This is a genomic window from Nocardia amikacinitolerans NBRC 108937 (assembly GCF_001612615.1).
In the GTDB taxonomy this organism is placed as follows: Bacteria; Actinomycetota; Actinomycetes; order Mycobacteriales; family Mycobacteriaceae; genus Nocardia; species Nocardia amikacinitolerans.
Window position 1 is genome coordinate 1 of sequence record NZ_BDAU01000025.1, and the last position, 56142, is coordinate 56142.

53 protein-coding genes, 1 tRNA gene and 1 pseudogene (1 of these 55 only partly in view) are annotated in these 56142 nt (G+C 69.5%); 20 read left to right on the forward strand and 35 right to left on the reverse strand.

The window, feature by feature from the left end; genetic code table 11:
• Positions 1–243 precede the first annotated feature (243 nt).
• Positions 244–316: transfer RNA gene (locus NAM01S_RS19100), tRNA-Asn, on the reverse strand.
• 222 nt (positions 317–538) lie between these two features.
• Here NAM01S_RS19100 and NAM01S_RS19105 point away from each other — a divergent pair.
• Positions 539–784 carry a hypothetical protein gene (locus NAM01S_RS19105; RefSeq protein WP_067787169.1) on the forward strand — a complete coding sequence of 82 codons (246 nt, stop codon included), beginning with the start codon at positions 539–541 and terminating at the stop codon, positions 782–784.
• A gap of 294 nt (positions 785–1078) precedes the next feature.
• Here the strand turns inward: NAM01S_RS19105 and dnaG are convergent, their stop codons facing one another.
• From dnaG to NAM01S_RS19145, 8 genes are all read right to left on the reverse strand, one after another.
• Complete coding sequence (dnaG, locus tag NAM01S_RS19110; protein ID WP_067787170.1) at positions 1079–2989, reverse strand: DNA primase; 1911 nt, start codon at positions 2987–2989, stop codon at positions 1079–1081.
• Positions 2990–3038: 49 nt separating this feature from the next.
• The gene (locus tag NAM01S_RS19115; protein WP_067787311.1) at positions 3039–4181 is read right to left on the reverse strand and encodes a Fic family protein; all 1143 of its coding nucleotides are present in this window, start codon (positions 4179–4181) and stop codon (positions 3039–3041) included.
• Between the two features lie 31 nt (positions 4182–4212).
• Positions 4213–5472 (reverse strand): deoxyguanosinetriphosphate triphosphohydrolase, encoded by a 1260-nt coding sequence (locus NAM01S_RS19120; protein ID WP_067787172.1) that lies wholly within the window; start codon positions 5470–5472, stop codon positions 4213–4215.
• Between the two features lie 5 nt (positions 5473–5477).
• On the reverse strand, positions 5478–6098 hold the full coding sequence (locus tag NAM01S_RS19125; protein ID WP_084483092.1) for a YdcF family protein: 621 nt from the start codon (positions 6096–6098) through the stop codon (positions 5478–5480).
• A gap of 213 nt (positions 6099–6311) precedes the next feature.
• A complete protein-coding gene (locus NAM01S_RS19130; RefSeq protein ID WP_067787174.1) occupies positions 6312–7295 on the reverse strand; it encodes a hypothetical protein in 984 nt (327 codons plus the stop codon).
• A gap of 8 nt (positions 7296–7303) precedes the next feature.
• A complete protein-coding gene (locus tag NAM01S_RS19135) occupies positions 7304–7519 on the reverse strand; it encodes a hypothetical protein (RefSeq protein WP_067787176.1) in 216 nt (71 codons plus the stop codon).
• Between the two features lie 54 nt (positions 7520–7573).
• A complete protein-coding gene (locus NAM01S_RS19140) occupies positions 7574–8572 on the reverse strand; it encodes an alpha/beta hydrolase (RefSeq protein ID WP_067787178.1) in 999 nt (332 codons plus the stop codon).
• Positions 8573–8746: 174 nt separating this feature from the next.
• Positions 8747–9994 (reverse strand): PucR family transcriptional regulator, encoded by a 1248-nt coding sequence (locus NAM01S_RS19145; RefSeq protein WP_067787179.1) that lies wholly within the window; start codon positions 9992–9994, stop codon positions 8747–8749.
• 349 nt (positions 9995–10343) lie between these two features.
• Between NAM01S_RS19145 and NAM01S_RS19150 the strand changes: the two genes are divergently transcribed.
• The 8 genes from NAM01S_RS19150 to NAM01S_RS19185 are packed head-to-tail and all read left to right on the forward strand — an operon-like array spanning position 10344 to position 18187.
• Positions 10344–11153: an ABC transporter permease gene (locus tag NAM01S_RS19150; protein ID WP_067787181.1), complete on the forward strand. Its 810-nt coding sequence runs from the start codon at positions 10344–10346 to the stop codon at positions 11151–11153.
• Positions 11153–12016, forward strand: a complete 864-nt coding sequence (locus NAM01S_RS19155; protein ID WP_067787183.1) for an ABC transporter permease — start codon at positions 11153–11155, stop codon at positions 12014–12016. Before NAM01S_RS19150 ends, NAM01S_RS19155 begins: the two co-directional genes overlap by 1 nt.
• A 2-nt stretch (positions 12017–12018) precedes the next feature.
• Positions 12019–13053, forward strand: coding sequence for an MlaD family protein (locus NAM01S_RS19160; protein WP_067787185.1), 1035 nt, complete (start codon positions 12019–12021; stop codon positions 13051–13053).
• Positions 13050–14057 (forward strand): MCE family protein, encoded by a 1008-nt coding sequence (locus NAM01S_RS19165; protein WP_301318052.1) that lies wholly within the window; start codon positions 13050–13052, stop codon positions 14055–14057. Before NAM01S_RS19160 ends, NAM01S_RS19165 begins: the two co-directional genes overlap by 4 nt.
• The gene (locus tag NAM01S_RS19170; RefSeq protein ID WP_067787187.1) at positions 14054–15088 is read left to right on the forward strand and encodes an MCE family protein; all 1035 of its coding nucleotides are present in this window, start codon (positions 14054–14056) and stop codon (positions 15086–15088) included. Before NAM01S_RS19165 ends, NAM01S_RS19170 begins: the two co-directional genes overlap by 4 nt.
• Positions 15088–16176 (forward strand): MlaD family protein, encoded by a 1089-nt coding sequence (locus tag NAM01S_RS19175; RefSeq protein WP_067787189.1) that lies wholly within the window; start codon positions 15088–15090, stop codon positions 16174–16176. Before NAM01S_RS19170 ends, NAM01S_RS19175 begins: the two co-directional genes overlap by 1 nt.
• Positions 16176–17231, forward strand: coding sequence for an MlaD family protein (locus NAM01S_RS19180; protein ID WP_084483077.1), 1056 nt, complete (start codon positions 16176–16178; stop codon positions 17229–17231). The genes NAM01S_RS19175 and NAM01S_RS19180 overlap by 1 nt, the downstream gene beginning before the upstream one ends.
• The gene (locus tag NAM01S_RS19185; protein ID WP_067787191.1) at positions 17228–18187 is read left to right on the forward strand and encodes an MlaD family protein; all 960 of its coding nucleotides are present in this window, start codon (positions 17228–17230) and stop codon (positions 18185–18187) included. The genes NAM01S_RS19180 and NAM01S_RS19185 overlap by 4 nt, the downstream gene beginning before the upstream one ends.
• Before the next feature lie 76 nt (positions 18188–18263).
• Here NAM01S_RS19185 and NAM01S_RS19190 read toward each other — a convergent pair whose 3' ends face one another.
• Complete coding sequence (locus tag NAM01S_RS19190) at positions 18264–19469, reverse strand: serine hydrolase domain-containing protein (RefSeq protein WP_067787193.1); 1206 nt, start codon at positions 19467–19469, stop codon at positions 18264–18266.
• A 31-nt stretch (positions 19470–19500) separates the two neighbouring features.
• Positions 19501–20178, reverse strand: a complete 678-nt coding sequence (locus NAM01S_RS19195; protein WP_067787195.1) for an MBL fold metallo-hydrolase — start codon at positions 20176–20178, stop codon at positions 19501–19503.
• 50 nt (positions 20179–20228) lie between these two features.
• Here NAM01S_RS19195 and NAM01S_RS19200 point away from each other — a divergent pair, with 50 nt between their 5' ends.
• On the forward strand, positions 20229–22202 hold the full coding sequence (locus NAM01S_RS19200; protein WP_067787197.1) for a TPM domain-containing protein: 1974 nt from the start codon (positions 20229–20231) through the stop codon (positions 22200–22202).
• Between the two features lie 45 nt (positions 22203–22247).
• Complete coding sequence (locus NAM01S_RS19205; protein WP_067787199.1) at positions 22248–23066, forward strand: MerR family transcriptional regulator; 819 nt, start codon at positions 22248–22250, stop codon at positions 23064–23066.
• A gap of 175 nt (positions 23067–23241) precedes the next feature.
• On the opposite strand, the gene NAM01S_RS19210 is transcribed toward NAM01S_RS19205, so the two are convergent.
• Both NAM01S_RS19210 and NAM01S_RS36655 read right to left on the reverse strand, forming a co-directional pair.
• The gene (locus NAM01S_RS19210) at positions 23242–24681 is read right to left on the reverse strand and encodes a molybdopterin-dependent oxidoreductase (protein ID WP_157107799.1); all 1440 of its coding nucleotides are present in this window, start codon (positions 24679–24681) and stop codon (positions 23242–23244) included.
• A 214-nt stretch (positions 24682–24895) separates the two neighbouring features.
• The gene (locus NAM01S_RS36655) at positions 24896–26488 is read right to left on the reverse strand and encodes a phthiocerol/phthiodiolone dimycocerosyl transferase family protein (protein ID WP_253798992.1); all 1593 of its coding nucleotides are present in this window, start codon (positions 26486–26488) and stop codon (positions 24896–24898) included.
• 63 nt (positions 26489–26551) lie between these two features.
• Between NAM01S_RS36655 and NAM01S_RS19220 the strand changes: the two genes are divergently transcribed.
• The gene (locus NAM01S_RS19220) at positions 26552–27172 is read left to right on the forward strand and encodes a TenA family protein (protein ID WP_067787203.1); all 621 of its coding nucleotides are present in this window, start codon (positions 26552–26554) and stop codon (positions 27170–27172) included.
• Positions 27173–27284: 112 nt separating this feature from the next.
• Here NAM01S_RS19220 and NAM01S_RS19225 read toward each other — a convergent pair whose 3' ends face one another.
• The 3 genes from NAM01S_RS19225 to NAM01S_RS19235 all read right to left on the reverse strand — a co-directional run bounded on the left by NAM01S_RS19225 (position 27285) and on the right by NAM01S_RS19235 (position 29517).
• Complete coding sequence (locus tag NAM01S_RS19225) at positions 27285–27770, reverse strand: type II toxin-antitoxin system VapC family toxin (protein WP_067787205.1); 486 nt, start codon at positions 27768–27770, stop codon at positions 27285–27287.
• Between the two features lie 3 nt (positions 27771–27773).
• Positions 27774–28019 (reverse strand): ribbon-helix-helix protein, CopG family, encoded by a 246-nt coding sequence (locus NAM01S_RS19230; RefSeq protein ID WP_067787317.1) that lies wholly within the window; start codon positions 28017–28019, stop codon positions 27774–27776.
• A 97-nt stretch (positions 28020–28116) separates the two neighbouring features.
• Positions 28117–29517, reverse strand: coding sequence for a glycine--tRNA ligase (locus NAM01S_RS19235; protein WP_174554830.1), 1401 nt, complete (start codon positions 29515–29517; stop codon positions 28117–28119).
• 373 nt (positions 29518–29890) lie between these two features.
• On the opposite strand from NAM01S_RS19235, the gene NAM01S_RS19240 reads away from it, so the two are divergent.
• The 3 genes from NAM01S_RS19240 to NAM01S_RS19250 all read left to right on the forward strand — a co-directional run bounded on the left by NAM01S_RS19240 (position 29891) and on the right by NAM01S_RS19250 (position 31736).
• Positions 29891–30874 carry a hypothetical protein gene (locus tag NAM01S_RS19240; RefSeq protein ID WP_067787207.1) on the forward strand — a complete coding sequence of 328 codons (984 nt, stop codon included), beginning with the start codon at positions 29891–29893 and terminating at the stop codon, positions 30872–30874.
• Between the two features lie 79 nt (positions 30875–30953).
• Positions 30954–31304, forward strand: coding sequence for an ArsR/SmtB family transcription factor (locus tag NAM01S_RS19245; protein WP_067787209.1), 351 nt, complete (start codon positions 30954–30956; stop codon positions 31302–31304).
• Between the two features lie 3 nt (positions 31305–31307).
• Positions 31308–31736 carry a Fur family transcriptional regulator gene (locus NAM01S_RS19250; protein ID WP_067787211.1) on the forward strand — a complete coding sequence of 143 codons (429 nt, stop codon included), beginning with the start codon at positions 31308–31310 and terminating at the stop codon, positions 31734–31736.
• Positions 31737–31817: 81 nt separating this feature from the next.
• On the opposite strand, the gene NAM01S_RS19255 is transcribed toward NAM01S_RS19250, so the two are convergent.
• On the reverse strand, positions 31818–32792 hold the full coding sequence (locus tag NAM01S_RS19255) for a hypothetical protein (protein ID WP_067787213.1): 975 nt from the start codon (positions 32790–32792) through the stop codon (positions 31818–31820).
• A 103-nt stretch (positions 32793–32895) separates the two neighbouring features.
• Between NAM01S_RS19255 and NAM01S_RS19260 the strand changes: the two genes are divergently transcribed.
• Positions 32896–33504: a TetR/AcrR family transcriptional regulator gene (locus NAM01S_RS19260; RefSeq protein ID WP_067787214.1), complete on the forward strand. Its 609-nt coding sequence runs from the start codon at positions 32896–32898 to the stop codon at positions 33502–33504.
• Between the two features lie 180 nt (positions 33505–33684).
• Here the strand turns inward: NAM01S_RS19260 and NAM01S_RS19265 are convergent, their stop codons facing one another.
• From NAM01S_RS19265 to NAM01S_RS19290, 6 genes are all read right to left on the reverse strand, one after another.
• Positions 33685–35064 carry an ATP-binding protein gene (locus NAM01S_RS19265; protein WP_084483078.1) on the reverse strand — a complete coding sequence of 460 codons (1380 nt, stop codon included), beginning with the start codon at positions 35062–35064 and terminating at the stop codon, positions 33685–33687.
• 95 nt (positions 35065–35159) lie between these two features.
• Positions 35160–35570: a YbjN domain-containing protein gene (locus tag NAM01S_RS19270; RefSeq protein WP_097246106.1), complete on the reverse strand. Its 411-nt coding sequence runs from the start codon at positions 35568–35570 to the stop codon at positions 35160–35162.
• 14 nt (positions 35571–35584) lie between these two features.
• The gene (locus tag NAM01S_RS19275) at positions 35585–36412 is read right to left on the reverse strand and encodes an isoprenyl transferase (RefSeq protein WP_084483079.1); all 828 of its coding nucleotides are present in this window, start codon (positions 36410–36412) and stop codon (positions 35585–35587) included.
• Between the two features lie 86 nt (positions 36413–36498).
• A complete protein-coding gene (gene recO / locus NAM01S_RS19280; protein WP_067787217.1) occupies positions 36499–37260 on the reverse strand; it encodes a DNA repair protein RecO in 762 nt (253 codons plus the stop codon).
• 199 nt (positions 37261–37459) lie between these two features.
• Complete coding sequence (locus NAM01S_RS19285; RefSeq protein ID WP_067787219.1) at positions 37460–38059, reverse strand: TetR/AcrR family transcriptional regulator; 600 nt, start codon at positions 38057–38059, stop codon at positions 37460–37462.
• Positions 38046–38912, reverse strand: a complete 867-nt coding sequence (locus tag NAM01S_RS19290; RefSeq protein WP_067787221.1) for an alpha/beta fold hydrolase — start codon at positions 38910–38912, stop codon at positions 38046–38048. The genes NAM01S_RS19285 and NAM01S_RS19290 overlap by 14 nt, the downstream gene beginning before the upstream one ends.
• Positions 38913–39093: 181 nt before the next feature.
• Between NAM01S_RS19290 and NAM01S_RS19295 the strand changes: the two genes are divergently transcribed.
• On the forward strand, positions 39094–40554 hold the full coding sequence (locus NAM01S_RS19295; RefSeq protein WP_084483080.1) for an amidase: 1461 nt from the start codon (positions 39094–39096) through the stop codon (positions 40552–40554).
• Between the two features lie 39 nt (positions 40555–40593).
• Here NAM01S_RS19295 and NAM01S_RS19300 read toward each other — a convergent pair.
• From NAM01S_RS19300 to NAM01S_RS19335, 8 genes and pseudogenes are all read right to left on the reverse strand, one after another.
• Positions 40594–40767 (reverse strand): annotated as a pseudogene (locus NAM01S_RS19300) (TerC family protein); the annotation flags it as partial.
• Positions 40768–40809: 42 nt separating this feature from the next.
• Positions 40810–43668, reverse strand: a complete 2859-nt coding sequence (locus tag NAM01S_RS19305; protein WP_067787225.1) for a type 1 periplasmic-binding domain-containing protein — start codon at positions 43666–43668, stop codon at positions 40810–40812.
• A gap of 129 nt (positions 43669–43797) precedes the next feature.
• Positions 43798–44715 (reverse strand): GTPase Era, encoded by a 918-nt coding sequence (era, locus tag NAM01S_RS19310; protein WP_067787227.1) that lies wholly within the window; start codon positions 44713–44715, stop codon positions 43798–43800.
• On the reverse strand, positions 44708–45067 hold the full coding sequence (locus NAM01S_RS19315) for a cytidine deaminase-like protein (RefSeq protein WP_067787229.1): 360 nt from the start codon (positions 45065–45067) through the stop codon (positions 44708–44710). The genes era and NAM01S_RS19315 overlap by 8 nt, the downstream gene beginning before the upstream one ends.
• Positions 45060–46412 carry a hemolysin family protein gene (locus NAM01S_RS19320; RefSeq protein WP_067787230.1) on the reverse strand — a complete coding sequence of 451 codons (1353 nt, stop codon included), beginning with the start codon at positions 46410–46412 and terminating at the stop codon, positions 45060–45062. The genes NAM01S_RS19315 and NAM01S_RS19320 overlap by 8 nt, the downstream gene beginning before the upstream one ends.
• Positions 46409–46963 carry an rRNA maturation RNase YbeY gene (ybeY, locus tag NAM01S_RS19325; protein WP_067787232.1) on the reverse strand — a complete coding sequence of 185 codons (555 nt, stop codon included), beginning with the start codon at positions 46961–46963 and terminating at the stop codon, positions 46409–46411. The genes NAM01S_RS19320 and ybeY overlap by 4 nt, the downstream gene beginning before the upstream one ends.
• A 241-nt stretch (positions 46964–47204) precedes the next feature.
• Positions 47205–49295 (reverse strand): PhoH family protein, encoded by a 2091-nt coding sequence (locus tag NAM01S_RS37525; RefSeq protein ID WP_443678289.1) that lies wholly within the window; start codon positions 49293–49295, stop codon positions 47205–47207.
• A 180-nt stretch (positions 49296–49475) separates the two neighbouring features.
• A complete protein-coding gene (locus NAM01S_RS19335) occupies positions 49476–50408 on the reverse strand; it encodes a LysR family transcriptional regulator (RefSeq protein ID WP_067787234.1) in 933 nt (310 codons plus the stop codon).
• A 99-nt stretch (positions 50409–50507) separates the two neighbouring features.
• Here NAM01S_RS19335 and NAM01S_RS19340 point away from each other — a divergent pair, with 99 nt between their 5' ends.
• Positions 50508–51731 carry an MFS transporter gene (locus NAM01S_RS19340; protein ID WP_067787236.1) on the forward strand — a complete coding sequence of 408 codons (1224 nt, stop codon included), beginning with the start codon at positions 50508–50510 and terminating at the stop codon, positions 51729–51731.
• Between the two features lie 7 nt (positions 51732–51738).
• Here NAM01S_RS19340 and NAM01S_RS19345 read toward each other — a convergent pair whose 3' ends face one another.
• The 4 genes from NAM01S_RS19345 to NAM01S_RS19360 all read right to left on the reverse strand — a co-directional run bounded on the left by NAM01S_RS19345 (position 51739) and on the right by NAM01S_RS19360 (position 55283).
• Entirely contained in the window at positions 51739–52479 is a 741-nt protein-coding gene (locus NAM01S_RS19345; RefSeq protein WP_067787238.1) for a 16S rRNA (uracil(1498)-N(3))-methyltransferase, read from the reverse strand.
• A 4-nt stretch (positions 52480–52483) separates the two neighbouring features.
• Positions 52484–53641, reverse strand: a complete 1158-nt coding sequence (gene dnaJ, locus NAM01S_RS19350; protein ID WP_067787239.1) for a molecular chaperone DnaJ — start codon at positions 53639–53641, stop codon at positions 52484–52486.
• 140 nt (positions 53642–53781) lie between these two features.
• Complete coding sequence (hrcA, locus tag NAM01S_RS19355; RefSeq protein ID WP_067787327.1) at positions 53782–54813, reverse strand: heat-inducible transcriptional repressor HrcA; 1032 nt, start codon at positions 54811–54813, stop codon at positions 53782–53784.
• A gap of 254 nt (positions 54814–55067) precedes the next feature.
• Positions 55068–55283 carry a hypothetical protein gene (locus NAM01S_RS19360; protein WP_067787241.1) on the reverse strand — a complete coding sequence of 72 codons (216 nt, stop codon included), beginning with the start codon at positions 55281–55283 and terminating at the stop codon, positions 55068–55070.
• A gap of 144 nt (positions 55284–55427) precedes the next feature.
• Here NAM01S_RS19360 and NAM01S_RS36660 point away from each other — a divergent pair, with 144 nt between their 5' ends.
• Together NAM01S_RS36660 and NAM01S_RS19365 are read left to right on the forward strand one after the other, a co-directional pair.
• Positions 55428–55589: an NAD-dependent epimerase/dehydratase family protein gene (locus NAM01S_RS36660; protein ID WP_253798989.1), complete on the forward strand. Its 162-nt coding sequence runs from the start codon at positions 55428–55430 to the stop codon at positions 55587–55589.
• A protein-coding gene (locus NAM01S_RS19365) for an SDR family oxidoreductase (RefSeq protein ID WP_253798986.1) crosses the window boundary here: on the forward strand, positions 55577–56142 show its 5' portion. The gene runs 31 nt beyond the window's last position; the window shows 566 of its 597 coding nt (coding positions 1–566); the start codon lies at positions 55577–55579; its stop codon lies beyond the right edge, outside the window. Before NAM01S_RS36660 ends, NAM01S_RS19365 begins: the two co-directional genes overlap by 13 nt.

A 56142-nucleotide genomic window follows, 5' to 3' on the forward strand; every position in this document is an offset into this window, starting at 1 on the left:
CGTGCGTGGAGATGCCTTATAGCTGGGAATCGGCTTCGACAACTAACTGGCCACGAGAAAACAGCTGGTGGTCCCCATGCCCATCTTCGACACGCCCCGCCGAGGGCACGAACCTGGGACGGACGACCGCTAGGCCGTTCAGCTGATTGGAAGTCTGGCCCGGAAACTTTGGTGTATTCCTGGTTGCATACCGATAAGAGAAACAGGTCAAGCCCACCTAACGGGCTTGACCTGCTGCTTCTGCTCCCCCATCTGGACTCGAACCAGAAACCTGCCGATTAACAGTCGGCTGCTCTGCCAATTGAGCTATAGGGGACTATCCTGGGTGGCTCTCCCGTACTGGGCGGGCCGAGGAGAAACTTTAGCGTATAGCTGGGCGGGTTCCCAAATCGCGCTTCTACCTGGGGTGATGCGGGGTGCCCGTGGGGCCGGTGTTGTCTCAGTTGTCTCAGGGGTAACTCGGATCCGGATCGACAGGTGGACCGCGCGTCGGGCAGGATGGTAGCCGCGCACAGGCGATTGGGAGGAGCTCAGAGGAATGCTGCGGTTGATCATCGGCGTCGCGGCCGGTTACGTGCTCGGCAGTAAGGCCGGGCGGGCTCGCTACGAGCAGATCAGCGCGGCGACCCGCGCCGTCACCTCGAGCCCGGTGACCCGCAAGCTTGTCCAGGTGGGGCGGCAGAAGCTGTCGGACAAGTTGAGCACGCGGCCGCAGCTGGAGCCGATGGTGCCGCTGGACGAGCGCACCACCGTGCTGGTTCCGCACGATCAGCTGCGCCGCTGACTTCTCCGAGCGCGAAACCTACCCGGCTCAGCGCTTCGGAACGCGGTCAGCTGTGGGCATCGACCAGGTTGCGCCACTGCGCGATCCCGCGCCCGAGCAGTCGCGCCACTCAGTCGCGCGCCGAACAACCTTGGTCGCGCCACTGAGCGGTACAGACAGCGCTCGCCGAGAACAGGGCTGAGCTACGCCGCCGCACGACCTGGAACTGCTGCGCCACAATGGATCCGAACCGACAACCCGAGCAGCGCCGCATGCGCCAACTGGTAGCCGACACCGCCGACCAGCCAGCACCCCTCAAGCAGGCGCGAAATCGTCGGAGTTACCCATCGCCTGGGCCTCCAGACTCTTCCGATACTGCTCCAGCGCCACCAGATCCCCGAACAGCGCCATATACGCGTCGGGCTGCTCGGTCGCGGAGAGCCGCTGCAGCTTGGACTTGAGCGTCGCGATCTGACGGCCGACCCACGCCTCCTGGGCGCGGGCGAGCACTCCGGTGATGAAGCGCGGGATGTCATCGACGGATTTCACCGGCAGCGGCGCGTTGGCGAGTTCGGAGACCATGGCGCGCAGGGTGAGGTCGTCGGTGCCGTCGGCGACGGCGTTGACCCACTCCGCGCCGCTCAGTCCCGCGGACGCGCCACCCGCTTCGGCGATCATGGTGCGCACGGCGACGTAGGCGGGATGGGTGAACGCCTCGGTCTCCAGCGCGTCGAATACCGTGCCCGCGATCGCCGGGTATTGCAAAGCGGCGCAGAGGACTTGGCGTTGCGGAAGCAGCACCGGGTCGTTCGGGTTGGGGCGGGCGGCGGGTTGCTCGGTGACCTTGGTGCTCGGCGCGGGCGTCTCGGCGCGGCGCGGACCGCCGAGGCGGTTGCGTTTGGCTTCCTCGCCGACGCGGCGCACGACCGTCTGGATGTCGTCCCAGCCGACCCAGCCTGCGAGGCGGGTGGCATAGGCCTTGCGGGTGGCGTTGTCCTTGATCTGCGCGACGACGGGGACCGCGCGGCGCAACGCCTCCACCTGCCCCTCGACTTGGTCCAGGTTGTGTTCGGCGAGCAGTCCGCGAATCACGAACTCGTACAGGGGGGTTCGCCGCGCGATCAGGTCGCGGACCGCGCCGTCGCCGGAGCGCTGACGTAGCTCGCAGGGATCCTGACCGTCGGGGGCGATGGCGATGTAGGTCTGGCCCGCGAGCTTCTGGTCGCCCGCGAAGGCCTTCAGCGCCGCTGCTTGGCCCGCCGCGTCGCCGTCGAAGGTGTAGATGATCTCGCCGCGCCAGAAGTTGTCGTCCATCAGCAGGCGGCGCAGGATCGCCATGTGCTCGTCGCCGAAGGCGGTGCCGCAGGAGGCGACGGCGGTCTTCACGCCCGCAAGGTGCATGGCCATCACGTCGGTGTAGCCCTCGACGACGACGGCCTGGCGGCCCTTGGCGATCTCGCGCTTGGCGTGATCGAGGCCGAACAGCACCTGGGACTTCTTGTACAGCAACGTTTCCGGCGTGTTCACGTACTTGCCGGGCATGGTGTCGTCGTCGAAGAGCTTGCGGGCGCCGAAGCCGATGACCTCGCCGCCGAGGTTGCGGATCGGCCACAGCAGGCGGCGGTGGAAGCGGTCGATGGGACCGCGCTTGCCCTGCTTGGACAGACCCGCCGCCTCCAGCTCCTTGAAATCGAAGCCTTTGCGGAGCAGGTACTTGGTGAGCGTGTCCCAGCCGTCGGGTGCGTAGCCGCAGCCGAACTGGAGGGCCGCGTTGCCGTCGAAGTTGCGGTCGGTGAGGAACTTGCGCGCCGCCTCGGCCTCCGGCTCGCGCAGCCTCGCCATGTAGAACTCGTGCGCGGCGGCATTGGCGGCGACAAGGCGGGCGCGGGTGCCGCGGTCGCGCTGCACCGAGGTGCCGCCGCCCTCGTAGTTGATCTGGTAGCCGATCCGGTCGGCCATCTGCTCGACGGCCTCGACGAAGCCGATGTGCTCGATCTTCTGCAGGAACTTGTAGACGTCCCCGCCCTCGCCGCAGCCGAAGCAGTGGAACAGGCCGTGGTTGGGCCGCACGTGGAACGACGGCGACTTCTCGTCGTGGAACGGACACAGCCCCTTCATGGAGTCCGCACCCGCCCGCTTCAGCGCGACGTACTCCCCCACCACGTCTTCGATCCGGACGCGTTCGCGTATTGCCGCGATATCGCGATCAGGGAGTCGTCCGGCCACGCGACGAGTCTAGCCAGTCCGGGCGGGTTCGAGGCACCGGCATCGACTGTCAGGCCAGCGCACGGTACGGGTCGGTCAGGGTCATCGGCGTCCGGGCGATATCGAGCACTGGTTCGGGGAAGCGCGCCCCGGCTACGTAATAGCGTGCACGCGTTCGACCGACCGGTTCCAGCACTCCCGCGGTCGTCAGATCGCGCAGATCTCGCTGCGCCTGCTGCGTGTTCAAGCCTTCGGCCTGCTCGTAGCGGGAACGTCGCACGCGTCCGGACAGCGCGACATCGTGCAGGGCGCTGACCACCCTTTCGTCCATCCGCAGGCCGCGGGTGAACTCGGCGAGCTCCGTCCACACTCGTCCAGACCGCTCGAACCGTAGGTGCACCGTCTGCGCCTGCTGGTGATAGGCGGCGAGGTTGAACCGGATCCACTCCCCCACGTCCTGATCCGGCTGGTACTCACTGCCGCGCGCCGCGAGTTCGCGGTAGTACTCCCAGGTGTTGCCGGGACGTCCGAGCCACGCCTCGATCGAGGAGAACTCGGGAGCGAGCACGCCGTCGCGGGCGATCATGAGTGTCTGCAACGAGCGCGACATGCGCCCATTGCCGTCGGCCCAAGGGTGGATCGAGACCAGGTGCAAATGCGCCATGGCGGCGCGGACCAGAGGATGGCCGTCCTCATCGGAGTTGAGCCAGTCGACGAGTTCGGAGATCAGGGCGGGCACGTCCTCGGCGTCGGGCGCCGTGTAGGCGGCGATGCTCGGGTCGCGAGCGTCGGTGACGTAGACCGGTCCACGACGCCACTGCCCCGCGGGTTTACGCGACGTATGCCGATGCCCCTGCAACATCCAGTGCATTCCGTTCAGCAAGCCTTTGCTGTAGGAGAAGTCGTCGACGTCGTGCAGCGTCTGGATGTAGGTCATCATCTGCTGATAGGCCAGCGTCTCGGCGCGGTTCTCGTCGGAGACGTCGACATCCCGCTCGCCGGCCATCAGGTCCTCGACATTGACCGTGGAAACCCGGAACCCTTCGATCCAGTTCGATGCCGCCACCGCGTCGGCGATCAGAAACCTCTGAAGGCTGCCGATCCACTTCGTCGAGGCTCCGGACAGGCGATGCCGGAGTTCCTCGTGCATGCGATCGACCTGGCTCAGAACTTCCAGGTCTTCGCTCGTCGACAGCGGCGTCGGGAACAGCACGATCCGACGATGTATCGGCGCCATGATTAGGTCAAACGCCGAAGTAGGTGGCGAGGCGTTCGAGGCGGCTTTCGGTGTAGGAGGCGATCTGGTCGACGACGACGCGGATCTGGGCGGTGGGGGTGGTTGCGGCGTCCCACCAGGGGAGGAGTTGGGGGTCGAGGTGGCGGGGGGCTTCGGCGTGTAGGCGGGTGGCGACGGCGAGGATGCGTTCGCGCTGGGCGGCCTGTCGGCGGCGGTGGTCGGGGTCGGACATGACGTAGCGCAGGGCGACGGTCTTGAGCATGGCGACTTCGGCGGCGGCGACGGGCGGGATCTCCAGGTCGGCGGCGTAGCGGGACAGCGGCTTGGCGCCCGCGACGGTGCGGGTGGCCATGATGGCGGCCGTGGCGAAGCGGCCGACGAGTTCGCTGGTCAGCCGTTTCAGCGCGACCGAGGCGGTGAGCGTGCCGTCGTAGCGGAAGACCCCGGCGACCACCGGTAGTTCGGAGAGGCGCTGGGCGGCCTGGACGAGGTCGTCGACGGTGAGCGTGGGGTGCTGGGCGTGGCCCATGCGCGCCAGTTCCCGCTGTTCGGACGGGTCGGCGAGGGCGCGCAGGTCGATGCGGCCCGCGATGATGCCGTCCTCGACGTCGTGCACCGAGTAGGCGACGTCGTCGGACCAGTCCATGATCTGGCATTCGAGGCTGCGCCTGCGGTCGGGCGCGCCCTTGCGTATCCAGGCCAGCCGATCGACGTCGACGTCGTAGGCGCCGAACTTGGTGCCGGAACCCGTTCTGCCCCAGGGGTATTTGATCGCCGCGTCGAGGGCGGCGCGGGTGAGGTTCAGCCCGGCGCTCGCGCCGTCGGGGGTGAGCACCTTGGGTTCGAGCCGGGTGAGGATGCGCAGGTTCTGGGCGTTGCCCTCGAAACCGCCGTGCCGGTCGGCGAACTGGTCGAGGGCCGTCTCGCCGTTGTGGCCGTAGGGCGGGTGGCCGATGTCGTGGGCGAGCCCGGCCAGGTCGACGAGGTCGGGGTCGCAGCGCAGTCCGTCGGCGATGCTGCGGCCGATCTGGGCGACCTCCAGCGAGTGGGTGAGCCTGGTGCGCGGGGTGTCGCCGTCGCGCGGGCCCATCACCTGGGTCTTGTCGGCGAGCCTGCGCAGCGCCGCGGAATGCAGCACGCGGGCCCGGTCGCGGGCGAACTCGGTGCGATGACCGTTCTCGAACTCGCTGCGCGGCGGGGCGAGGCCCGCGGTCTTGGTGCGCTCGGCGGCCATCCGTTCCCGGTCGTGGTCGGTGTAGCTGTCCATCGGCGTCACTGCCCGGCGGTGTAGGAGAAGTCGGCGGAGAAGTGCGTCAGCTGATACCACAGCAGCGCGAAGGTCTCCCTCGCGATGCCGTGCGCCTGGGATTCGCGGGTGTAGACGGCGGGGCCGGTGCGGGTCGGCGCGGTCCAGGCGTGCAGCCCGGCGTCGCGCGCCATGGTGCGGGTGCGCAGGGAGTGCCACGGGTCGCTGACCAGCACGGCGGAGGACATGTCGCGCGCCTTCATGGCGAGTGCGACGGCCTCGACGCTGCGCAGCGTGTCCGAACCCGTCTCGACGGCCAGGATCCGGTCGGCCGGTACGCCGCGCCGCTGTAGATAGTTCTTGCCGGAGGCGGCCTCGGTGTAGAGATCGCCCTCCTGCTTGCCACCCACGGTGATGACGCGCGGGGCGACCCCGGCCCGGAACAGCCGATAGGCCTGGTCGAGACGGGCCTCGAACACCGAGGACGGCGTGCCGGAGTACTGCGCGGCGCCGAGCACGACGATCGCGTCGGCCTTGGTGTAGTCGTCGATCCGCGCGACCTGCCAGACTCGAAAAGCCGTGCCGCCGATCAGCACCATGGCCGTCAGCACCGCGGCGATCAGGATCCTTCGTGTCCAGCGCAGCATTCCGGCGCCGACCCCGCGCGCGAGGCCGGATTCGTGCGCCGAGGCCGGTGTGCTGCGCTGGGGTGCCGAAATCACCCAACCAAGTGTGCCAGGTGACCCCGACCCCGCGCGGACCTGCGCGCACGCCGTGGCCGCGCCGGGATCGAATCGTGCTCTGGCACCGGACAGGTCACCCGAACCGACGGAATGGCGCGCCGGAGGAGACGGTGCCTTTCACTCGGCGCCTTCCCGCAGGCGGGCGAAGCGGTCGCGCTCCGGCGGCTCGAGCAGCTCGCCGATGGCGTGCAGCGTGCGGCGGGCCGCCGGGGTGGTCGCCTGGTCGAGCAGCGTGTCGGCGAGGGCGCCGTCGCCTCGGCTCACGCGCTCGGCGATGGGCCGCAAGTGGCGTTCGTCGACGGCGGCCAGCACTGTGAGCAGTTCCACCACCGCTTCGCAGTCGGCGGCGACGCCGAGCAGCCGGTCGAGTCCGGCTTCGTCGAGTCCGTCGAGGAACTCACTGCCCAGTTCGCGGCGCAGGCCGGGCTCCAGTCGGGACAGCACCGAGATACCGGCGATCAACGTCTCGTCCGAACTCGCCGTCGCCGCACGGACGATGGCGCTGCGGCGCGCGGCGGGCAGCACCCGGACGACGTCGTTGAGCCGGTCGGCCGACGGCGTCAGCGCCGCGGTGCGCAACAGCCCTTCGTCGTCGGCGATGCCGCGTTCGAAGCCGCGGATCAAGTCGTCGGTGGCGTGCTCGACGAAACGCGCGGAGGTGACGTAGTCGCGGCGGCGCAGCAGCTCGTTCGCGGCGGGGACCAGCACCTCGGCGGGCATTCGCGGGGCGAGCACCGGGATGGCCCTCGGATCGAGGTAGGGCGCGGCGTCGGCCATGTACTCCGGTGTGAGTTCGCCGAGCAGCCCGGCGGCCCGGTCCGGGTGATCGATCCCGACGGCTCCCCCGGCCCGGCCGCCGACCTCGGCGGGCACGGCTTTCAGCACCACCTTGGCGGCGAGCGCGTTGGGCACCAGCGGTGCGAGCTTGCTCACCCTGGCGAAAGTGGCCGTGTGCGCGTCGAAGAGCCGGTCGGAGATGCGCTCGCGCAGTTCGCGCAGATTCTGCGCGCCCAGCCGGGTGAGGCTCGCGAGCTCGGCGGGGTCGGCGTTCAGCGTCTGCGCCAGCATCTCCAGCTGGCCGCGGGTCAGCAGATCGGTCATCGTCTCACCTACTTTCCGAACAGGATTTTGCGGGCCGGGATGCGCACGAGCCGCGGCAGCACCTCGAGCGAGGCGTCGATGGCCGCGTCGAGGCTGTGTCGCTGCTGTTGTTCGGCGCGGTGCAGGAGGGTCGACAGTGTCGCCGCCTCCTCGTCGGTGAGCTGGTCGATGATCTCGCGCGGCTCGGCCAGTTCGGCGAGCAGCTCACGTTTCGGATCGGTCATCCCGGTCGAGGCTCCTTGGTGTCGAAAGAGGTTGACTAGCAGGGCTGTTCGCGGTCAAGCGGTCCGGCGCTCGGCGGGTTGCCAGAGCGTGCGGTCGAGGAAGCCGCCGATCTCGCGCACCGCCTCGGCGGCTTCCGGCACGATCGAGGCCGCCGCCTGGAAGACGTGCACCTGCCCGGGCCAGATCTGGAGTTCGCAGGGCACGCCGTGGGCGGCGAGGCGTTCCGCCATGAGTTCGGCGTCGGGGTAGACGAATTCGCTGGAGCTGGCCTGAATCAGCGTGGGCGGCAATCCGGTCAGGTCGGCGTGCGCGGGCGACACCAAAGGCGTTGTCCCGCACGTCCGCTCGGCGAGCGCACCGAAGATCGGCACGGCGCGGACCGGGAAGACCGCGCAGACGCCGCCGGTGGGCGCGGCGAGCTTCGCGGAGTGATCCCAGTCGGTGAGCGGCGACATGGCGACGATCGCGGCGGGCATCGGCAGCCCCTGCCGCCGGATCTCCAACGCGGTCGCGAAGACGAGGTACCCGCCGGCGGAATCGCCCATCAGGGTGACGTTCTCCGGCGCGACGCCCATCTCGAGCGCGTGCCGGTACCCGTCGACGCAGTCCGAGACCGCTTCGGCGATACCGTATTTGGGCATCTTGCGGTAGCCGACCGCGAGGATGCGCGCCGCGAGCATGTCGGCGAAGCGTCCGACCATCTGGTGGTGCAGTGTCCGGTTCCCGACGAGGAACGCCCCGCCGTGCAGGTAGAGCACGAACCGGGATTCGTCGACGGTCCGTGGCGTGGTGAGCTCGGCTCCGCAGTGCGGCAACGCGATACGTCGACGGCTCAGCCCCGGCGCGGTGCGCAGCACCCGTCCCAGATGGTCGATCGCGCCGTACGGCCACGGCAGATCCGGGTAGCGCGACCAGAGGGCGATGAACGGCCGCACGGTGTACCGGATCGCCGCGTCGAGAACGCGGGAGCGGAAACTGCCGCCCGCGAAGTCCGTCCGCAGCGGATTCGCTTGGCGGCGTGAGGCGGAACGGTCCACGTCGACCGAATTCATGGTGGCAGCCCTTCTCGTCCTGGGGCCCCCGACCGCGCGAGCGCTTCGAGCCCGCGCAACGCCGACGACCCGCGTTGTGATCCTGGCACAAGTATCGGCAACCGTCTGAGTCGGTGTCACTGCATCGATACGAGAATACGGCCTGCCGCGTTAGTCACGCGGAACGAATCGCGGTCAGATCGGATCCGCCGCCGGGGCGGTCGGCGGATAGAGGCGGTACACCATCAATGCCGCCGCGAGCAGCCGGGATTCGGTGGGGTCGGAGGGGTCGAAGCCGGTGAGTTCGGCGACGCGACGCAGGCGGTAGCTGAAGCTGTTGGGATGCAGGTGCACTTCGGCCGCCGCCGCCTTGCGATCGGCGCCGTGCCGCATGTGCGCGTCCAGCGCCTCCAGCAGATGCGGGTACGGTTCGAGCGGAACGATGCGCTGCGCCAATCGTTCTCGGGACCGTCCCGGACGGGTCAGCTGGTACTCCAGCATCAGGTCGTCCAGGACGTAGGTGCCCGTCGGGCGACCGAGCGCTCTGGCGAGCTCGCCGAGCTCGGTGGCTTCGCTCGCGGCCGACACCAGTTCGCCGCGCGGTACCGATCCGGCGTCGATGACGACGACCGAACTGCCCAGCCGAGCCGCGAGGACCGCGCCCAGATCCTCGTACGGCGGGTCGATCGACGGGTCGGCGGCCGTCGGCAGCAGCGCGATACCGGTCGTGCCGTCGAAGGTGTTCAGCGCCGTGGTCGCGGCGAGCGTGTCGAGCGTCTGCTGCACCACCCGAATCCGACGGCGGGCCACCACCGTGTCGACCCGCGGATCCGCCTGGTTGAACGGGACGACCTGGATGGCGAGCACGTCGTAGCGATCCGCCAGTGCGATGTCGGCGCGTGCGGCCAGTTCGGCGGTCTCGACGCCGCGAAGCATGGCGGCGCACAGCAGCCTGCGGGCCTCCCGTTCGCTGCCGTAGATCGACTGCTCCACATCGCCGTGCGTCTCGGCCATGGAGATGGTCATGTTGGCGAGCAGCTCCAGCAGCAGATCGGAGAAGGCGAGCAGGTCCCGCAGGTCGTCCGGTTCGGCGAGCGTCCCCGCCTCGGCCCACAGATGCCGCACCGATCCGAACAGCGCTTGGATCAACGCGCGCAACGGAATTCGGTCCTCGGCATGCCGCTGCACCACCGGAGCGACCCACTCGGCGACTTCCTCGGGAGTGCAGGACCGCTTCTCTTCGAGCGCCGTGAGGAAGGCCCCGGCCCCAGCGACGATCGCCGGAACGACCTCGTCGTTGAAATGCCCGGCGGGTAACGCCTCAGCGCCGGGGATCGCCGCGATCCCGGCATCGAGCAACTCGGTGAACAGATCGGTGAGGCGGGGAAGGAGCCGGGTGATGATCGGGGCATCGATCGAGAGCGGTGACTGCACTGCGGGCATTGCGGCATTTTGACCGCGACCCGATGTTGCTGCAAGTTCCCCGACGGCGGAGATCGGCTCACGCACCGAAGCGCGGCGCGGTGCGGCGCGAATCGGCTCCCCTCGCCCGTCGGTGAGCTGGAGCGATGCGTTGCGAATCTGGGGCACTTAGTCTCTCGAAACGAATCGGCATGGTCGATCTTCTCGCCGATGTGCAGTGACAAGCACCGCGACAGCCCCCTAGATTCGGACACCGGCCGGGCTATGGCTCGAGTCACAATCCGAGCAGGGCGGAAAGGAAGCGGCGAACTTGGTGGGGACCTTCCGCGATATTTCGCGAGCGGCCGCGGCCGACGGGGGTGGTCCGGCGATGTTGCGCACAGTTCGCGAGAATTTCTCGGACACGGTGGTGTCGTCGTTGCGGACTTTCGGTCGTGCGGTGGGTATCGCGCAGGAGTCGGTGGTCGGGGCGGTCGGTGATGTCGCGCGTCGGGAGTTTCAGTGGCGTGAGGCGGTGTTGCAGGCGTGGCGGTTGATCACGGTGACGACGGTGCCCGCGATCTTGATGGCGATTCCGTTCGGGGTGATCGTGTCGATTCAGGTGGGCAACCTGATCCACACGTTGGGTGCGGATTCGTTGTTGGGTGCGACCGGTGGGCTCGGGGTGATCAAGCAGGGTGCGCCGATGGCGACCGGGTTCCTGTTGGGTGGGGCGGGGGCGGCGGCGATCGCGGCGGATTTGGGGGCGCGCACGATTCGGGAGGAGATCGATGCGTTGCACACGATGGGGATCTCGCCGATTCATCGGTTGGTGATTCCGCGGATGGTGGCGATGTTGATGGTGGCGCCGTTGTTGAACGTGTTGATCATTTTCGTGGGGGTGTTGGCCGGGTATGCGGTGGCGATCGGTGGTCAGGGGGTGACGCCTGGGTCGTATTGGGCGACGTTCGGGTCGTTCACGACGACGGCGGATGTGTGGGTGTCGTTGGTGAAGGCGTTGATCTTCGGGTTTTTGGTGGTGGTCATCGCGTGTCAGCGGGGGTTGGAGGCCAAGGGTGGTCCGCGGGGTGTGGCTGATGCGGTGAACGCGGCGGTGGTGTTGTCGGTGGTGTCGATCGTGTGTGTGAATCTGTTGTTGACGCAGGTGACCGCGATGTTCCTCCCGACGAGGCTGGCCTGATGACCGCGTCGTCCTACGTCCCCGCCGGCCTCGGCAGGCTGACCCGCCGACTGCGTGCCACGCGGCCGTTGCATCCGCTGGAGGCCCTCGGCTTCGCGGCCGGATTCGTTTGGCAGGCACTGAGTTCCATCCCGCTGACGGTCACGCACTATCGCGCGGAGACCATGCGCGCCATCACCAATATGACCTGGGGCCGCGGCTCGGTGATCGTCGGCGGTGGGACGGTGCCGATGATGATCGTGCTCGGCGCCGCGATGGGCGCGTCGGTCGGCGTGGAATCCTTCGCCACCCTGGACATGCTCGGTATGGGGCCGGTCACGGGGCTGATCTCGGCCTTCGCCACGACCCGCGAACTGGCCCCGATCGCCGCAGCGATCGGCTTCGCCGCGCAGGCGGGCTGCCGGATGACCGCCGAGATCGGTTCGATGCGCATCTCCGAGGAGATCGACGCGCTGGAGGCGCTCGGCCTTCGCTCGGTACCGTTCGTCGTGACGACGCGGGTGATCGCGGGCGCCATCGCGATCGTGCCGACCTTCCTGATCGCGCTGATCCTGTCCTATCTCGCCTGCCGCGGCCTCATCACGCTGGTGCACGGCCAGTCCGCGGGCGTCTACGACCACTACTTCTTTCAGTTCGTGTCCGGATTCGACGTGATCGCCGCGGTGCTCAAGGTCGCGATCTTCGGCACCGTGGTCATCCTGATCCATTGCTACTACGGGTTTTTCGCCACCGGCGGCCCGGAAGGCGTCGGTGTCGCGTCCGGCCGCGCGGTGCGCGCGAGCTTCGTGGCCATCATCGCCGTCGACATGGTCTTGTCCATCGTCTTGTGGGGCTTCAACGCCGCCATCAGTTTCACGGGGTAGGAATGCCGAATTACGGAATGCCCGGTGTCGCGATCGACCGCAAGATGTCGATACGAACCGGGGCGGTCTTGCTGGCGGCGGTCGTGTGCGTAGGCGCGAGTTGGCGCGTCTACGACGGCGTCGGCGCGGAGGACGGCCTGCGAATCTCGTTGCACACCGAGCAGATCGGCGACGGGGTGGTCGCTGGCACGCAGGTCAAGGCCGACGGCGTGCTGGTCGGCGAGGTCGCCGAGATCGCGCCCGACGAGGCGGGCACCCAGCGGATCACGTTGCGACTGGACGACTCTCGCCTGGACGGCCTCGACGACAGCTTGCGCGTCGACTACGCCACCGGAAACGTCTTCGGCATCAGCGAACTCGCGCTGCGCGCCGGACCGGGTGGTGCGCCGCTGCGGCCGGGCACGGTGATCGATTTGACCGGTTCGAACGCCGCGCACGCCTACGACGCGACGATGGGCAGCCTGCTGCGCAGCGTCTCCCGGGTGAGCAACGAGGTGCTCACCGCGCAGCTGACCTCGGTGCTTGCCCAGCTCGCCGGTGACATCCGGGCGTTCACGCCGCTGCTGCAGTCGATGGTGGTGCTGGCCCGCACGGTTGCCGACACGCAGACGTTGCCGCTGTCGTATCAGCTCGGCCAGTTCGGTTCGGCGCTGGGCGGCGCGGCCCCGTTCGTCGGCGCGACACTGCAGGTGATCGATCAGGTCTATCGAATTCCGGTGCTGCGCACGGACCGCGAACGCTTCGACGCGACGATCGACACGGTTGTCGAGCAGCTCTTCCCCGCCTTCGAAGGAACGATGTATCGCGCGGGTGACGAGTTCGCCGAGTACGCGGCGATGTTGACGCCCGTTCTCGCGGCCGCCGCCGGGATGGTGTCGACGCCCGAGCAGTCCAGTGCCGAACTGCGCGAGCTGCTCGATCGGTTGCGCTCGGCCATGCCGGAGACGACGGAGGGCCCCGTCCTGAACGTCGACATCGACGTACGCACGGTGCCGGTCCTCGCGCCGCTGCTCGGCGACGCGGGAGGTCAGCGATGATCTCGGTCCGCGCGGCGGGTCTGCGGCTCGCGCTGTTCGCGGGCGCGATGGCGGCGGTGCTGGCGCTGGTGATCACCGCGATCCAGCGGCCGGTCTCCGGCGACACCGGCAGCTACCGGGTGATCTTCACCGATGCCAACGGCCTGAAGACCGGTGACGACGTGCGCATGTTCGGCGTCCAGGTGGGCAAGGTCGAAACCATTGCGCTGCAGGGCAATCAGGCCGAGGTCGGCATCACCGTGCGCCGCGCTTCGCCGGTGTACGACAACTCGAGGTTCGCGATCCGCTACCAGAATCTGACCGGCCAGCGGTACGTGGATCTGCAGCAGCAGAACACGCCGAGCGGCCGGACCGCGCCTGGCTCGACGATCGGCACCGACCGCACGGTGCCCTCGTTCGACGTGACCAGCCTGTTCAACGGTCTGAAGCCGGTGCTGGCCACCCTCTCGCCCGAGGCGGTGAACCAGTTCAGCGAGAGCATGCTCGCGGTGATCGAAGGCAACGGCAACGGCATCGGTCCCGCGCTCGACGCCATCGGAACGCTGAGCCGCTACGCGAGCGACCGGCAGCAGGTGATCTCGACGCTCATCCGGAACCTGTCGCAGATTTCCGACCAAATCGGCGGGCGCTCACCGCATTTGGTCACGCTGCTCAGCAAGCTTGCCGACGTCTTCACCTCGCTGCAGATCAAGATCACCGGACTGATCGATTTCGCACTGACCGCGCCGCCGGTCCTCGATCCGGTCGACTCGCTGCTCGCCACGCTCGGGCTCACCGAGGACGCCAACCCCGATCTGGACACCATCGTGCACACCCTCTTCCCGGACCCGAAGGTCTTCGTCGACCTGCTCGGCAGACTTCCCGCCCTGCTGGCCGGTCTGCGCGAGGCGCTTCCGGCGACGGCCTCGAACACCGCGCTGACATGCAGCCGCGGCGAGGCCGACATTCCCGGTGCGCTCGATGTGCTGATCGCGGGCCAGAAGGTGGCGATATGCAAGGGATGACGCGAGGTCGGCGCTGGTTCGACCGGAACCGGCCGCGCCGCGACGAGGCCGCCACCCGCAGGCGCGACCTGCGCCTCGGCGTGCTCGGCGTGCTGCTCGTCGCGCTGGCCATGGCGGCGGTCGCGGTGCTGTACGCGGTGCCGTTCGGCAAGCGCACCTACACGGCCGAGCTCACCGAGGCCCAGTCGGTGCGTCCCGGCGACGACGTGCGACTGGCGGGTATCTCCGTCGGCAGCGTCGAATCACTAGAGCTGCGACAGGATCGGGTGCTGATGACGTTCACCGTCGACTCCTCGGTCTTCGTTGGCAAGGAGACCTCGCTCGACATTCGCATGCTGACGATCGTCGGCGGCCACTACGTGGCGCTGTTTCCCGCCGGAAACGTCCCGCTCGGCTCACGGACCATCCCCTCGGATCGAGTTCGGCTCCCCTACAGCCTGATTCAGGCATTCCAGGACGCCGTCGAACCGATCCGCCGTATCGACGGCGGCGGCCTGCGCGACAACTTGGCCGCGATGGCGGACTCGCTCGAGGCGAGCCCGGACAGCCTGCGCCGCACGCTCGACGGCGTCGAACATTTCGTCGATGTCCTCGACCAGCAGCGGGCCGATGTCTCGAAAGCCATTGGTATCGCGGACGAATACCTCACCGCCGTCGGCGCCGCGAAGGGCGAGCTGGGACGGCTGGTGGAGAAGATCAACCTGCTGGAGACACTGCTTGCCGACAAACGCACCGAGGTACGCACGGCCGTGGAGGCGCTGGACCGGGTGATCAGCAGGCTCGGCGCGCTGCAGTCCGCCTGGGGCGGCACGCTCCGGCCGATGGCCGAACAGCTCGCCGCGGCGGTGCCGGAACTGGAGCGGCTCGGCGAACGTCTGCAACCGGTCATCGACGATGTGCACGCGCTCGGCCGACGTCTCGGGCAGCTCATGCCGCGCGAGGGCGAGGTCGTGATCGATCATTCGAACACCACCGTCCAAGCGCCGCCTGCCGAACCGATCTGCGTGCCGGTCGCGGGGAGGGTCTGCTGATGCTGATGAAAGTCCTTGCCTCGCGCGGATTCATGTCGGTCGCCGGAGCTTTGGCGATCGTGGCGGTAGCGGCGGCCGCGTACGTGGTGGCCGCGGATCCCTTCAAGAGGACCGAAACCTACTGCGCCCTGATGCCCGACACGATCGGCCTGTACGTCGGCAATCACGTCACCATGCGCGGTCTGCCGGTCGGCGAGGTGACCGCGATCGAGCCGTCGCCGACCTCGGTGCGGGTGGAGTTCACCGTCGACGCCGACCATCCCCTGCTCGCAGGAGCAGCGGCCACAACGGTTTCCGACACGATCGTCGCCGATCGCGAGCTCGCGCTGGTGAATACCGGGAAGACGTCGGAGCGTTGGGATTCCGCGCAGTGCCTGACCAAAACGCTGACTCCCAAGAGCATGACGGAAACCCTGGGCGCGCTGGCCGAATTGTCCAGCGAGGCACTGGGTCCCGCAGGCGGTGAGCAGAACGAGTTGGCCCGCGGCATCGGCGCGTTGAACGCGGCGACGGCGGGCACCGGCCCGCAGCTCAACGAGATCGTCCGCAAGCTGGGCGGCGCGCTGAACTCCCCCGATGCCGCCATCGGCCACCTGGCGGGACTCATCGACGCGCTGTCCTCGCTGTCGGGCAGTGTGGCGGCCCGCTGGGGCGACATCAAGTCGATGCTGCTGCGCCTCTCCGACGTGCTCGGCCAGGTGAACAACGAGCTGTTCGGCCGAACCGTCGAGATCATCGACAGCTTCCAGCGGTTGCTGCCGATGCTCAACGAGATCACGAGCATGTTCGGCGATCCGATCTTCCGGGTGTTGGACGCCACCGTGCCGTTGGTGCGGTTGCTGCGCGACAACGTGGACAGCCTGCGCGACATCGTCACCAAGGTCCCCGCGCTCACCGCGGCGATCGGCACCGTGACGGCGAACGGCCTCGCCTACCTGCCACCGAAAGTGGCTCTACCCGAACAGGATGCGGAACAGGTGTGTGCCGCGATCAACGCGATCTCGCCCGGGCGCTGCGGCGCGTCGGCCGATGGCAAACCGCAGGTCGACCTGGTGCACTGGGTCCTCGGCATGGCGGGAGCACGGTGATGGCTCCGAGGCTTCGCCGCGGCCTGCTCGCCGCGCTGCTCGCTGCCACGCTGCTCGGCGGCTGCGCGTTCGATCCGGCGTCGGTCCCGGTGCCGGAGGCCTCGGTGTCGGGGCCGACGTATCCGATCCGCATCGAGTTCGCCAACGCGCTGAACCTGCCCGCGCGGGCCAAGGTCATGGCCAACGGCGCTCAGGTCGGCAACGTCACGGGGGTGACCGTGGTCGATCCCGCCGCTACAAACGGCGGCGGCGGTTACGTCGTCGTCGAGGCGGAGATCGAGAAGTCGGTGCGGATTCCGACCAGCACCCTCGCCCAGCTGCGGCAGAACACGGTGCTCGGCGACATCCACATCGCCCTCGCCACCCCGCCCGACGGCTTCGGCTCGATCCTGGCGGCGGGCGGAACCATCCCGCGCGCCCAGACGGTCCCGGCCACGCAGATCGAGGACACCATGGCGGGCGTCGCGACCTTCGTGCAAGGCGGGGCGGTCGGTCAGTTCCAGGAGATCGTCGACCGGCTGAACACGGTGCTGCCCGCCGATCCCGCCGAGACGGCGCGGATCTCGGAAGCGGTGGGCGCCAACGCGATCGATCTGGCCGAGCACCTGCGTGAGGTCGACATCTTCCTCGACGCGCTCACCGCCGACTCCGCGGTGGTGAAGGAGATGGGTCCGCAAGTCGCCGAACTGCTGACCGAGCCCGCCGTGGAACAGGTTTCGGCGTCGGTCGCGTCCATCGTCGATGTCGTCGGGGTGCTCGGTGCGCTGGGCAGCGTCTCGCATTCGATGGTGTGGCTGGCCCCGCTGGCGCAGTCGGGTGATGCGGCGGCCCGCGCGTTCGTCCCGCTGGCGTTCACGTCGCGACCGCTCGATCTCAGCGCGCCGTCGAATCTGAATGCCCTCGTGGCGTTGATTCGCGATCGGATCATCCCGTTCGTCGAGCGCGGCCCGAAGGTGAACATCGTTGGCGTGACCGTGGATTCCGGCGAGGCCTCGTCCGACGACCAGGTCGAGCAGGTCGTCCGGGCGCTGCGCATGATCGGAGCGGTGCGATGAGGGTCGGTTCGCTGTTTTCCCTGGGCGGGATCGCCGTCATCACGGTGCTCGGCATCGGGTATCTCACCTTCGGCGTGGTACGGGTGGAGCCGCTGCGCGAAAGCCTTCGGGCCACCCTCGTGGTGGGCAATTCCGGTGGGCTGGAGGTGGGTTCGCCGATCCTGCTGCGCGGGGTCGAGGTCGGCGAGGTCACCGCGCTGCGGCGCGGGCGCGGGCGGGTGGAGGCCGACTTCGATATCGATCGGCGCTACCGGTTGCCCGTGGACAGCACCGTCGTCATCGAGGGACTGTCGGCGCTCGGCGAACCGTACGTGGAATTCACGCCGAACACCGACGACGGCCCGTACCTCGCCGAAGGCCAAGTGCTGGAGGGCCTTCGGGTGCGCACGCCACTCTCGACACCGGAGGTCGCGCGCCTGGTCACCCAGGTGATGAACCAGCTCGACCCGAACGCGATCGGCGAGTTCATCGACACCCTCGGCATCGCCATGGAGGGCACCGAATCGGTGACGCCCGGCCTCACCAGATCCACCGACCTGCTGGCCGCGGCCATCATGAGCCGGTCACCGCAGATCGGGACCATCATGACCGATCTGCAATCCATCGCGCCGGACATGGACTGGACGGGGCCGTCTTTCGCCACGGCCGCACCGAGTTTCATCGAGTTCGGTCAACGGGTCGATCAGATCGCCGAGGCGGTGGGCCGCTTGGCGCGGACCGGCGACACACCCGCCATGTACCTGGAGGGAAACGGGTTGGTGCCCTTCCAGATTCGGCTCACCGAGTGGATCGCCACGGTGGGACCCGAAGTGAAGTCCCTCGCGCCGATGCTCCAGCCGCTCGCCGACGCGGCGGCACACAGCGCGCCGCAGGTCGACCTGAGCGCGCTGATCACCCAGGCATTGGCCGCCACCGAACCCGAAGGGGCCGTGCGCATTCGGGTCGGTGTGAAGTAGCGCGGCCCCCGGGTCGTCAGTAGTCGCTCGTGAGGTCGGCGTAGCAGCCGCAGGCCGTGGGTGGACCTCGCTGTGCTCAAACCGCCGCGTAGGCCGCTGCGACCAGGTCGTAGGCGCGGCGGTCGCCAGCGAGGCCGTCGCGGCGCAGGTTCGGGATGAACGCGAACGCGAGGTCGTGGTCGAGATCGCCGAGACCGACCGAACCGCCCGCACCTGGATGGCCGAAGGCAGTAGCCCGCGCGCTCTTCGGGAGCTGGAAGTTCAGTGAAGGGCGCATGTAGCCGAGGGCGAAAGCGCTGTCGAGGGCGAGGACTTCGTCTGGGCCGCGCACTCGCTCGCGCACCGCGTCGCGCAGCGTCTCGGCGCGCAGCAGATCGCCGCGGATCAGTTCGCGGTAGAAGCGGGCCAGCGCGCGCGGCGTGGTCACCATGCCGGATCCCGGCCAGCCGCCCGCGAGCACGGTTGGATCGTTGTAGGAGCCTGCGGGATTCGTCGACCCGCGCATCAGTAGCGAGTCGGGATCGCGGTAGGCCTCGATGAGGCGTTGGACCGCCTCCATTCCGGCTGTGCGCGAGGACACAGACGAACTCTGGCCCCCTGCTTGGCGCACCGCTGTGTCGTCAGGCAGATCGTCTGTCCGCCAGGTTGTTTGGTCTGCGGGCGGAAAGCCGAGGCGGGCGGCGCGCTCGAGCTCGCCCGGGCCTGCCCACAGTTCCGCGCCGAAGTTCTCCCGGACGAACTCGGGAACGGTCCGGCCGGTGCGCCTGCGCACCAGCTCGCCGACCAGCCACCCGAAGGTGAGCGCGTGATAGCCGTGCTTGGTGCCGGGCTCCCACACCGGAGCCTGCCCCGCGAGTTCGGCCGCCATGGCGGCGGGATCTGCTGCGTCGAATTTGGTCAGCGGCCGGTCGAAAGCGGGCAGGCCCACGCGGTGGGTCAGCAGGTCCTCGACGGTGACCGCGTGCTTGCCGTGCGCGGCGAACTCCGGCCACCAGCGGCGCACCGGCTCGTCGGGCCCGGTCCCCGCGCGCTCCATAACCAGCAGCGCGGCGGTAGCGGTGACGGCCTTGGTGCAGGAGAACGCGACGCACGGCGTGTCGGCCAGCCACGGCCGCCCACTGCGCTCATCGGCGACCCCGCCCCACAAATCCACGACCGGCCGCCCGCCCGCGAACACTGCCACCGCGGCCCCGCGGTTCTGCCCGTCGGCGAAGCTCGCCGCGAATACCTCCCGCACCTCGCGGAACGCGGGATCGCAGGTACCGGCAACAGAATCCGTCACGCAAAAATTAGAACACGTTCTACATCGCGTGTCACCAGCCGCGCTCGCGCCACTCCGCCAAGTGGGGGCGTTCGGTGCCGAGGGTGGTGTCGTCGCCGTGGCCGGGGTAGACGACGGTGTCGTCGTCGTAGCGGTCGAAGAGTTTGGTGGTGACGTCGGTGTAGAGGGTGTCGAAGTCCTCGGGGCTGTGGGTTTTGCCGACGCCGCCGGGGAAGAGGCTGTCGCCGGTGAAGAGGTGGATGCGGCCGGGTTCCTCGGGGAGGGCGAGGGCGATCGAGCCGGGGGTGTGGCCGCTGAGGTGGATGACGGTGAGGGTCAGGTCGCCGATCTCGACCGTGTCGCCGTCGTCGAGGAGGCGGTCCGGGGTGACGGGCAGCGGGTCGGCGTCGAGGCGGTGCGCCGCGGTGGGGACGTCGAGCTCGGCGGCGACCTCCTTCAGCGCCCACCAGTGGTCGGGATGCTGGTGGGTGGTGACAATCAGCCGGACCTTGCCGGGCGCCTCCTGGGCGACGAGCTCGAGAATGCGGTCGGGTTCGTTGGCGGCGTCGATGAGCAGCGCGGCGCCGGTGGCCGCGCACTGCACGAGATAGACGTTGTTGTCCATCGCGCCGACGGACATCTTGATGATGCGCGCGCCGTCGAGGTCGCGCTGCTGCGGGTTCGAGCCCGCGGACACGTGGCCGGTGTAGGGGCGGTCGATCGTGATCACGCCACGATGCTATCCACTGATTCGCCGGGAACCGGGGATACATTCGTGGGATGCCGTCGCTGCCGAAACGTCGCGTCCGCTGGTCCGCCCTCGTGGGCGGTGTCCTACTGCTGGCCACGGTGCTGATCGGCGCGCCGACCGCCGCAGCGGAACCGCCGAGCCGGATGGACAGCTATGTCGTGGACAGCGCGGGCGTGTTGGACGGCGGCGAGCAGGACCGCGTCCAAGCGGCGGTGGACCGCCTCTACGACGACCGGCGGGTCCGCCTGTGGATCACCTACGTCCAGGATTTCGACGGGCTCGGCGCCGAGGCGTGGGCCGAACGCACCGCCGCCGCTTCGGGTTTCGGCACCCGCGATCTGCTGCTGGCGGTCGCCACCGGCTCCCGCGACTATTGGTTCTACGGCGACATGCCGGAGGGCGTCAGCGACGGCGAGCTGGATCAGCTACTGACCAACGAGGTCGAGCCCGCGCTGCGCGACAGCGACTGGGCGGTCGCGGGCATCTCGACCGCCGACGGACTGAACTCGGCGATGGGCGCGGGTGGCGTCAGCCTTCGCACGCTGCTGATCCCGGCCCTCGTCGTCGCCGCGGCACTCGGCGCGCTGCTGCTCTACACGCGCAAACGCCGCCGCGATCGAAGCCGCGCCGAGTTGGACGCGGCGCGAAAGGTGGACCCCGACGACAGCGCCGCCCTCGCCGCGCTCCCGTTGGAGGCGCTGCACGCACGCTCTCGCGAGGTGCTCGTCGAACTCGACAACGCGGTGCGCACCAGCGCCGAGGAACTGGAATTGGCCATCGGCGAGTTCGGCGCGACCGCCGCGACGCCGTTCACCACCGCGCTGAACAACGCGAAAACCGCCGCCGCCAAGGCATTCGCCCTCCGCCAGCGGCTCGATGACGACATTCCGGAGACCACCGACGACCAGCGCCGCCTGCTGATCGAATTGATCGGCATCGTCGGCCGCGCGGATCGCGAACTCGACGGGCGGGTCGCCGAATTCGACGCGATGCGCGACCTGCTGATCGACGCGCCCGCCCGATTGGACGCGCTGACAAGGGATTTGGTCGACCTCACCGGCCGGGTGCCCGCCTCGGAAGCCGAGCTGGCCCGGCTCACCGCCGCGCATCCGCCCAGCGTGCTTGCCCCGATCCGGGACAACACGGTGATGGCGCGCGAACGCATCGCCTTCGCCGAACAGAACGTCGACGCCGGACGCGCCGCGCTGACGCGGCCGGTCGGCGAACAGGGCGCGGCCGTCGGCGCGATCCGGGCCGCCGAGGGCGCCATCGGTCAGGCGCGCACGCTGCTGGACGCGGTCGACAACGCGGCGACCACGATCCAGCAGGCCCGCGACGGCCTGCCTGCCGCGCTGGACGAACTGCGCAAGGACATCGACGCCGCCACCGAGCTCGTCACGTTCGGCGGCCCCGAGCTGGAAACCGCCATCGCTTCGGCGCGCCAAGCCCTGGACAAGGCGTCCGCGACGGCCGACGCCGACCCGCTGAGCGCCTTCCACGACGCGGTGGCCGCCGACGGCGATCTGGATCGCGCCATCGCCGCCGCCACCGATCGCAAACTCGCCGCCGAGGACCTGCGCCGCCGCCTCGATCATGCGCTCGCCGACGCCAGCACCCGGGTGGCAGCGGCGTCCGACTACCTCACCACCCGGCGCGGCGGCATCGACGCGAACGCCCGCACCCGGCTCTCCGAGGCGCAGCGGAATCTCGATGCGGCGCAACGGCTCGGCGGCACCGACCCCGGTCAGGCGCTGCGGCACGCGCAGGCCGCGGCCGATCTGGCGGGCCGCGCTCTGCAAGAGGCGCAGGCCAGCGTGCGGGCGTGGGAGGCGAGCAGGCCGCCCTCGGGTGGGGCGCAGGCGGGCGCGGTGCTCGGCGGCATCCTGTTGGAGGGTTTGCTGCGTGGCGCGGCGGGCGGGTATCGCTCCGGCGGCGGGTACCGGCCCGGCTCCTACGGCGGTTCCAGCGGGTCACGACGAGTCAGCAGGGGCGGGCGGTTCTGAGCCCTTGACCCTGACACCGTGTGAGGCCGTAGACCGGAGAGCGACATGTTCAGCATCGGAGATTTCGCCAGGCACGGACGGGTGTCGGTGCGCATGCTGCGCCACTACGACGGCATCGGGCTGCTGCGGCCCGACGTGGTGGACCCGGCCACCGGCTATCGGCTGTACGCGGCGGGCCAGCTCGCCCGGCTCAACCGCATCGTCGCGCTGAAGGAACTCGGCTTCACCCTGGAACAGGTGCGCCGGATACTCGACGAGGAGGTGAGCGGCGCGGAACTGCGCGGCATGCTCACCCTGCGCCACGCGGAACTGGAGCAGCGCATCGCGGCGGACCGGGAACGGCTCGTCCAGGTCGAGACGAGACTCCGCGTCATCGAGAAGGAGGGCGCCATGCCCGCGCACGAGGTGGTCGTCAAATCCGTTCCGGCCGTCCGGGTCGCCGAATTGACTGGCGAAGCAGCCGATTTCGAGCCGCGGTCGATCGGGCCGGTGGTGAGTCCGCTGTTCGAGGAGCTGTGCGTGCGATTGGATCGCGCCGGTGTCACGCCCGTCGGCCCGGCCATCGCCTACTACGACGAACGCGCCGACGGATCGGTGCGGGTGCACGCGGCATTGCCGGTCGCCACGGAATCCGCTCCGGGACAGGACTTCTCGATCGTCGACCTGCCCGCCGTCGAGCAGGCCGCCACCGTGGTGCACCGCGGCAGCATGAACGAGGTGCTGGAACCGTGGCAGGCGCTCGGCCGCTGGATCGATGCCAACGGCTACCGCTCGCAGGGCCTGGCGCGTGAGGTCACCCTGGAGTACACCGAGGACCCCAATGGCTGGGTCACCGAGTTGCAGGAGCCGATCGTGCGGCGGTGAACGACCGCATGATCGGTGTGGACAGCGACCGCTCACCGTGGCGGGCTCGGCGTTCCCGCGCGTCGCTATTGCAAGTGCCAGAAACGCTGCGGAGCAGCAGCTTTGACGCACGATCCGGCAATACGGGACCGGTTCGGCGAACGGTGGCGATCTCCCCGTCTGGCGTGACGCTCGCTCAAACCTGCACGGTGATGGCGTGGATTCCGGTCGGGCCCAACGGAAATGGCGCGCGGGTGGCGCTTTCCTGTACGTGCCCGGAGCGGCTGGTGGCGCGGGCGCGCAGGGTGTGCGGGCCGGGCGGGAGTTCGAGCGTGGTGCGCCAGCGTCGCCAGGCGGCGGGGGCCAGTTCGGTGCCGAGATCGACAGGGCGCCAATCGCCGTCGTCGACGCTGAGTTCCACCTGCGTGACGCCGTGCGGCGGCGCCCAGGCGACGCCTGCGACGGTGAGTGTGCCCGCGACGGTGCGGCCGGGGGCGGCCGTGTCGATGCGGGCGTGCGGCTCCACCCACAGCAGCTCGTCGGGCCAGCCGCGCTTGACCCAGTAGTCGGCGTGGCTGTCGTCGGTCAGTTCCAGTTCGGACAGCCATTTCGCGCCGGTGTACTGGCCGTAGAGTCCGGGCACGAGGACGCGGGCCGGGAAACCGTGCTCGGGCGGCAGCGGTTCGCCGTTCATGCCGATCACCAGGTAGCCGGGCAGTTCGCCGGAGCGCAGCGGTTCGACGGGCAGCGAGATGGTGTAGCCGTCGACGGCGCGGGTCACCAGCCGGGTGGCGCCGGGCTCCGGGATCGCGTGCTTCAGCAGATGCGCGAGCGGCACGCCGAACCAGCGCGCGTTGCCCGCCCTGCCCTGGCCCGCCCGGTTGTGCACGCAGACCACGACGGCGTCGAATTCGACTGCTTCAGAAGCCAATTCGGTCAACGAAAGGCGCAGCGGATGGGCCACCTTGCCGGTGACGGCGAGCCGCCAGCGGTCCGGGTCGATGCGCGGCGGGCGCAGGTTCACGTCGGCGACGTAGAACCGGCCCGCCGTGGTGATCAGCGGGGAGAGGCCCGGCTCCTCGAGCCCGTCGTCCGGCACGAGGCCGATGCCGCCGAACGGGCCGATGCGCCGAATCACGCCGTCCTGTGCGAGATCGTGATCGCGGTTCAGCTTCCGCGCCGCGGCGAGCAGTCCCGCGCCCACCGCCGTCCACGCCAGTTTGCCGAGCAGTCCGCGCGGCCGCCTGCGCAAGCCGGTCGCCAGCACCGCGGCGGCCGCCGACGCCCCCGCGACCGTGGACGCGGACCTGGTCGATTTGCGCAGCGCCAGCGCCGCCGCACCGGCGCCGAACGTCAGCGCGGCCGGTGTGCGCAGTCGAGGCGGCAGCGCGCCCACCGCGGCGCTCGCGGCGATCACGCCCGCGCCGACACCGAGCCGGGTGACCGCCTTGTCGTGCCTGCCCGACAGCACGACGGTGGCCTCCACCACCGGCACCGGCGCGGTGTCGATCATGGCCCGGCCGACGGTGTCGATCAGGGATCCGCCCTTGGCCGCGGCGACCGCTTCCCCCAACCCCAGTGCGGCGACACCCACCGCGGCCGCCCCGAGGCCCCCGCTCTCTCCGTTCGTCCGCACCGCCGAAACACCCGCTTCCGCCTCATCGCCTACGTGGTCTCCCCAGCATTGTCCACGAATCAGCGGGCATAGCCAGGTCCTTTGCGCGACAGCCGATCCCCGATCGGGTGGCCGCACCGTCGCTCGGCCGTGAGCGCGTCGAGAATGGCCGCGTAGGTGGTCACCACCGCGGTCGGGCCGCGGGCCGCGTGACAGCATGCGGACGACGGGGCGCTCAGACGTCGATGCAGACCGCTGCCAGATCGGCGAGTTCCCGGCCGACGGCGGACGGCAAGCGGGCCGCGAGCGGGCCGCCGCCGAGCACGCCGACGCACAGGCGGTCGGCGAAGGTGTAGACGAGGAAGGTGACGGCCGCCGACGGTCCCGCGGACGGGCGCGGGTGGGCGGAGAGGTAGACGATCTCGTAGTCGGTGAGCGTGAGTCCGGGCGGCGTGCGGAAGTGCGGCACCCTGCCGGTGTTGGTCACCGCGATGTGCCCGGCCAGCGAGTGGATCGCGGTGGGCCCGAAGAACTCCGGGAAGTGCAGCACCGACTGCTGGACGATGCCCTCGGCGAGGTCGTGGCGCAGCCGCGCCGAGATGCGTTGCGCCAGTTCGATTACGTCGGTGGCGGTGGTGACGTCGGCGGCGAAGGCGGCCAGTCCGGCCATGTTGGTGCCGTCGGCGGCGGCGATCGGCGGGTTCAGTCGCGCGCGCATGTCCACGGGGTAGACGCAGCGCAGCGGTACGGAGTCGCCCGGCCGCGCATCGTGCGAGTACGAGTCGCGCCGCCCCGAATCCCGCTCATCGTCCGGTTCGCCAGGCCCCGCACCGCGTTGATTTCGTGACTCCGCATCACCGGGGCCCGCTTCGCACGAATGCGGATCACGCCATCCCGCAACGCGCCGACCCCCTGACTCGCCAGACGCCGCACCGCACTGCCCCGAAGCACGCTGCTGCTCGACATCACCACGACCCACATCGCACGAATGCGGATCCCGCCGTTTCGCAGCGTGGCGATCCCCGGGCTCGCTAACACCCGCACCGTGCCGCCACGCACGATCGCGAGCGGAATCCCTTGGCTCCAAGCCCATTTCGCCCGCATACGCCCGCAGCAGCGCGGCGGTGAGCAGCGCGTTCACGGTGACGCCGTGCCGCCGCCCCAGTTCCACGATCCGCGCCGTCGCCTCCGGCTCGAGGATCGTCCGCTCCGGGCGGGCAAGAGCGGCGGGCGCGGGAGTCGGCGGATCGGGTGGGAAGGTCGGCGGGTGCGCCAGCGGCCGCGACGCGGACTCGAGCCCGGACACCGCCGACCTGGGAATGCCGTGTCGGGCGGCGTACCACTCCAGGGGACGCGGATATTCCTGCGGCGCAATGTCTTCCGCGACGCCGGATACCTCGCCGGTGTAGCGGTCCCACAGTCTGGACAGCAGCGCGACGCAGTGGCCCGCGTCGGCGACGGAGTGGTGGGCGTAGAACGTCACGCGGGCGCGGTCGTTCTCGGTCACCACGTCGAGGTAGGCGAGCTGGGCCGACGGATCGAGCGATTCCTCCGGCAGCCGGACGGTCGCGGTGTCGCCGGTGCGGACCCACGCGCCCACCGCGCTCCCCGCCGGGCGCAACAGGTGGCCGGTCCCGGCGGCGTCCTCGCCGATCCGGCAGCCGAGGATCGGGTGGGCGCGCAACAGTGCCTCGAAAGCGCTTCGCAAAGCGGGGATGTCGAGTTCGCCCTCGACCAGAACGGAGCGACCGGTATAGGTCGCGTGCCGCACGAAACGCTGCTCGGACGGCGCGAGTACCCGCACCGTATCGTCCGCTGTCCACCACACAACGCCCAGGGTGCGGCAACGCCGGGTTCTGCGCAAACCGGGCAGTACGGAAGACTGGCGGACATGAGTCTCGCCGCACATCTGGAGGAAATCGGCCGTCCGTTGGTCGCCGAACAGCGCGCGCATCCGACCGTGGCGGGCATCGCCGCGGGCGATCTACCCGAGCCGGTGTTCCGTTCGTGGCTGGAGCAGGACTACGTGTTCCTGCTCGACTACGTGCGGGTGTTCAGCAGGCTGGCCTGGCAGGCGCCCGCCGCGCACCTCGGCGATCTGGTCGACTTGGCGCACGCCACCTTTCACGACGAACTGGCCCTGCACCGCTCGCTGGCCGCGGAGTTCGGCGCCGACCTCGACGGCGCGACGAAGGGCGAGCCGTGCGCGAACTACACCGCCTTCCTGTTGGACTCGGCCGCGAACTACGGCGAAGGCCTCGCCGCGCTCTACCCGTGCATGTGGGGGTACTCGACCCTCGGCGCGCAGCTCGCCATCGACCCGCCAGCCGAGCCACGGTACCGACGCTGGGTAGACACCTACGCCGATCCCGGCTTCGCCGCGCTGACCCGCCGCTGCGCCGAGATGCTCGACGAATCCGGCGTCGACCCCGCCCGCGCCGAACTCCTCTTCCGCGAAGGCATGCGCCACGAGCTGGCGTTTTGGGATGTTCCCGTGAAATTGACCGACTGAGCGTCACCACGACCGGCCCGGACTGGGTGGAGGTGACATTCAGTCGACCACGCGATGCGGGCCAATAGCCGGGGTTGGCGGTGCACCGATGAATTCCGCGCGCCGGTTCGGTCTATCTACGTGAACCGGGCGGTGCACCACGATGTTTGCCGCTCGGGCTCACTCGAAAATCATCGGGCAGCACCCGAAACGCGTCATGGCACGTCAGCGGTGTGACCGCTCGGAAGTCGCGCCGATCCAGTGTCAGCACATCCGCCGTCTCATACCGCTCCGCGAGCGCGATATTCGTAGCGTCGGTCAAGTCGAGCCGCAGCGCGATGTATTGATGCTGCACTTTGCGCGCTGTCCGAAGCACGGCTGCCGTAACCTCGGGAATCTCGATGCGCCCCGTCCGCTCCTGGGCAAGCAACCAGTCGTTGACACCGTAGGCCGCATCGCGGTTCACATTACGAGTGAGCACGTGTTCGATCTCGAGCAGCACCAACGGAGAAACACAGGTGAGCGCGGCTTGCTGCAGGACTGTGCGTGCCGGTTCATGATCGGGATCGGAGGCGTTGAACGCCGCGACAAGACCTGAGGTATCGCCGATCAGGATCATCGATCACCGGTCTTCGGCGTCGGTTATCGCATCCTGCACGTTCTGGTGAACCTCTTCGGCGGTAAGCGATCGACCGAGATCGACGACCGGTATGTCCCAGTCGTTCTGCCAGCGTCGGCTCCGAATCGCCGCGAGGTGGAACGCTTCTCGGAAGAACTCGGATTCCGGCCGCCCTTCCCGAGCTGCAGCCTGTTTGATCAACTCCAGGTCCGTCTCGTCGACCATGACCGTTGTCTTCTTCAAACCCATATGGTTATGGTACCCCCACCATACGTTGCCCATGATAGTGGAGCGGAAACGCGACGACCCGCGACCGGTAGGCGGTCGCGGGTCGTCGCTACAGAACTCAGACGCCGATGAGGTGCTGGGCCAGGTAACCCTCGACCTTGTCCAGCGCGATCCGCTCCTGCGCCATCGAGTCGCGCTCGCGGATGGTGACCGCCTGGTCCTCGAGGGTGTCGAAGTCGACGGTGATGCAGAACGGGGTGCCGATCTCGTCCTGGCGGCGGTAGCGGCGGCCGATCGCGCCAGCGTCGTCGAACTCCACGTTCCAGTGCTTGCGCAGCTGGGCGGCGAGGTCCTTGGCCTTCGGGGTCAGGTCGGCGTTGCGGGACAGCGGCAGCACGGCGGCCTTGACCGGCGCGAGCCTGCGGTCCAAGCGCAGCACGGTGCGAACGTCCACGCCGCCCTTGGCGTTCGGCGCCTCGTCCTCGGCGTAGGCGTCGACCAGGAACGCCATCAGCGAACGGGTCAGACCGGCCGCGGGCTCGATGACGTACGGGATGTAGCGCTCGTTGCTCGCCTGGTCGTAGTAGCTGAGCTCGGTGCCGGAGTGCTCCGAATGCGTCTTGAGGTCGTAGTCGGTGCGGTTGGCGACGCCCTCCAGCTCACCCCACTCGCTGCCCTGGAAGCGGAAGCGGTACTCGATGTCGACGGTGCGCGTCGAGTAGTGCGACAGCTTGTCCTTCGGGTGCTCGTAGAGCCGCAGGTTCTCCGGGTCGATACCGAGGTCGGTGTACCAGGCCATGCGGGTGTCGATCCAGTACTGGTGCCACTGCTCGTCCTCGCCCGGCTTGACGAAGAACTCCATCTCCATCTGCTCGAACTCGCGGGTGCGGAAGATGAAGTTGCCCGGCGTGATCTCGTTGCGGAAGCTCTTGCCGATCTGGGCGATGCCGAACGGCGGCTTCTTGCGCGCGGTGGTCTCGACGTTCTTGTAGTTGACGAAGATGCCCTGCGCGGTCTCCGGGCGTAGGTAGTGCAGGCCCTCCTCGTCGTCCACCGGACCGAGGAAGGTCTTGAGCAGACCGGAGAAGTTGCGCGGCTCGGTCCACTGGCCGGGGTCGCCGGTCTCGGGGTCGCGGATGTCGGCGAGGCCGTTGGCGGGCGGGTGGCCGTGCTTCTCCTCGTACGCCTCGAGCAGGTGGTCGGCACGGTAGCGCTTGTGCGTGATGAGCGATTCGACCAGCGGGTCGGTGAAGGTCTCGACGTGGCCGGAGGCCTCCCAGACCTGGCGCGGCAGGATCACCGACGAGTCGAGGCCGACGACGTCCTCGCGGCTGGTGACCATGGCGCGCCACCACTGCCGCTTGATGTTCTCCTTCAGCTCGACACCGAGCGGACCGTAGTCCCATGCCGACTTGGTGCCTCCGTAGATCTCACCGCACGGGTACACCAGACCCCGGCGCTTGGCGAGGTTGGCAACGGTGTCCACCTTCGACTTGGGTGCCACGCGAGATTTCTCCATCCACTGCGAGTCGGATTGATTTCGATACAGCCAATTGCTTATACGAAAGCCTATTGCCGACCTCCAGACTATCGGCATCGCGCAATCGAGTTTGCACCGCCAGCCACCTGCACCGGATCGCGTGCCGGACGCCCGCTCACGCGAGCCGTCCTGCTCGGCACCGGCGGACGTGGTCCGCGCACGACCGGAGCGGAGGCGAAGGTACGCGCATTCATCCCGCGGACCCTGGGACGCGCAATCGTCCGGCGGGTGCGATCATGTTCCGACGGACCGCCGGGAATGCCCCGGCGCCAACGTTTTTGCCGAAGACGACCGGGGCGGGATGGAGCGCTGAGCTCCGGACGATTCGGCGGGTAGTACACAGGGGTGGGCCGTGGCCGATCTGCCACCGGATCTGTTCGATGCCGACTGGGCGCGCGAAGCCGAGCGGCGTGCGCTACGCGATCACCGGCGCGCGACCAGGGCGCACAAGGCCCGCCGCCTGATCAGGCCCAGCCGCGGCGCGCTGCTGTCGACGCTCGCGCTCAGCCTCGCGGTGGTGCTGCTGTGGGCGGGCTTCACCTTTCTGGACGGGACCGCGCCGAGCGCGAGCGCGCCGGCCGCGACCACCTCGAGCACGTCCACCGCGCCGCTGTGGAAGAACGCGGATATCGATCCGACCAGGCCGTTCGCCGACACCCCCGCCGCCATGTGGCGCGAGGGTGGGGGCGGTATCGAGCCGCCGCCCGCGTATCCCGTCGGCCGATACTCCGCCGAGCAGGTCGGCCAGTTCATGGCGCGGGTGCGTCAGCTGATCATCACCGCGAGACTGGACCGCACGGTGCTGGAGACCGGCGATTTGAGCCCGGTGCTCGCGCTGCTCGCGCCCCATATGGTCGAGCGACTGGCGGAGGAGCTGGCGCCGGGCCACGAGCGCGAGTCGTGGTACGTGGCCGAACGCATCGCGCCGGACTTCCAGCTGCTGCCCGTGCAGCCGCGCGTCATCGGATCGATGACGCCGACGATCAACGACGAAGGCGAACTGGCTCTGCGGACCAACTACCTGGTCGCCTACGCGTTCGAGGCACCCGATCCGGCGCAGCTCGACGGCCCGATGGACATCGTGGCGGTGGTCCGCCAGGAGATCGAATTCCGCTGGATCGACGACCCGAAGTACGCTGCCGACTCGATGGGCATCTGGTACGGCGAGGTGGACGGTTTCAACTACTCGGTCGGCTGCGCGCAGTTGCACCTGGGCTTGCTCGCACCGTCTTACAGCAACCCTCCCGGGACGGGGTCGGCGACGCCGCCCGCGCGCCGCAGCGAGGAGTACTTCGACCCGAACATTCCGATGCCGAACGAGGACGGTTGTCCGTAGTCCCCCGGCGCGCCGCGTTTGACATGCGCACCTGTGCATATCAAAATGGGATCGCTTTCCAATAAGGAGTTGGTTCCCGATGACCGCCGAGACGGCCGCCGCGCATTCGCACACACCGTATCGCTCCCCCGGACCCGCGCCGGTGCCCGCGCGCACCGTTCTGGAGGACGCGGGCGAGCTGCTCCGCGCCCTTGCCGCGCCCGTGCGCATCGCGATCGTGCTACAGCTACGCGAGTCGCCGCGCTGCGTGCACGAGCTGGTGGACGCGCTCGGCGTGACCCAGCCGTTGGTGAGCCAACATCTGCGCATCCTCAAGTCGGCGGGCGTCGTGCACGGCGAGCGGTCCGGCCGCGAGGTGCTCTACGAACTCGTCGACGACCACTTGGCGCATATCGTGGTCGATGCCGTCGCGCACGCCGAGGAAGGGTGATCCGTGCAGGAGAAGACGTTGGATCCGCAGAAGTCGGTCGGCATCCGCAGCACGCGCCAGCGCAGCGCGATCGCCGCGCTGCTCGGTGACATCGACGAGTTCCGCTCCGCCCAGGAACTGCACGACGAGCTGCGCAAGCGCGGCGAGGGCATCGGGCTCACCACGGTCTACCGGACCTTGCAGTCGCTGGCCGACGCGGGCCTGGTCGACGTGCTGCGCACCGACTCCGGCGAGTCGGTCTACCGGCAGTGCTCCACGGGACATCATCACCACCTGGTCTGCAGGCACTGCGGCCGCACCGTCGAGGTCGAGGGACCGACGGTGGAGGCGTGGGCCGAGTCCATCGCGTGCGATCACGGCTTCACCGAGGTGAGCCACACCATCGAGGTCTTCGGTACCTGCCGGAGCTGCGCCAAGACTTCCCGCGACTGACGAGCGACGTCGACGGATCAGGGCCGCACAGCAGAAGGCCACCCGCTTCCGAGGAAGCGGGTGGCCTTCTTCGTTGCCGGATCAGGCGGGAACGGGTTCGGCCGCCTGCGCGGGTACCGGCGCGGCCGCGGCCCGGCCGCGCAGGGCGGCCACACCGAGCAGGACGAGCGCCGCTGCGGCCCAGATCACCAGCACCGCAAGGGGTTTCCCGGCTCCGGCACCGTCGAAGAAGGCGACCGAGCGGAGCAGCGAGGCAGCGGCGCCCGGCGGCAGCAGCTGGCCGATGGCGCCCCACGGCTGCGGCAGCAGCTCCGGCGCGGAGGTGGCGGCCGAGAACGGGTTGCCGACCAGCAGCATGGTCAGCGCCGCGACGCCGATGCCGGGACGGCCGAGGACCGCGGCGAGCCCGACCACCGCACCGGCGACCGTGAAGGACACCAGCCCGGCGACCGACGCCAGCGTCAAGTAGTCGCCCGGCAGCACCGACATCCAGCCCTGGGCGATCGCCATGCTCAGCAGTCCGCCGAACAGACCGAAGCTCACCAGGCCCGCGACCTTCGCGCCGACCGACGGGATCAGCAGGCTCAGCAGGACGCCCGCCGCGATGCCCGCCATCACCAGCGGCAGCACCATCGCGCCGAAGGCGGCGCCGCGCGGGTCGTCCGGATCGGCGGCGACGACATCCTCGACCGGGGCAGCCGGCGTCCCGGCGAGCTGCTGGGCGATGGCGGTGAGCTGCTGCGCCACCGCGGGGCTCGCACCGGAGGCGACGAGCACCGTCGGCGCTCCCCCACCGGTGACGATCGCGCCGTAGACCTCGCGGTCCTCGATGGCGGCGCGCGCGGCCGCGGCATCGGCCGAGGTAGTGATCTCGAAGGCGTCGGGGTCGCGCTGCCCGAGCCGTTCGGCGACTACGGCGGCCTGCGGACCGGCGACGGCGATGGGCAGGTCACGCGGCGCGATATTGGCCGCGGGCCATGCGAAGGCGATCAGCATCAGCGCCTGGAGCAGGGCCGCGCCGAGGCCGAGGGCGACCGCTCGCTGCATGGTTTTCATGACGTTCTCCCAATAAATCGAATGCTCGTTCTCTTTCGATGCCCTTACCGTCGCACGGCCCCGGCGGCTTGTCAAGAACGGATATTCGTTTTACTTTGGGCTCATGCCCCGAGTCAGCGAAGAACACCTGGAACGCCGCAGACAGCAGATCCTCGACGCCGCGCGGCTGTGCTTCGCCCGCAAGGGTTTCTTCGAGACCTCGATGCAGGACGTGTTCACCGAATCCGGGCTCTCGGCGGGCGCGGTCTACCGCTACTTCAAGAGCAAGAACGAGATCATCGCGGCGCTGGCCACCCAGACCACCGTCGACTTGCGGGCCGCGATCGCGGAGGCGGTGCGCACCGACCCGCTGCCGACGCCGGCGCAGCTGGTGCGCGGCATCGCCGAGGAAGTGGTCCGGCGCAGCGGACCCGACGGCCCGGTGCGCCTGGCGCCGCAGGCGTGGGCGCTAGCCTTGGTGCACGACGGGGCGGCCGAGCCCGTGCGCGAGACCATGCACGCGATGCGCGACCTCTGGCGCGACTACGCGGTGCGCATGTGCGAGCAGGGCTGGCTACCGCAGGACGCCGACACCGACGCCGTCGCCAAGGCGATCATCGGCTTCCTGCCCGGCTTCATCCTGCAACACCTGATCCTGGAAGACCTCGACCCCGACACCCTCGCCCGCGGCGTCGACCTGCTCATCCCGGTCGGCAAGCCCGTCGCCCGCTGAGGGCGCTCCGCGCGGTGCCGATTCACCGAGCGCAGCGCCGTATCCGTCTCGTGCAGAGCCGAATTCACTGAACCGACGCTGTCCGCACCGCAGACCTCGAGTTCACGGAGCGCAGCGCCGAACAACCCCGGCGGTGCCAAGTCCTCAGCGCAGCACTGAAACTCAGCGCAGCACTGAAGCTCAGCGCAGCGGCACTTCCACATCGCCGCCGCCCTCGGGCGTGAGCCGGGCGCGGACCTTCGCCAGCGACGGCGCGGGGACGAACCCGCCCGCGAACAGCGCCTCGCCCTGCCGGAACCACGGCGACCGCTCGAGCAGCGCGGTCGGCGCGTACCCGAAATACGTGCCGAGTTCGGCGAGGTCTACAGGAGAGGTCATCTTCATCAGCGCGAGGTTGTCGCACTGGGACAGGATTCCGGGGTGCACCTTCGACGGTCGCTGGGTCGACAGCAGCAGCCACAGCCCGTACTTGCGACCCTCGGCGGCGATCTGGATCAGGCGTTCACGCACCGCGACCGCGATCGGCGAATCCAGGCGCGGCGAGGCCAGATTGTGCGCCTCGTCGATGACGAGCAGCACCGGGCGGCGCTCCTCGCGGCGCGCCCACAGATCGTCGAGCAGGGACAGCACGACGACGAGGTACTGCTCGGGCGTCGAGAAGCCGCCGAGGTCGAGCACCGTGACGTCCGGCCGGGCGGCGACGACCTCGGTGACGGCGGCGTCACCCCAGGCCCACACCTCCCAGTCCAGCAGGCCCAGGTTCTCGATACGCATCGCGAGGCGCTGCTGCACGGCCGACCCGTCGGCACGCAGCCGCGGCAGGATCTGGCCCAGCTCACCGGATTCCAGCACCGTCCCGAGGTGCAGCAACTCGTTGAACTCTTCCCGGTCCGCGATCGGGTCGACGCGCAGCACGGCGGCCTTGGACGCGATCGGCAGCTCGCGGAACCGAACACGCAGCTTTCCGGTCTCCGCATTCGGGCGCAATACCCGAATCTCGCGCTCCCGCAAGGCTTCCGCGGTGGGCCCTGCTGCGCCGGGCCGTAGCTCGCCGAGCCGGACGAAGTCGGCGTTCGGATCGAAGATCACCACCGGCACCGCGGTGTGCGCGATCAGCTGTTCGAGCACGACGCCCAGCGCGTAGGTCTTGCCCGAGCCGCTCTGTCCGCACCAGAAGGTGTGCCGGTTGAACCGCTTCGGCAACAGCCGCGCCGGACCGCCCGGCGCGGTCAGGTTCACGCCGACCTCGAGCCGGGCGCCGGTGGTCTCGTGCAAGGTCTCGACGGTCCGCGCGTCCGCGGCGGCGAGCTGTCCGCGCTCGAAGGCGTGACTCGACCTGGTATCGATGCCCTCGTCGTGGAGTTCCCCGATCAGCCTGCCGCGCAACCGTGCGGGGGTGGTCTCGGATCGCTCCTCGACCAGCGCCAATTGGCGGCGACCTTCGGCGACCACGACCACCAGCGAACCGGCGACGAACGCGCTGCCGCCGGCGTCGGCGACGACGAACGACCGTCCGTCGTCGGAGCGTGCCGCGAGACCAGAGCCCTCCTCGGTGCGCATCCCCCGATCCTGCCATCGGCGGGACAGCGACTGCACAGCATTCACCGATCAGACGCCCGCGCCAGGGCGTAGTACCGAAGTCGCGGGCAGGAAGGTCAGGGCAGCAAACCCTGGCGCGCCCGGCCCGCGCCGGACAGGACGAGCAGCAGCATGGTGGTCAGCGCCTGGTCGTCGAGGCCCGCGGCGGGGAAGGTGTAGCGCAGGATGACATCGGCGAGTTTGCCGTGACCGATCACGGTGAGCGAGCCGAACTGCAAGTTGTTGTTGCGCTCCGCGACTCGCTTGTGCAGCTGCGGTTTCAGCGGGCGATCCCAGGCCAGCACGCAGGTCATGGACACCACGTCGAGGCCGGGGGCCAGGTTCACCGCGCGCAGCGAACACAGCGCGCCCTCGTACTCGAAGCCGAGCGAACCCTCCGGGTCGACGCGCACGTCGATGTCGTACTGGTCCAGGCACGCGCCCGCCCGCGCCTGGAGTTCCTGATCGGGGGTGACCGCCGCGTCCATCTCCGTGCCGCCGTTCACTTGGTGCCGCCGAAGCGGCGGTCACGCGAAGCGTACTGGAGGCAGGCCTCCCACAGGTTGCGCCTGTCGAAGTCGGGAAACAGGGTGTCCTGGTACACGTATTCGGCGTAGGCCGACTGCCAGATGAGGAAGTTCGAGCTGCGGAACTCGCCGGACGGCCGCAGGAACAGGTCGACGTCGGGCATGTCGGGCTCGTCGAGGAACCGCGCGACGGTGGCCTCGGTGACCTTTTCCGGATCGATCTCGCCCGCCGCCACGCGTCGCGCGATTTCCCTTGCCGCGTCGGCGATTTCGGCGCGACCGCCGTAGTTGACGCACATCGTCAGCGTCATCGTGGTGTTGTCCTTGGTGAGCTCCTCCGCGGTCTCCAGCTCCTTGATCACGCTGCGCCACAGGCGCGGGCGCCGTCCCGCCCAGCGCACCCGAACGCCCATCTCGTGCATCTCGTCGCGTCGGCGGCGGATCACGTCGCGGTTGAAACCCATCAGGAAGCGCACCTCGTCGGGGCTGCGCCGCCAGTTCTCGGTGGAGAACGCGTAGGCCGAGAGCCACTTCACGCCGATCTCGATACAGCCCTCGACGGTGTCCATCAGCACCGCCTCGCCGCGCTCGTGCCCCGCGGTGCGCGGCAGTCCGCGCTCCTGCGCCCACCGGCCGTTGCCGTCCATCACCAGCGCCACGTGGTTGGGAACCAGTTCCGGGGGCAGCTGCGGCGGCCGCGCGCCCGAGGGGTGCGGCGACGGCGGGCGGACGACGCGGTTCTGCTGCCCGCTGCTCGGCCTTGTCGCGGTGGAGGAGTCTCGACGGAGGATCACGGCCTCCATCCTGCCTGATCCGGCTCGGGAGCAGCGAAGACCTCCGCGGATCACCCGGTCGACCCGGCGAGCACGGCCGCGATCAGGGCGAAAGCTCAGCCGACGTGCCCCGCGGGCGTCGGCGTCTTGGTGCGCTCGATCAGGGGCAACGTCCGCAGCTGGCGCTCCAGATGCCATTGCAGATGGGCGGCGACCAGTCCGCTGGCCTGGCGGCGGACCGAATCGGGCACCGTCGCGATGTAGTCCCACTCCCCTTTCAACAGGGCGACGAGCAGATCCAGCACGCCGGGAGCCGGGGTGGCCGCGCCGGGCGGGCGGCAGTGCACGCACACCGCGCCGCCCGCCGCAACGTGGAAAGCGCGGTGCGGGCCGGGTGTCGCGCACTTGGCGCATTCGTCCAGCGCGGGCGCCCAGCCCGCGAATCCCATGGCGCGCAACAGGAACGCGTCGAGGATGAGTTCGTGCGGGCGCTGTTTGGCGGCGATGGCGCGCAGTGCGCTCGCGGTCAGCGCGTGCAGGCGCGGCGCGGGCGCGCGTTCCTCGCCCGCGAGGCGTTCGGCGGTCTCCAGCACCGCGCAGGCGGTGGTGTAGCGGCCGTAGTCGTCGATGATGTCGGCGGCGAAGGATTCGACGGTGTGCACCTGGGTGACGGTGTCGAGCGTGCGGCCGGGATGCAGCTGCACGTCGATGTAGGAGAACGGCTCCAACCGGGCGCCGAATCGGGACTTGGTCCGCCGCACCCCCTTGGCGACCGCCCGGACCAGGCCGTGCTGACGCGTCAGCAGCGTGACGATGCGGTCCGCCTCACCCAGCTTGTGCTGGCGCACCACGACCGCCTCATCCCGATACAAACGCACGTGCTCATCCTCCCACGGACCAGCGACAGCCCGCGGTCGCCTCGCCCCGGCGAAGACGACGCACCTCCGCCTCGGCTCCGGCGGTCCGCCGCGGCCGACCGGCATTCAGCTGTGCCGGATGACGCGCTTCCGCCTACGCTCCGCCTGCATGCGGCGGTAGCAGCGGACCGGCGTCGGATTGCGTCGGCGCGCGGGCCGTCTACGCGCGCAGCAAACCCGCGACCAGCAACAGCAGCGACTGCTGGGCCTGCGCGCGTGCGGCTTCCTTGTCCTCGGCGTGCGCGACGATCAACCCCGCCTCGGTCACGGCGCTGAGCAGCAGCCGGGCCAGGATGTCGACGGGCGCGTCGGCGATGAGTTCGGCGGCGCGGGCCCGCTCCAGCTCGGCGACGATCAAGCCGAGCCCGTGCCGCGCCTCGAAAGCCCGCCACTCCTCCCAGCCGAGCACGGCAGGCGCGTCGTAGAGCGCGATGCGGATCATCTCGGGGCGCTGGCAGATGTCGAGGAAGACGTTCATGCCGACGGCCATCGAGGTGAGGATGTCGTCGGGATCGAGGGCGGCGATGGCCGCGCGGATCTCCGCGGTGCTGTCCGACTCGAGCCGTTCGAGCACCGCGCGGAACAGCCCGCGCTTGTCGCCGTAGTGGTGGTGCAGCGCGCCGCGGGTGACGCCCGCTTCGGTCACCAACTGCTCGGCGGAGGTCGCCGCGAAACCGCGTTCGGCGAACAGGCGCCGCCCCGCCTCTTCCAGGGCGGCCCTTGTCGTGCGGGAGCGGTCCTCCTGGCTACGGCGTGGCATGCAGCCGAGTGAACTCCAGAATCCGCTGGGTGAGCAACTCGGGCTGATCCTCGGGCAGGAAGGTGTAGGAGTCGTCGACGAGTTCGAGGGTGGCGTCGGGGAACTCGCGCACCAGCCGCTCGGCGTAGGCGACGGGGAACAGCTTGTCCTCGCGCGCCCACACGATCAGCACCGGCAGCCGGACGTTCCCGAACCGGGTCGCGGCGTCAAGCGTGTAGCGGCGGTGCGCGGATTTCAGGAAGCGCCGCAGGTCTTTTCGGATGGCGCCGGAGCGACGGCTCGGCAACAGATACGAGTCGACGAACTCGGCGGGCACCGGTCGCTTGCTCACCCAGCCGAAGGCGAGCGGCAGCCGGTGCAGCGCGCGCAGGCGCAACGTCTCGGTGAGCGGGCGCATCGAACCCGGCACCCTTGCCAGCAGCGGCAGCAGGGTGAACGGCTGCGGCAGGAAGTTCTCGTGGCTGTCCACCGAGGCGAGCACCACGCGGCCGATGCGTGCGGTGTTCCGCGCCAGCAGCACCTGGGTGATGGCGCCGCCGGTGTCGTTGGCGACCAGGGTGACGTCGGTCAGGTCGAGCCGCTCCAGGAAGGCGGCGATCAGGTCGGCCACTCCCGTCGGCGTCAGGTCCGCCTCGGGCACCGGGATCGAGTGCGAGCCGAGCGGCCAGTCGGGTGTCAGGCAGCGGTACCCCGCGGCGGCGACGGCGGGCACCACCGCGCGCCAGAGGTCGGCGTTGACGAGCAGGCCGTGCACGAAGACGACGGGCGCGCCGGTGCCGGTCTCGTGGTAGCGGACCCGGCCGCCGGGCAGGTCGATTTCGTGCGCTGGACCGAGTGACGGGCTGATGCCCATGGCTTCCTCCAGAGGTCGGGCGTCCCGTCCACTGTTACATACATACCGTATGTATGTCTATAGCGGAAATAGCCGTGCCCTGCGGTGATGCGCTTCGGGGCCGCGCGGCGATAACCCATGTGGACGGTCGTCCAATACAGCGCTACGGTTCACACCGGACGACCGAAGAGAGGGAGCTCACATGACGGTGCCGAAACGAGCGCTCAGGCCTGCCGACGAACCGGAACCCACCGCGGGTGCGACGCCCGAGGGCGATCCCGGTCTCGCCGAGTTGGCCGGCGCGCTCGCGGCGGGCACGGTCAGCTCCACCGCGGCGGTGGCCGCGGTGCTCGACCGGATCGAGGCGAGCCAGCCGACGCTCAACGCGTTCCGGGTGGTCCGCAGGGACCGCGCGCTGGCGGAGGCGGCCGAGGCCGACCGTCGACTGGCCGCAGGCGAGCGCCTGCCGCTGCTCGGCGTGCCGATCGCCGTCAAAGACGACACCGACATCGCCGGTGAGCCGACGGCATTCGGCTGCGGCGGCAGCTTCACGCCGAAAACCGAAGACGCCGAGTCGGTTCGGCGACTACGCGCGGCGGGCGCGGTGATCGTCGGCAAGACCAACACCTGCGAACTCGGCCAGCTGCCGTTCACCAGCGGCGCGGCTTTCGGGCACACCCGCAACCCCTGGCACCGCGAGCACACTCCTGGCGGTTCCTCTGGCGGCTCCTCGGCCGCGGTGGCGGCCGGATTGGTGCCCGCCGCACTGGGTTCCGACGGCGCGGGCTCGATCCGCATCCCGGCGGCGTGGACCAACCTCGTCGGCATCAAACCCCAGCGCGGCCGCATCTCCACGTGGCCGGAAGCCGAAGCGTTCCAGGGCCTCACGGTCAACGGTCCGCTGGCACGCACGGTGGCCGACGCGGCCCTACTGCTGGACGCGGCGGCGGGACCGCACAAGGGCGACCGCCACACCCCCGAACCGATTCGCGCCTCCGACGCCGTCGGCCGTGACCCAGGTCGACTGAGAATCGCACTGTCCCTGCGCATTCCGTTCACCGCGACCAAGACGACGCTGCACCCGGAGGTGCGCGCCGCGGTGCGCGGCATCGCCTCGGCTTTGCGCAAGCTCGGGCATTCGGTCACCGTCGCCGACCTGCACTACGGACTGCTCATCGGCGCCTCGTTCCTGCCGCGCTCGATGGCGGGCATTCGCTCCATGCACGACCGGATGCCGGGCGCGGAGGTGGACCCGCGCACCCGCGCCAACGTCCGCTTCGGCCGGGTGCTCGGCGGGCCGGCCCTCTTCGCCGCACGGCAGGCGGAACCGTTGCTGCACAAGCGCATCGGCACCTTCTTCAACGACTACGACGTGGTGCTCGCGCCCACCACCGCCACTCCCCCGCCGCGCGCCGAGGAGATCGACGGCATCGGCGTCAACGCCACCAACAACCTCATCACCGCCGCCTGCCCCTACACTTGGCCGTGGAACGTGCTCGGGTGGCCGAGCGTGAACGTGCCCGCCGGTTTCACCGAGGCGGGCTTGCCGGTCGGCGCCCAGCTGATGGGCACCGCGGCCACCGAACCGCTGCTGATTTCCGTTGCGGCGCAACTGGAGTCCGAGCTGCGCTGGGACCGCCACCGGCCCGAACCGTGGTGGTGAGCGCCCAGGCCGAGCTGGTCGCTCGGCCTGGGCTCTTGGTCAGCCTCGCGCGGACGTGAGCTCCGCACGCTCCTGACACTTGGTGGCGATCAGGCTGGAGATCGTGGTCACCGTCAGCACGCCGAGGATCACCGCGAGCGAGACGCCGATGGAGATCTCCGGCACCGCGACGCCCGACTCGTGCAGCGCGTGCAGGAACAGCTTGACGCCGACACGCACCGCCCGGCGACCCATCCCACCGAGGGCAGGGCGTGCTCAACGCCGCGGCGGTGACCAGTCCTCCGACGCGCTCTTCGTGCCCGACGGACACCCGTCCCCTTCGGCGGGCCGCGGCGACATCACCAGGCATTGCTGCGGACCCGGCTGCCCGACGCCCGCGGTGACGAGCACCGCGATCGACGACCCGTCCGCGACCCGGCTGGTCGAGAAGCCGAGTGTGCCGGTGACACCGCGATAGTCCATCTCGCGCAACTGCATCGCCACGGCGGTGCGGTTGATCGAACCGTCGGTGTGTTGCGGCCCGGTGCGCACCGCGCGCAGGAACAGCCCGACCACGTCGTAGGCGAGACCGGTTCGATCACCGGGCCAGGACGGCTGGTAGTCGGCCATATGCGGGTAGGCGCGAAGGTCGTCGATCAGCACGGCCAGCTCGGCGCACAGCTGCTGGTAGTCGAACGCGACCGGCTCGTCGCCGAGTTCGCCGTTGCCGCGGATACATTCGGCGCCGCCGAGCATCACCGGCGCCGCCTTGGCGACATAGCGGACCGACAGATTGGCGGGCAGCGCGGCCATCGCCTTCTGGTCGGTGATCAACCGGGTCACCGTGTCGTTGCCGAGGATGGCGGGCGACTCACCCGTCTGACAGCCACGAATGACCGATTTGGCGAAGGTCGCGAAATCGTCGTTGCGTCCCGCGAAGAACAACAGGGTGCCGCGATCGAAATCCGTTGTCTCGCAGGGGGCGGGGAAGCGATTCAGCTCCTGCTGTTCGGTCCACTCCATGCGGCGATACGGCACGTCGCGGCGCTCCAGTTCGCCGCGCAGATCCTCGACGAGGGTCTCGACGTAGATGTCGCCGTCGTCCTTGGGGTGGTAGATGGCGACCTGGTTGTAGCGCGGCTGTCCCGCCCGCGGCGCGCCCGCCGGATGGCGCGCGCCCTGCACGTAGTCCGCGATCAGTCGCGCCTGCGTCGTATTGCTCGGCGCCGCTTGGAAATACAGCGGCGAGGACTTCTCCAGTCCGTCGGCGGAGAGCGTCGTCGCGACCACCGGAACACCGAGTTCGCCGAGTCGTCCGATGGCGCGGCGGGTTTCGGCGTTGCTGCGATCCATGCCGACCACCCCGAGGATGCCGGGTTCGTCGTTCAGCAGGCCGCGTAGCTGGTCGTCCACCACCCAGGTCGCGTGCCGCATATCGGAGCCGCCGTTGGCGACGACGACGCGCAGCAGCGGTTCGGACTCGTCCGAGGCGAGCAGCGCGCGACGCTGCTGCACGGCGAGTCCGGCGAGCTCCTCGACCTGCGCGTGCGGGTAGCGCACATTCGTGTCCACGTAGCTGAGCCCGGAGAAGTAGATCAGCGTGATGATCGGCCGACGCGGGTTGTCGCGGCGCGCGTCGGCGGCGGCGACGTTGAGCCGGAAGACCTCGCGCTGCATCGCCGTCAGTTCCGGGTCGTCGGTGAAGACTTGGTCGGCGTTGTCGCTGTAGCCGACGCACTCGCCGTCGCGTTGCTGCACCGCGATACCCGGCGTCCACGGCCAGTGCGCACACGGCGCGCCGCGCAGCGGCGGAATGTAGACCAGCGCGGCGGCCACCAGCAGCCCGATCGGAATCAGCACACACATCGCGACGAACCACTTGCGGGCCGCGAGCGGCGGCGCGGGCGGCACCGCGAGGTGCGCCAGGTTGGGGTCGCGGACGCGGCCGTCGAGCGGATCGGGCAGCCGCACTCGCAGCGGAAGGAACCACGCGTGCTCGGACCGGTTGGTGCGCATGTTGTCGATGTCGCGCAGCCAGCGCAGCAACGGATCCGGCTGCTGCCCGGAATACGGTCGGTCGACGAGACTTTCGAGCGTGTCGAGGTGTTGGAGGTCGCCGATCAATGCCAGTTCCGGCGTCGACGATTCGGCGGTGTCGGCGGTCTGGCCGGGGTCGTACGCCAAGCAGGCGAGGACGACCAGCGGATCGAAATGCCCGGTCTCGTTGCGGATGTCGTTGATCCAGCCGATCAGCCGCTCCGCGTCGCTGTCGCGCTCGACGCCACCGAGCAGCGCCACCGGATACGCGGTGCGCCGCCAACTCGACGGCCGCCACAACCGCTTGCGGTAGGCGTCGCGCATGTCCTCGAGAAAGGCGTGCACCAGCAGCTTGGCGACCTGCTTCTCGTCCTCGTCGCTGCGCCGCGACGCGGTCAGCCGTGTCGCGAAACCCAGGAAACTGTCGGACAATTCGGGTGCGAGGTAGCGCTGGCGCATGAACCAGCGGGTGACCTTCGACATGCCGGGGATGCGCCCGCTGATCCACAGCCACAGCCGCAGGACCGGCCACAGCGCGAGCACACCGAACACCAGCCGGGAGATGGTGTCGCCGCTGACGCCCTCGGCGGTATCGGAGCGGTCGGCAGGAGAACCGCTGCGCAGCAGACGCGGCAGCCGCGAACGCAGTTCGACCGTGGCCTCGGTCTCGTCGCTCGTAACACGTTGGCGGGTCAGCCAATCCGCGGTGCGGTAGCGCGGGAACTTGATCGGTCCCATCGCCGTGTCGTCGGTGGAGAAGCCCTCGACCAGCCGCTGCACGATGGGCAGGCAGTGCCCCTGGATCTCCTCACCCGTCGCGTTCGGGTCCGGCGTGAGCGCGTCGGGCGGCAGATCCGCCGCTTGGAGATCGACCCGCGCCCGCGGCGTCGCCCGCCTGCCACCGGATTCCCCGAGCCAACGGTAGATCTCGACGAGCAACGCGCCGCCCGCGCCCGCGCCGACCAGACCGACGACCGGGCGCGGCAGCGGACGCCTGCGCCGCAGCAGCGTGCGGAACACCCGCGGCTTCGCGTCGGGCACCTCGAGCGCGCGTAGCAGCTCGAGCAGCTTGGGAACATCGTTGGCGGTATCGGTCAATTCGACGGCCTCCCCCGTGGAATGCGTTGCTGCGACGCACACCCGGGCGTCAAACGGGACTGTACCGGTACAAATCGGACTCGGGCGGGTTGTTCGCTCGAGTTCGCGGTCCGCGAACGTACCGTTTGCTCAGAAGCCCAGCTTGCCCAGCTGTTTCGGATCGCGCTGCCAGTCCTTGGCGACCTTGACGTGCAGGTGCAGATAGATCCGCACGCCGAGGATGTGCTCGATCTGCTTGCGCGCGTTGGTGCCGACCTCCTTGAGGCGGCTGCCACCCTTGCCGATGACGATGGCCTTCTGGCTGGGACGTTCGACGTACAGCAGCGCGTGCACGTCCAGCATCTCCTCGTTCTCCTCGCGCGGGAGAACCTCCTCGATCACCACGGCGAGCGAGTGCGGCAGCTCGTCGCGCACGCCCTCCAGCGCGGCCTCGCGGATGAGCTCGGCCATGAGGGTTTCCTCGGGCTCGTCGGTGAGTTCGCCGTCGGGGTAGAAGGCCGGGCCCTCCGGCATTTTCGAGGCGATCACGTCGACGAGGACCTCGACCTGCTCGCCCTTGACCGCCGACACCGGCACCACTTCGGCCTCCGGACCGAGCAGCTCGGAGACGGCGAGCAGCTGCGCGGCGACCTGCTCGCGACCAACTTTGTCGATCTTGGTGACCACGCCGAGCACGGTGGTCTTCGGCGCCATCTGCTTGATCTGCTGCACGATCCAGCGGTCGCCGGGCCCGATCTTCTCGTCGGCGGGGATACAGATCGCGATCACGTCGACCTCGGAATAGGTATCCCGCACCAGGTCGTTGAGCCGCTGCCCGAGCAGCGTCCGCGGTCGGTGCAGACCCGGCGTGTCGACCAGGATGAGCTGCGCGTGGTCGCGGTGCACGATGCCGCGGATGGTGTGGCGGGTGGTCTGCGGTCGCGAGGAGGTGATCGCGATCTTCGCGCCGACAAGCGCGTTGGTCAGCGTCGACTTGCCGGTGTTCGGCCTGCCGACGAAACAGACGAAACCGGAACGGAATTCGGTGGAGCCGGAGTTGTCAGCCACCCTGCACCTCGGCGCCCGCCGCGTCGTCGACGATGTCGAACACCGCGCCCGCGCGATCGGTGAAGATGATCCGCGCCTCGCCGGAGACCTCGCGCACCGCGGCGACACCGGCGTCGGAGAACCGGCCACCGACCACCACGGCCGCCTCGAAACCCTCGGCGCCGCTGGAGATCGCGGCAGCGACCGCGGCCTGCAACGCGGTCAGCCGCAGCGCGTGCAGATCCACCTCGCCCGCCGCGTAGGTGCGGCCGTCGGTGTCGCGGATCGCCGCGCCGCCCGTCCCGCCGGTGCGGCCCATCGCGCCGCGCGCCAGGGTCAGCAGTTTGGTGTCCTCGGCGTCCAGTTCAGTCATCGGTTGCTCCGTCCTCGTCCTTGTTGCCATTGCGCTTGCCGCCGTTGGATTTTGCGCCCTCGGCCACCGCTGCGCCCGCTTTCTCGGATTTCTCCGCCGCCTTGCGCACCAGGACCGTGTTGACCCGCATCCGGCCGCGCGAATCCGGTCCGCCTTCGGCGCGCAGCACCAGCCCGTGCACCACGATCTTCGAACCGGGCAGCGGCACCCTGCCGAGTTCGTGCGCGAGCAGACCGCCCACGGTGTCGACGTCCTCGTCCTCGATCTGCATGCCGTAGAGCTCGCCGAGATCCTCCACCGACAAACGCGCCGACACCCGGAAGCGACCCTCGCCGAGTTCCTCGACCGGCGGTGTCTCGTCCATGTCGTACTCGTCGGCGATCTCGCCGACGATCTCCTCGAGCACGTCCTCGATGGTCACCAGGCCCGCGATGCCGCCGTATTCGTCGACGAGCAGCGCCATGTGGTTGCGGCGGCGCTGCATCTCGTCGAGCAGGTCGTCCAGCGGCTTGGAGTCCGGCATGAACACCGCGGGACGCATCACGTCGCGCACCCGCACCTTGCGGCTGCGGTCCGCGTACGGCACAAGATCTTTCAGGTAGACCACGCCGAGGATGTCGTCGACGTTCTCGCCGACCACCGGGATGCGGGAGTGGCCGCTGCGCACCGCGAGCGACATGGCCTGCGCCGCCGTCTTGTCCGCCTCGATCCACACCATCTCGGTGCGCGGCACCATCACCGCGCGGGCGGCGGTGTCGCCGAGTTCGAACACCGACTGGATCATGCGGCGTTCGTCGTCGGCCACCACGCCGCGCTCGCTGGCCATCTCGACGACCTCGCGCAGCTCGATCTCCGAGGCGAAGGGACCGTTGCGGAAACCCTTACCGGGGGTGATCGCGTTACCGATCAGGATCAGCAGCCTGCTGATCGGGCCGAGCAGCGCGCCGATGAATTGCAGCGGCAGCGCGGCGGCCAACGCCAGCGAGTAGGCGTGCTGGCGGCCGAGGGTGCGCGGGCCGACACCGATCACCACGTAGTCGACGAGCACCATCACCACGGCGGTGATCACCAGCGCCCAGTTGTCGTTCCATATCCCGATGAGCGCCGCGGCGAGCAGCACTGTCGCGCCGATCTCGCACAGCACGCGCAGCAGCACCATCAGGTTCACGTAGCGGGCGCGGTCGGCGATGATGCGGCTCAACCGCGCGGCGCCCGGCCGATCGGCGCGCACCATGTCGCCGAGGCGGGCCGGGGAGATCGTGTTCAGCGCCGCGTCCACGCCGGCGAACAAGCCGCCCGCTGGCACCAGCAAGACGGCGAGCAGGATCAGGGTCGGTGAGCTCACGCCGGACCCAGCGCGTCTCCGGGTCCGGTGAAGCCGGCCTTGCCGAGCAGGCGGGCGTCGCGCTCGGCGAGTTCGGCGCGCCGCCGTGCCTCGCGCAGGCTCTCGTACCACTCCTCGAGCAGCCGGGCCTGGAGCGCGAACATCTCCTTCTCCTCCTCCGGCTCCGCGTGGTCGTAGCCGAGCAGGTGCAGCACGCCGTGCACGGTGAGCAACGCGAGCTCGTGCTCGAGCGAATGCCCCGCCTTGCGCGCCTGCGCCGCCGCGAACTCCGGACACAGCACGATGTCGCCGAGCATCGACGGGCCCGGCTCGGGGCTGTCCGGCCGACCGCCCGGCTCGAGCTCGTCCATCGGGAACGACATCACATCGGTGGGACCTGGCAGGTCCATCCAGCGCATGTGCAGGTCGGCCATGGTGTCGAGATCGACGAGCACCATCGACAGCTCGGCCGCCGGATGGACGTCCATCCGGGCGATCACGAACCGCGCAACACTGACCAGGTCTTCTTCGGGTACGTCGATACCCGACTCGTTGGCGATCTCGATGCTCACCTGAACAGCCTATTAGACGCAGCCGGACGCAGTTCGCCCGCAGCCCCGCGCATGCCGGAGCGAAAGGCGGACCAGCACCGACCGAAGGCCACCGTCATCCCGCCAGACCAACCGAAGGCGACCTTCATCCGATCTGTGTGCCCGGTGACCGAGGGTGATGTTCATGGCGGTGGGTCGACTGACGTGACCGGCCGCCGATGAAGGTCGGCGGCCGGTGCGATCGGCTGGGTGTGTGCGACGGTCAGCGGCGGTCGCGGCTCGCGGCGCGGCGCTGGGCGCGGTTGCCCGGGTAGTGCGGAGTGACCTGCGGCCGGGTGGCCTCCCAGCGGTCGTAGGCGTCGACGATGTCGGAGACAAGGCGGTGCCGGACGACGTCGCTGCTGGTGAGCTCCGCGAAGTGGATGTCCTCGATCTCGGTGAGGATCTCCGACGCGGCACGCAGGCCCGAGCGGGCGCCGGTGGGCAGGTCGACCTGGGTGATGTCGCCGGTGACCACGATCTTGGAGCCGAAGCCGAGACGCGTCAGGAACATCTTCATCTGCTCGGCGGTGGTGTTCTGCGCCTCGTCGAGAATGATGAAGGAGTCGTTCAGCGTGTTGTGTGTCAGGAGGAAGTCCTCGGTGACGTACAGCGAGTCAGCAGCGGCGACGCGGATACACACCGCCTCTTCGGTGCCGGCCGACTCGATCCGATCGATGAATCGCATCGGACGCCCGCCACCGAGCTCGGTGTACTTCGCGGACTTTCGAACGAGCCTGAACGGTGCGATGCCATCGGGTAGCCGGATATCGAGGATGTGAGCATCCGAGCGATGCTCGACCGGACGCCCGTCAGCTCGTCCAGGTCTACGCCCGGCGGCCGGGCGTGTCCTGGTACTGACGATCCCGCCCAGGGACTGCACCAGGAATACGACATCGTCTCGAAGTTGGCTGGAGACGGTCGTGAACTGGATTCGGCACGTACGTCCCGTTTGCGTGACCGGCCCGCCGTCGGAATCGAGCAGGCCTTGCAGCACTCCCAGCCGGACATCCTGCGTATTGAGCAAATACTCGCGGGGAACGAACTTCGTATTCGAGCGCGTACCCGCCAAGCCGAGCTTCCTGATCGCGGCGGTCACCGGGTTGACTATCGTACGCGCGTCGCCGGGAGCCGCTACCCGATTGAGCACGTAGTCGACAGCTGTCTTCTTGCGCGCCACAATCCCGGGAATCGCCTGCTCCAGCGCGCGTACCAACTCCGGATCGTTCGTGGCGAACGTCGGTGTCGTCGTCCCCGTGAGGCAACCATCGCCGAGGAGTAGTCCGAGAGCGTAGGGATCCATCGGCACCGCGCGCGAGTCGAAACGCACAGGACTGCTCAGCAGCGGCAGCTCGTAGCGGTGATAATGGGCCGCCCGGAGATTGCCGATCATCTCCTTGGTCTGCAGCACCCGTGGCGGCTTGCCGCGTCGCCGATCCGACCTCGTGTACACCGACCACAGATGATCACCCGAGGCCAACGTCGATGCGCCGTCCTGCGTGTGGACGCGATAGATCTCCTTGAAGCCCTGCGGATAGACGCCCAGCACCTCGGTCGGCGTACCGTCCGAGCCGATCACCGAATCGCCGACCTCGATCTCGCCGATGGGCCGGAATCCAGACGGGGTCAGAACTTTGGTGTGCAGCGGCTGCGCTCGACCGCGCATGTACGCCAGCGGCGCGACCTCGATGACGCCCGCGGCCATCAGCTTCGGGATCGCCTCGGGGTCCATCATGTCGTGCAGCGCGTCGTAGAGCGGCCGCAGATACGGGTCAATCTTCTCGTTGAGCGTGCCGGGCAGGAAGCCGAGCCGCTCGCCCGCCTCGACGGCGGGACGAGTCAGGATGATCCGGTTGACCGACTTCGTCTGCAACGCCTGCACGGCCTTGGCCATGGCCAGGTAGGTCTTGCCGGTACCCGCGGGACCGATGCCGAACACGATGGTGTTGGCGTCGATCGCGTCGACGTAGCGCTTCTGGTTCAGCGTCTTGGGGCGGATGGTCTTGCCGCGCCGGGACAGGATGTCCAGGCTCAGCACTTCCGCGGGGGAATCCGAGGAACCTTCGGTCAGCATCGACACCGTGTGCCGCACCGCCTCCGGCGTCACCACCCTGTTGCGGCCGGTCAGCGCGATGAGCTGTTCGATGACCCGCTCGGCGAGGGCGACGTCGGCCGCCTTGCCGGTGAGGGTCACGGAATTGCCGCGAACGTGAATGTCCGCGTCGAGCAACTGCTCGAGCTCACGCAGATTCTGGTCGGCCGAACCGAGGAAGGGGAACACGGATTCGGGAGCGAGTTCGATGCTGGAGCGCACTGTGCGCGCTGCGGGGCCCGAGCCGTTGTCGCGGGCGCCAATGCCTGCTGTGGGGTTGGTCGGGTCGCCGATCTCGCCTTGTGTTCGCAAAAGTGGTTACAGCCTGCTTTCCGGTCTCGACTGCCTGGGGAATGACAAAAGTTTAACGCGCCCCACCGACAGCGCACAGTGAATAAACGGCTACCGATGCGGCGGCCATTCCCGCCGTGTGCTGGATATTCCCCCGTGGCCGTCGGACCAATCCTCGGCGAAGTCACGGAAGCGTCGCACCGCGTCCGACGGCGCCGCGGCGGCCGACCAGATCAGCCCCACCTCGCGCCACGCGCCCTCGTCGGCCAGCGGAACCAGCGCCAGGCCCGAGCGCGCGGCGGAGGGTGCGGGATCCGCCAGTGGGAGCAACGCGACGCCGAGCCCCGCCGAGACCAGTCCGGTGACGGTGACCAGGTCGCTCGCCTCGAAGGCGACGCGCGGGCGGATGTCCGCGGCCGCGCACAGTTCGTCGAAGATGCGCCGCATGCCGAACCCGGGATGCATGGTGATGAACTCGGCGCCGCCGAGGTCGGCGAGGCGAACCTGTCTGCGCGCGGCCAGCCGGTGCTCGGCGGGCACGGCGAGGACCAGCGGCTGGCGCAGCAGGCCGCGCCAGCCGAGGCCGGGCGCGGACGGGCGCGGCGAGACGACGGCGAGGTCGGCCGCGCCGTCGAGAACCTGGCGGGTGATCTTCTCGGCGGCGCCTTGGCGCAACGTCACGGTGACTCGGCCCGCGTTGCGCCGGAAACCGGCGATCAACTGCGGCACCAGCCAGCCGCCGAAGGAATGCAGGAACGACAGCCGCACCACGCCGCGCGCGGGATTGGCGAGATCGGCGACGGCTTGGCCCGCGGCGTCGAGTTCGGCCTGCGCGCGGCGCGCGTGTTCGTAATAGACGCGGCCGAATTCGTTGAGCGCGATCCGCTTTCCGCGCCGGTCGAACAATTCCGCACCGAGCCTGCGCTCCAGCCTGGCGAGCATCCGCGAGAGCGTCGGCTGGGCGATGTGCAGGCGTTCCGCGGCCGCGCTCATCCGTTCGAGTTCCGCGAGTGTCGTGAACCACTGCAAATCTTCGCCGAGCACCTCGCTGCCTCCCTATATGCATCTACTGCATCAAGCCCCTGTTCATTATTCATTTCCTTTCGGAAGTGGCGGTGGCAATGCTGAGAACAGGAGGTAGCCATGACCGGCACGGCAAGCACCATCGAGCGACGCACGAGCGACGCGGCACACGACCGCCGGATCACCGTTGCGCTGTTCGCGGCCGGGCTCACCACCTTCGCCTCGATGTACAACGCGCAGGCGCTGCTGCCCAGCCTGTCCGCGGCGTTCGGCGCGACTCCCGCCCGCGCGGCGCTGGCGGTCTCGCTCACCACCGGCTGTCTCGCGCTGGCCATCGTGCCGGTGAGCGCGCTGTCCAGCCGGATCGGCAGGACCAAGGTGATGATCGGTTCGGCGGCGGCCTCCGCTGTCGTCGGCCTGCTGATTCCGTTCAGTCCCTCGCTCGACGCGCTGCTCGCCGGGCGGGCGTTGCAGGGCGTCGCGCTGGCCGGGGTGCCCGCGGTGGCGATGGCGTATCTGGCCGAGGAGATCGGCGCCGAAGGGCTCGGCGCCGCGATGGGCGTGTACGTCGCGGGCACCACGATCGGCGGCCTGGCCGGGCGCCTGATTCCCTCGTTCACGCTCGACGTGGCGTCCTGGCGCTGGGCAGCGGCGGCGGTCGGCGTTGCCGCAGCGGCATGCACGGTGTGGTTCGTCCGGCTGCTGCCGCCCTCGCGCGGTTTCGTCGCACGGCCCGCCGGATTGCGCACGGTCCTCGGCGATCTCGGGCAGCAGCTGCGACACCGCCGATTGCTCGCGCTGTTCGGCTTGGCCTTCGTCCTGATGGGCGGCTTCGTCTCGATCTACAACTTCCTCGGCTACCGGCTCACCCAGCACCCGTTCGAATTGCCCGCGGCGGTGGCGGGTTCGGTGTTCCTGCTGTATTTGGCGGGCACCGTGACCTCGGCTTGGGGCGGTCGCCTCGCCGACCGCGTCGGCAGGCAGCGGATGCTGACCGCGTCGATGGCGGTGATGGGCGTCGGACTGGCGGTGAGCGTGCCGGATCGGCTCGGCTGCGTCGTCGCGGGCGTATTGCTCTACACCGCGGGCTTTTTCGCCGCGCACACGGTCGCGAGCGCGTGGGTCGGCACGCTGGCCCGCGGCAATCGCGGGGCGGCCTCGTCGCTGTATCTGTTCTTCTACTACCTCGGCAGCGCGGTCGTCGGCGGGCTGTCCGGTCTGGCCTTCGCGCACGCGGGCTGGGTGGGCCTGGTCGGAACCGTCGGCGCGTTGCTCGCGGCGGGGGCGATCCTGTTCGCCGTCGCGTCGATCCGCTCGCGCGACGGCGTTCCGTCCGCCGGGTAGCGGTCGGCTACCAGCGCGGCGTCAACGCGCCCAGCGCGCCGAGCGCGACCGCGGCCGCCGTCGACGTCCGCAGCACCGTCGGCCCGAGCAGCACGACATCGGCTCCCGCCGCGGCGAGTTCGGTGAGCTCGGCATCGTCGAGTCCGCCTTCCGGGCCCACGATCAGCACCACCTCCGGCGCCTCGCCGAACGGCAGCTCGGTGAAACGGCCGCCGCCGGATTCGTGCAGCGCCGCGACGATCGCGCCCTCGGCCTTGGCCTTTCGGACCAGCTCGAGCAGATCGCGGGTGCGGTGCAGATCGGCGACCTCGGGAATGTAGGCGCGGCGGGACTGGCGGGCCGCCGAGCGTGCCGCGGCACGCCACTTGTCGACGGCCTTGGCGGCCTTGCCCTCCCAGTTGGCCACGCAACGAGCGGCCTGCCACGGCACGATGACATCGGCGCCCGCCTCGGTCATCAGCTCGACGGCCAGCTCCGAGCGGTCCGACTTCGGCAGCGCCTGCACCACCGTGACGCGCGGCGAAACCGGTTGCGCCACGGTCTTGCCGAGCACTCTCAGGTCGAGCCGGTCGCGCTGGGCTGCGACGACCTCCGATTCGGCGAGCACACCGCGTCCGTCGGACAGGGTGATCGGCTCGCCGACCCGGATGCGCCGCACGGTCGCGGCGTGCCGTCCCTCCGGACCGTCGAGCACCGCGATCGCGCCGGGCTCGGGAATGTCGTCGAGGTAGAAGACCGTGGCGGCCAACGGCTCAGCGCCCGCTGAACGAGGCGCGCAGCCGCGCGAACAGGCCGCTGTTGTGCTCGGACTGCGCTGTCATCACCTCAGCGCGGTCGCGCTCGCGCAGGCCCTTGTACTTGCGAAGCAGTTCGGTCTGCTTGCCGTCCAACTTGGTCGGCACCACGATGTCCAGGTGCGCGATCAGGTCGCCGCGGGCGCCCGAGCGCAGCCGAGGCATGCCGTGGCCGCGCAGCACGGAGACTTCGTTGGGCTGGGTGCCGGGGGCGATGGTCAGCTCCGTCGGGCCGTCCAGGATCGTGTCGATGACCACGGTCGTGCCGAGCGCGGCGTCCACCATCGGCACCCGGATGGTGCAGTGCAGGTCGTCGCCGTCGCGGACGAACACGTCGTGCGGCTGCTCCACGATCTCCACGTACAGATCGCCCGCGTGGCCGCCGCCGGGACCGACCTCGCCCTGCGCCGCGAGCCGGACGCGCATGCCGTTGGCGACGCCCGCCGGGATGGGCGCGGCGATCTCGCGACGGGCGCGAACCCGGCCGTCGCCGCCGCACTTGTGGCATGGGTCGGGGATGGTCTCGCCCGCGCCGCGGCAGGTCGGGCACGGCCGCGAAGTGAGCACCTGGCCGAGGAACGAGCGCTGCACGGACTGGACTTCGCCTGCGCCGCCGCAGGTTTCGCAGCGCACCGGCTTGGAGTTGCCGTTGGTGCCCGCGCCGTGGCAGTTGTCACAGAGGATGGCGGTGTCGACGGTCAGGTGCTTGGTCACGCCCACCGCGCACTCGGCGAGGCTGAGGCGGGTGCGCAGCAGCGAGTCGGCGCCGGGCTGCACCCGGCCGCGCGGCTTGCGCTGACCGCCGCCCGCGCCGCTCATGCCGCCGAAGAACGCCTCGAACACGTCGCCGAGGCCGCCGAAGCCCGCGCCGGAGAAGCCTGCGCCGCCCGCCCCCGCGGACTCGAGCGGGTCGCCGCCCATGTCGACGATCCGGCGCTTCTCCGGATCGGAGAGCACCTCGTAGGCCGCCGACACGTCCTTGAACTTGGCCTGGGCGGCCTCGTCGGGGTTGACGTCCGGGTGGAGTTCGCGGGCCAGCTTGCGGTAGGCGCGCTTGATCTCCTGGTCGGTCGCGTTCTTCGCGACGCCGAGCAGTCCGTAGTAGTCCCGTGCCACTTGAGTTCTCTAGTCCTTGGTCGCTGTGACTCGCCTGTGCCGCTCCAACCGAATGACGACACCGTCGGCATTAGTCGGATGCACTCAACTTTATCCGGCCAGAGGTTCGAGGGTAGCAGCGCCGTTGGCACGGTTCGGCGTCAGCGCTCGGCCAGCACCTCGCCGATGTAGCGCGCGACGGCCGCGACCGAGGCGATGGTGCCCGGATAGTCCATCCGGGTCGGGCCGAGCACGCCCATGCCGCCGAGCACCGCGCCCTCGACGCCGTAACCGGTGGAGACCACCGATGTACTGCGCATCTGCTCGACCTGGGTCTCCTCGCCGATCCGCACCGTCACCGTGCCGGGGTGCTGCGCCGCCGCAAGCAGTTTGAGCACGATCACCTGCTCCTCCAGCGCCTCGAGCACCTGACGCAGCGAGCCGGGCAGACCGAAATCGGCGGCGTTGCGGGTGAGGTTCGCGGTGCCGCCGAGCACCAGCCGCTCCTCTGGATGTTCGACCAGGGTCTCCACCAGCACGGTCGACACCCGGATCAGTACGTCGCGCAGCTGGAGCGGGGCGCGCTCGGGGAGTTCGGCGACCGCGGCCGAGGCGGCGGCAAGGCGCTTGCCGTCCATTGCGCCGCCGAGCATGGCGCGCAGCGCGGCCAGGTCCTCGTCGTCGATCACCGCGCCGAGCTCGACCAGGCGCTGATCGACCCGGCCGGTGTCGGTGATCACCACGAGCAGCAGCCGCGCGGGATTCAGCGCGACGACCTCGATGTGGCGCACCGTCGACGCCGACACGGTCGGGTACTGCACCACCGCGACCTGCCTCGTCAGCTGGGCGAGCAGCCGAACGCCGCGGCGCAGCACGTCGTCGAGATCCACGCCGGACTCCAGGAACTCCATGATCGCGCGCCGCTCGGCGGGCGAGAGCGGCTTCACTTCGGAGATCCGGTCGACGAACTGCCGGTAGCCCTTGTCGGTGGGGATGCGCCCGGAGCTGGTGTGCGGCTGGGTGATGTAACCCTCGGCCTCGAGCACCGCCATGTCGTTGCGGACCGTCGCGCTGGAGACACCCAGATTGTGCCGCTCCACCAGGGTTTTCGAGCCGATCGGTTCCTTGGTGGCGACATAGTCCGCGACGATCGCGCGCAGGACCTCGAAGCGCCGATCCTCGGTGCTCGACATCGGCCCCACCTCCTCGCCTTCTAGATACGCCGCGGGCCCGCCGACGCATTCGGGGGCGCGTGAAACGCCGCGGCCGCCCGGTCGTCTGAGTATCCAGTTTAGTTGCCGACCCGCCAATCGCCCGTCCCGCGGGCGCGTGACAGGGTCGCAGGCAGGCATTCTCGGCGAAGATGTCGCGAACCGCAACGGGCACGGCCGATCCGCCCGGGCACCCGCGCCGGGCATCGGGCGGCAGCGCCACCGGTTCGCAGCCCTCAGCGGCTGTCGAAGCCTCTGGCGCGCTTGCCCGCCAAGGCGTCGAGCCCGAGCATGGCGAGCAGGGACTCGCAATCGGCGGCATCGTGGGCGTATCCGGCGACCGTGCGCGCGGCGATGGCGTGCTGGCGTGCGTTTTCCGCCTTTTCGGCGGCCCTGGCCTCGGCGAATTCGCCATGAACCGGAAATTGATCGATGTCTCGTGCCTGTGGCATAGGACTCCTCGGTGTCGAGCCGGAGCCTACGCGGCTTATCGAGTCTGCGATAGTCCGCACAACAGGACGTTCCCGGACACGTGTCACACCTCGGGTCACCGCATCGTCGTCTCGGCGTAGCTATCGACATGGAGGAGTCACCGGATGCGAATCGCAGTAGTCGGCGCGAGCGGGCGGATCGGCCACGAGGTGGTCGACGTGCTGAGGGACCAGGGCCACGAGGTGGTGGCGATCAGTCGTGGTGCGGGCGTGGACGTCTACACCGGCGCGGGACTGGACGGGGCGCTGGCCGGGTGGACATCGTGATCGACGCGGTCAACGCGAACACCACCGAGACCGCGGCCGTGACGGACTACTTCCGCACCATCGCGCGCAACCTGCAGCGGGAGGCGGGCGTGCGGCGGATCGCGGTCGTCTCGATCATCGGCATCGATCCGTTCACCGCGGGGCACTACGCCGGGAAGCTGGCGCACGAGGCGGCCTACCGCGAAGGTCCGGTGCCGGTGCGTGTCCTGCGCGCGGCGCAGTTCCACGAGTTCACCGAGATGATGCTCGACTGGACCACCCGCGACGACACGGCCTACGTGCCGCGCTTCCGCACCCAGCTCGTCGCGGCCCGCGTCGCCGCCGAAGAGCTGGCCACGCTCGCCCTCGCCGACGAGGCGGCCGACGTGGTCGAGCTCGCGGGACCGGAAGAGCTGAACCTCGCCGCCTCGGTGGCGAAACTCGCCGCGCGCCTCGGCAAGCCGTCCCGCGTCGAGGAGATCGTCGACACCGAGGACCCCAATCACGAACTCCAAGCCGCCGGAGCGCTGCTGCCCGGCCCCAACGCGATCCTGGCAGGGCCGACGTTCGACGA

Excerpts from the sequence above, each read along its gene's own strand:
- NAM01S_RS19205 (WP_067787199.1), top strand. The coding sequence starts at position 22,248 with ATGTTCAGCATCGGAGATTTCGCCAGGCACGGACGGGTGTCGGTGCGC.
- NAM01S_RS19200 (WP_067787197.1), top strand. The coding sequence starts at position 20,229 with ATGCCGTCGCTGCCGAAACGTCGCGTCCGCTGGTCCGCCCTCGTGGGC.
- NAM01S_RS19140 (WP_067787178.1), bottom strand. The coding sequence starts at position 8,572 with ATGAATTCGGTCGACGTGGACCGTTCCGCCTCACGCCGCCAAGCGAAT.
- NAM01S_RS19360 (WP_067787241.1), bottom strand. The coding sequence starts at position 55,283 with ATGCCACAGGCACGAGACATCGATCAATTTCCGGTTCATGGCGAATTC.
- NAM01S_RS19145 (WP_067787179.1), bottom strand. The coding sequence starts at position 9,994 with ATGCCCGCAGTGCAGTCACCGCTCTCGATCGATGCCCCGATCATCACC.
- NAM01S_RS19235 (WP_174554830.1), bottom strand. The coding sequence starts at position 29,517 with ATGGAGAAATCTCGCGTGGCACCCAAGTCGAAGGTGGACACCGTTGCC.
- NAM01S_RS19270 (WP_097246106.1), bottom strand. The coding sequence starts at position 35,570 with ATGGACGCGGCGGTCACCCCCGATCAGGAACTCCAGGCGCGGGCGGGC.
- NAM01S_RS19285 (WP_067787219.1), bottom strand. The coding sequence starts at position 38,059 with ATGCCACGCCGTAGCCAGGAGGACCGCTCCCGCACGACAAGGGCCGCC.
- NAM01S_RS19160 (WP_067787185.1), top strand. The coding sequence starts at position 12,019 with ATGCCGAATTACGGAATGCCCGGTGTCGCGATCGACCGCAAGATGTCG.
- NAM01S_RS19105 (WP_067787169.1), top strand. The coding sequence starts at position 539 with ATGCTGCGGTTGATCATCGGCGTCGCGGCCGGTTACGTGCTCGGCAGT.
- NAM01S_RS19130 (WP_067787174.1), bottom strand. The coding sequence starts at position 7,295 with ATGACCGATCTGCTGACCCGCGGCCAGCTGGAGATGCTGGCGCAGACG.
- NAM01S_RS19230 (WP_067787317.1), bottom strand. The coding sequence starts at position 28,019 with ATGGGTTTGAAGAAGACAACGGTCATGGTCGACGAGACGGACCTGGAG.
- NAM01S_RS19155 (WP_067787183.1), top strand. The coding sequence starts at position 11,153 with ATGACCGCGTCGTCCTACGTCCCCGCCGGCCTCGGCAGGCTGACCCGC.
- NAM01S_RS19170 (WP_067787187.1), top strand. The coding sequence starts at position 14,054 with ATGACGCGAGGTCGGCGCTGGTTCGACCGGAACCGGCCGCGCCGCGAC.
- NAM01S_RS19245 (WP_067787209.1), top strand. The coding sequence starts at position 30,954 with ATGACCGCCGAGACGGCCGCCGCGCATTCGCACACACCGTATCGCTCC.
- NAM01S_RS36660 (WP_253798989.1), top strand. The coding sequence starts at position 55,428 with ATGCGAATCGCAGTAGTCGGCGCGAGCGGGCGGATCGGCCACGAGGTG.
- hrcA (WP_067787327.1), bottom strand. The coding sequence starts at position 54,813 with ATGTCGAGCACCGAGGATCGGCGCTTCGAGGTCCTGCGCGCGATCGTC.
- NAM01S_RS19265 (WP_084483078.1), bottom strand. The coding sequence starts at position 35,064 with ATGCGCACCGAGGAGGGCTCTGGTCTCGCGGCACGCTCCGACGACGGA.
- NAM01S_RS19315 (WP_067787229.1), bottom strand. The coding sequence starts at position 45,067 with ATGACTGAACTGGACGCCGAGGACACCAAACTGCTGACCCTGGCGCGC.
- NAM01S_RS19260 (WP_067787214.1), top strand. The coding sequence starts at position 32,896 with ATGCCCCGAGTCAGCGAAGAACACCTGGAACGCCGCAGACAGCAGATC.
- NAM01S_RS19135 (WP_067787176.1), bottom strand. The coding sequence starts at position 7,519 with ATGACCGATCCGAAACGTGAGCTGCTCGCCGAACTGGCCGAGCCGCGC.
- NAM01S_RS19255 (WP_067787213.1), bottom strand. The coding sequence starts at position 32,792 with ATGAAAACCATGCAGCGAGCGGTCGCCCTCGGCCTCGGCGCGGCCCTG.
- NAM01S_RS19295 (WP_084483080.1), top strand. The coding sequence starts at position 39,094 with ATGACGGTGCCGAAACGAGCGCTCAGGCCTGCCGACGAACCGGAACCC.
- NAM01S_RS19275 (WP_084483079.1), bottom strand. The coding sequence starts at position 36,412 with ATGGAGGCCGTGATCCTCCGTCGAGACTCCTCCACCGCGACAAGGCCG.
- NAM01S_RS19225 (WP_067787205.1), bottom strand. The coding sequence starts at position 27,770 with ATGATCCTGATCGGCGATACCTCAGGTCTTGTCGCGGCGTTCAACGCC.
- NAM01S_RS19180 (WP_084483077.1), top strand. The coding sequence starts at position 16,176 with ATGGCTCCGAGGCTTCGCCGCGGCCTGCTCGCCGCGCTGCTCGCTGCC.
- NAM01S_RS19120 (WP_067787172.1), bottom strand. The coding sequence starts at position 5,472 with ATGGACAGCTACACCGACCACGACCGGGAACGGATGGCCGCCGAGCGC.
- NAM01S_RS19165 (WP_301318052.1), top strand. The coding sequence starts at position 13,050 with ATGATCTCGGTCCGCGCGGCGGGTCTGCGGCTCGCGCTGTTCGCGGGC.
- NAM01S_RS19125 (WP_084483092.1), bottom strand. The coding sequence starts at position 6,098 with ATGCTGCGCTGGACACGAAGGATCCTGATCGCCGCGGTGCTGACGGCC.
- NAM01S_RS19150 (WP_067787181.1), top strand. The coding sequence starts at position 10,344 with ATGTTGCGCACAGTTCGCGAGAATTTCTCGGACACGGTGGTGTCGTCG.
- NAM01S_RS19340 (WP_067787236.1), top strand. The coding sequence starts at position 50,508 with ATGACCGGCACGGCAAGCACCATCGAGCGACGCACGAGCGACGCGGCA.
- NAM01S_RS19175 (WP_067787189.1), top strand. The coding sequence starts at position 15,088 with ATGCTGATGAAAGTCCTTGCCTCGCGCGGATTCATGTCGGTCGCCGGA.
- NAM01S_RS19185 (WP_067787191.1), top strand. The coding sequence starts at position 17,228 with ATGAGGGTCGGTTCGCTGTTTTCCCTGGGCGGGATCGCCGTCATCACG.
- NAM01S_RS19290 (WP_067787221.1), bottom strand. The coding sequence starts at position 38,912 with ATGGGCATCAGCCCGTCACTCGGTCCAGCGCACGAAATCGACCTGCCC.
- NAM01S_RS19220 (WP_067787203.1), top strand. The coding sequence starts at position 26,552 with ATGAGTCTCGCCGCACATCTGGAGGAAATCGGCCGTCCGTTGGTCGCC.